Raw genomic sequence first — 57,671 nt, forward strand, 5'->3', positions numbered from 1 at the left:
CAATACGGAACCCTCGTCTAAAATGTTTTTTAACGGAAGCGACGAGAACAGCCCTTCTAAAGCATCTAATGATTTGAAAACTAAAATTGATGCGCTGAAATCTTACATCATTCAGACATTTGGTCCTAATACAGATCTTAAACATATTATAGACCGGGCAAATAAAACCCTTGTCACCGAATTTCCGAAAGGACAAACCATAAAAAACAAAAACTGGCTTCAGTATAAATTTTATGGCCAACCACTTATTGCAGCACTTTCCAACTTAGAAGTCATTCAATCTGAAGCCAGAAATCTTCAGTCGGATGCACTAATGACCATGTTGCAGGAAAAAGTAGATGCCGATATCAAATTTGATGCTTATCAGGCGATCGTTTCAGCACCTACATCAGTGGTACTGGGCGAAAACGTTCAGGCAAAAGTAGCCATCGGAAACTATTCCAGCAATGTTCCGGGCTTGTCAATGCCGGGTCTTGCGATGAGCAACGGTCAGGGTATTGCTAACCTTTCAACAGGTTCGCTTGGCCCAAAACAATTTAGCGGAAATATCTCATTCACTGATGTTAACGGGAAGGTAATCTCTTTACCGTACAGCCATACTTACAATGTAGTGGCAGGTGCGAAGGAAGTAGCATTTGAAAGCGGCGCTTTATTATCAGCCGATAAGATGCAAGTATTGTATCGGGGATTGCCGAATCCAATCTCAGGCTCAATTCTGGGGGCGGACAATTCGCAAACCAGTTTATCAGCTTCCGGCGCTTCTGTTTCGAAAACAGGTGGTGGAACTTGGGTTGTAACACCTGGAGGTGGTGCCACGAGTACGCTGACGATTTCCGGGAAAGGCCCGAAAGGTGAAACCATATCAAAGGCATTCACATTCAGAATTAAAAATGTTCCGCCACCTGTTGGGCTTATTCAGGGTAAATCTGTGGTATCCATGCCGGCAAGCTCAATCCCGAACCAAAAAGTGAGCGCGGATATGCCAGATTTCGATTTCCCGGTGAGCTTTACTGTAAACAGCTTTATGTTTAAAGTCCCTGGAAGAGCGGCAATGCAGGTTTCCGGCAATTCATTGAGCTCGGTAGCTGCTTTGACGAAGAATCTGCGTTCAGGTGATATCGCGTATGTATTCAACATCAACGCAACTGCTACAGGTCTTGGCGGACAGACACTTAAACAGATTCCGCCAGTGGTAATAAACGTTCAGTAATTACGTTTATATTTATAAAGTTTTAGTCTTAAAATTTTCAAATGAAAAAGGTTATATTATTATTTCTTTCGCTCAGTTTTCTTGCAGTAGAAGCACAGACAAAAAGAAATAGCACCAGTACTGCTAACAGCAACCAAAGTTCAGACCCAGTGGCACCGGTGGTAAATATTCCGGCAGAAGGGCTGGGCACCATACAGGAGGATGTTCAACTGAACTCCATGTCGATCCTCAACGCCAAATCGCCAGAGGCACTTCGCCAACTGCGAGAGACAGGTTTGCTGAAACAGGGAGATTCCACGGTTTCTACGCGCAGAACTCCATTAAAATACGGTTTTATTGAGGATAAAGATATCCTTAAAAGCATGGTGGTCTGGGAAATCATTGATATGAATGATAAAATTAACCAGCCTTTCTATCATAATGAAGACGGAATAGTTTCTCAAAACAAATCGCTTTATCAACTATTGTTTGATGCGATAAATGATGGGAGAATTACTGAAGTATATGATGATGAACTCTTCCAGACCCGCTTAAGTCCGGATGCTATTGCTGCACGAATTAAAAATGAAGTCTTAAGTGATGCCGGGATCGACCGTTTGAATGAATCAGGCACCTTGACCGAAGAAGAGAAGCGCGAGTTTACCAATGTTTACGAAACCAAAACAGAAAACGTAAAGGTCTTGAAAATCAAAGGCATGTGGTATATCGACCGACGCGACAGCCAGATGAAATACCGTTTGCTGGGTATCGCCGCTATGGGACAGGATCCTTCTACCATGGGACAGTACGGCCCTGACGGACAGCCTATTGCATCGAATGATGAGCTTATCGATCTGTTTTGGGTATATTATCCTGATGCCAGAGAAGTATTGGCGAACGCAGTGGTTTTCAACAATAAAAACTTGTCTTCAGACATTACTTTTGATGACATCCTCAACGCGAGAAGATTTTCATCCATCATTTATAAATCGGATAATGGTTTAGGCAATGGTGTAATTAAAGATTATATCCCCCGTGACGCGGATGCCCAGTTAGAAGAAAGTGAGCGCATCAAAGCACAGATTCTTCAAATGGAGAATGATATGTGGAATTATTAAGCACATGATGCCGATAGATACAGAAATCCTGAGTACTTTTGCTCAGGATTTTTTGTATGAAAGAAGTAGATTATCTTATTATTGGCGGCGGTTATGCGGGCACATTTTTAGCGCATCATTTATTGATGAAGCAAATCCCGTTTATATTAATAACAGATCAGCATGAAAGTGCTTCCCGCGTATCTGCGGGAATGGTGAATCCGGCCGTATTAAAGAAATTCACCACATTTTGGCTGGCACAGGAACAGATAGAACTGCTGCATGAGGTTTGTACTGAAATTGAATCTTACACCGGTAAAAATCACCTGATAAAAGAAACTGTCCACCGCATTTTCCATGATGAGAACGAACAGAGATTATGGCTGAAAAAATCAGAAAGAGAAGATCTCGCTCCGTTCCTGAATCCTGTTTTCAGAACTTTCTCTACCATTCGTAATCCACATCAGACCGGGGAAGTCCTGCAATCCTGCCGGATCGATGTTTCTTCATTTTTTGAAGAGGTACATGGTTATTTTAAATCAAAAGGCTACTTGCAGCACGCGCATTTTAATTATACGGAGATTGATCTAAAACAAAAGACATATCGTGACATCAAATTTAAAAAGATAATATTCTGCGAAGGAATGAAGGTGCGGCAGAATCCATATTTCTCGTGGCTGCCGGTTCACCCAAACAAAGGCCATCACCTTACCGTAAAACTTTCTTCGCCATTAGCCTTCAAGGCAACCTTAAAGAAAAAACACTTTCTTTTTCCTCTAAATAAAGAGCAATATTATTACGGCGGAACGTACGACAGAGACCAAACCGATGACGGATTTGATCAAAATGCCATCGCACAGTTACAGGCAGGATTGTCTGAGTTTTATCCGCATCCCTTTGAAACAGCAAGTGTTCATTACGGTTTTCGTCCTACGGTGAAGGATCGCCGGCCCGTCATAGGCGCACATCCTGAACATGATTTTATGTATGTATTCAACGGTTTAGGCGCGCGCGGGGTGCTCAATGGCTGTTATTTTGCGCGGGAACTTCGAGATCATCTGCAATTCGCGAAACCGCTGCCGCAGGAAGTGCGATTAGACAGATTTGAGGAATAAAAAAAGCCCTTGAATATTCAAAGGCTTTGTCAGCAGAGAGGAAGGGATTCGAACCCTCGATACAGTTACCCGTATACTACCTTTCCAGGGTAGCTCCTTCAACCACTCGGACACCTCTCTAATTGAAGACTGCAAAAATAAGATATTTATACCAAACTTGAAAGCAGAAGCCAGAAAATATTTCATTTAAGAAACAGTTACTTCACCGCAGAGGTTCCTTGCAAAATTATCAGCAAAAGATCCGGTGTAGTTCGGGTTTTCCAGTACATGCATAGCTTTGGTAATGGCGCTTTCAGCAGTCATATCATAACCGCTGATGGCTCCTATTTTCGAGAAGATATTAGAGTTGGTATATTTCCCGAAACTGATGCCACCTGAAACGCATTGCGAGACCACTACGATTTCGGTACCCCTGTCGCGCAGCATCTGCAATGTTTGCTGAGTTTTTGGCGTGTTGAAAATAGTCCCAGACCCGAAAACCTGCAATATCAGGACTTTCATCTTAGGGATCTCAGCGAAATGCTCTAAGTGCATTCCAGGGAAGATCCGCCAGAAAAGCACTTCTTGCGAAATATGGTCGTCCATATAAAAGTCGGCGTCAGATCTTGTGCGCCACAGAAAATCTTTTTCGATGTTCAGATGCACACCAGACTGCCCAAGTATCGGGTAATTAGGACTTTGATACGCATCGAAATATTCCGCGGAATACTTCAGCGTGCGGTTCCCGCGCAATAGCTTATATTCAAAATAGATCGTGACTTCCTGAATTACCGCCTCATCATTCTCATAAAGACTCGCGTAGTACAGGCTGGTCAGCAGATTTTCCTTCGCATCCGTACGCAGGTCACCAATTGGTAACTGCGAGCCTGTAAGGATCACCGGTTTCCGCAGATTTTTTAGCATAAAACTAAGGGCAGATGCGGTGTAAGACATCGTGTCGGTACCATGCAAAATCAAGAAGCCATCATATGAATCATAATTTTTAGCAATGTATTTAGCGATTTTCTTCCATTCTTTAGGTCCCATATCAGAAGAATCCAAGGGTTTTTTGAACGGCTGCACCGAAATTTCACACTCTATGAGGTTCATTTCAGGCATTTTCTCAAAAATATTGCTAAAATCAAAGGCGCGCAGGCTCCCGGTATCGTAATCTTTTTCCATACCAATGGTTCCGCCGGTATAGATGAGGAGTACTTTTCTTTTCATAAATTCAAAAATACGTTATTTAATGATATGGCCAATGCTTTGGGCGCCTGTTTCCGTCTTCCACTCCCGCTTTTTTGCTGCGCTGCGCTGCGCAAAAAGAGCTCCGTTCAAGCCGGGGCGCAGGGTAGAAACAGGCAATGTAGTTACGATGTAAAATCTGGGCGACAAACACTCTTTTTGGCGCTCGCTTCGCTCGCGCCACCAACACATTATACCCACCTCACACCTATTCTCCACGAAAATCCTTATTTTTGACTTATGAATCACCAGCAGACCTTCCAATATCTCAAGCAGTTTTTGACTGATGAACGTTTGGCCAAGATAGAACATTTCGCCACCGAAAGTTCAGATTTTGTAGTACCGGTGATGGAAGACATCTATCAGTTCCGGAATGCCGCGGCTATTGTACGGTCGGCGGAAGCGTGTGGTTTCCATAAAATAATTGCGATGGAAAGTGCCCACGTCTTCAACCCGAATCTTAAAGTCACAAAAGGAGCCGAATCTTGGGTAGAAGTTCAGAAAAAACCACATACACTGGATTCACTGAAGGAAATGAAAGGTTCAGGCTATAAGATATTGGCTGTTTCGCCCGAGAAAAATGCCACCATGTTGCCCGATTACGACATTACAGAACCTGTGGCATTGGTTTTTGGGACAGAAAAAGAAGGCGTAACCGATGAGATCCTGCATTTCGCTGATGAAACACTTGCCATCCCGATGTACGGGTTTACAAAAAGTTTTAACGTATCGGTAGCGGCGGCGATATGTTTTTATGAACTGAAGCAGAAGCTGATCAATTCAGGTGTCGATTATAAACTTTCCGAAGAAAAACTTTGGGCGCTGAAAGTTCGTTGGGCCCAGAACTCGATTCCGAGTGGTGATAGAATAGTAGCTAAATATATAGCAGACCATCAAAATAACACGTATGAATGATTTTGTTTACCATCCTCTTCTGAACCTTCCCCTGATCGTAGGTGCAATTTTCTTTTTAGCCGGGCTGGTCCAACTGAAATTTCCACCAAAGGAAATAAATTTTCTCTACGGTTACCGCACAGCGCAATTCATGGCGAACCAGGAAAAATGGGATTTTGCGCAGAAATATGCGGCGAAGCAAATGATGATTGGCGGACTGTTCTTATTACTGCTCGCGCTGTTTCTAATAATGATAGATCTCAGATCGTACGTGAATTTTGTCTCGGGTTTAGGACTTGTATTTTTGGGAATGTTGCTGTTTTACTTTCGTGTTGAAAAAGCCATTAAGCGCAAATTTGGCAATTTTTAAATCATTTTAAAATAATTCCATGCAGCGACAAAAACTCCTGCGGTTTCCGTACGCAAACGCTGCTTCCCGAGTGAAACGGCTTTGATGCCTTTTTCCGCCAAAACATTGATTTCCTTTTCAGAAAAATCCCCTTCCGGTCCTATTAGAAACGTGATGTTTTTCTCAAAGTTGATTGATTTTAGGTCAGTCCTTTGCAGATTTTCGTTGCAGTGGGCTACGAAAGTAGTTTCTGCATCTAACGTTTTAATGAAATCAGAAAATTTAGTGATTTCATTAATTTTTGGGAAATGAACGCGCAGACTTTGTTTTGAAGCCGAAACCGCTTGTTTCCGCAGTTTTTCAATGTTGATGTTTTTACGTTCGGTTTTTTCTGTAAGGATGATGCTGATTTCTGATACCGCCATTTCAACAGCTTTTTCAAGAAAAAACGCTATACGGTCGATGTTTTTGGTCGGCGCGATAGCGATATGAAGTTTTTGTGAAAATCCTGGTAAGTTCTCCTTTGTTTCAAGGATGTCCAGGGAAACTTTTTTGCCTTCAAAACGCAGTGTTCCTTTTGCCAGGTTTCCCTTGCCGTCGGTAATATGTATTTCTTCGCCCTCTTTCATGCGCAGCACTTTTACGATGTGGGTTTGCTCATCTTCATGCAGGGCGACTTCCGGGAAGATTTCTCCAAAGAACAATTTCATGGCTGGGATTTTTGCGTAAAACCTTCCTCGATATCATATCTTGCAGTGGCAGAAACCGAAAGGTCGGCAAATTCTTTACGGTCATACTTCAGTTTTGCGACCATTGCGATCATGGCGGCGTTGTCGGTGGTATATTCGAATTTAGGAATGTAAATATTCCAGCCGAGTTTTTCTGCCCGAAGCTGCATGGCTTCGCGAAGCGCTGAGTTTGCGGAAACACCACCGGCAATCGCTATTTCATTTATCTGTAAATCTTTTGCGGCTTTTTCTACTTTATTCATCAAGATATCAATAATGGATTTCTGGACAGAAGCACAAAGATCTGCAAGATTTTCCTGTATAAATTCAGGTTTTTTCTTTATTTCCTTCTGAATGAAATATAGTACAGAGGTTTTGATGCCGCTAAAGCTGTAATCATAATTTTCCAGGCGAGGTTTGCTGAAGGTAAAAGCCGTATCGTTGCCTGTTTTGGCCAGACGGTCGACAATTGGGCCGGCCGGATAGTCGAGCCCAAAAATTTTCCCGATTTTATCAAAGGCTTCACCCGCGGCGTCATCAATCGTTTTTCCGATAATCTCCATATCGAAATAGTCTTTCACTAATACGATCATTGTATGACCGCCCGAAACGGTGAGGCAAATAAAAGGGAAAATGGGTGCTTTATCATTGGCATCCTCAATAAAATGGGCTAAAATATGAGCTTGTAGGTGGTTTACCTCTATCAATGGCACATCCAGACTCATTGAAAGAGACTTGGCAAAAGAGGTGCCTACGAGCAGCGAACCTAATAGGCCGGGACCACGCGTGAAACCGATAGCCGAAATATCTTTTTGTTGTATATTTGCTTTCGTCATGGCTTTTTCCACAACCGGGATAATGTTTTGCTGATGGGCCCGCGAGGCAAGTTCGGGTACCACACCGCCGTATTCATTGTGGATTTGCTGATTTGCTGCAACATTCGAGAGGATTTGATTCCCGCGGATGATTGCGGCTGAAGTGTCGTCACAGGACGATTCTATACCTAAAATTATTGAGTCGCTCATTACAATGGCAAATTTAGAGAATAATAACGATAACGAACATAAAAAATCGGTAGCCGAGAACATTGGTGACACGGTGCAGAAAGGCGTAGAGAACCTTCAGGACACGGTAAAAGGCGCCAAACAACTCGCTTCTGATGCTATAAAACATCCGGTAGATACGGCGGGGCAATTTGTGGACCAAGCCGCGAAAGATGTCACAAGCTATAAATGGTGGGCGAAATTACTGTTAGTGCTGTTTTGGACGACACTTTTTCTGGTAACCTCTTTTATCATCATCGTAAGTCTTCCGGCTACAAAAAACTGGGCCGCGCAGAAGGTAATTGAAAAATTGAATGAAGACCTTAAGGCCCAGATGTCGTTTGAACGCGTGGAGGTGAGTTACTTCGGCGACATTCATATACACAATGTGGGTATAAAGGATTACCGGAATTTCCAGTTTCTGAAAGCTGAGGAACTTTACGCGGACTCAGACTGGTTTTCGATCATCAGTAACTCACGAAACCTGCAGTTTCAGTCGCTTTCGTTAAAGAAATTAGATTTAAAAGTCATTACATATAAAGGTGACAGCATCTCGAATTTCGTACGTTTTGTGAACCTTTTCGACTCTCCGCCACCTACGGTAAAGCGCGAGCCCTTTCAGTTGAAATCCCGCATTTTCATTACAGAATCCCGGGTTTCTATCATCAATCAAAACAGTGAAGGCGAAGCCGGCAAATGGCTCTCTGCCGAGAACCTGAATTTGGTAGTGCCTGAACTCCGCGTGAACGGTCCGGATGTTTTTGCGCAGATCAATAACCTGCGCTTCACTACAGAACGTTATGGAAAAAAACATATCGTTGATACTTTTTCCACCGATCTTTCGCTTACAAAAAAGCATCTTTTTCTTAAAGATTTAACATTAAATACCAACTATTCATTATTACAGGGCGACATCAAATTCAATCTGAACAATGGCTCATGGGCAAATTTTGCAGACCGTGTGCGGTGGGACATGGTATTACAGCCAGGCAGCCAAATCAGCGGCTACGACATCAGCTATTTCGTGACCAACTGGGATAATACGAAACCTATTAATGTATCTGGCTCGATGACAGGGCCTTTAAACAATTTTTATCTGAACAATTTCCTGATCCGGAATCCGCAGGTAAACATTAGAACCGGGACAATGAAAGTTGCACGCATTCTGCAAGGTAACTTCCTGATTGAAACCAATACCCTGGCAACTGATTTTACATATAAGGAACTGAAAAACATGCTGCCGACATTCATTTCCACGAAGATGAAAAACTTCGCGGATGATTTTGGCAGGCTGAAATATAATGGCGCAGTTCGGGTGACACCTGAGCAGGTTTTTGTCCCTCGCGCGAGTCTTATTACCGGTATCGGACAGGCGAAGATTAATAATTTTTATCTTGAGGATTTTAGCACCAACTTGCCAAAATATCGTGGTTATGCAGAACTGAATGATCTGAACACCAGTGTTATTACTAAAAGTCCCCAGGTAGGATTGGTGAGCGGGAAATTCAACGTGCAAGGCCAAAGTTTCGATGTAAATACAATGCGCATCAGGACCAGGTCCCAAATCTCAAGGATAGAAATATTAAATAAGGAGATCAATAATGTATTCTTGGATGGGTTGTTGGATCACCGCACTTATAAGGGGATCGTACGTATAAATGATGAGCAGGCAAAAGCAGATGTCAACGGATTTATCAACTTCCGTACCTCAAGGCTTGCAGCAGATTTGGATGCCAATATCAAATATCTGAACATCAACTATTTTACAGGAGGGAAAGGCAGCCAAATCGTTAGCGGAACGGTTGATGGTAAACTGTCGATGTCCACACTGAATGACTTGACTCTGGATGCCGCGCTTTCAAATGTAAGTTTTACTAATGCCGCGCAGAAGTTTCAGATTCCCGATGCAAAAGTGCGTGCCTACGCTGAGAACGGTAACCGAATCGTCTCCGTGGATGCACCGGGTGCGTTAAATGGGCAGATTTCTGGCAGATACAGCCTTGCAGACCTCCCGGGCATGATACAGAACGGGCTGGGGAAAATCCTTGTAGGGCCACCACCCCGGAAACTCTACCGTAACCAGAGTTTTACGATGAATTTTGACATCAGGCAGGGACTTGTAAATTACTTCGAACCCGATCTTCGTATTCCCCGTGGCGCCACCGTAGCCGGCTCTTACGACGGCAGCACTAACAACCTGATCCTGAATGTCGATACCCAGACGTTGAAATATATCATGACTAAAAAAGAAGAGATTACGGATGCTGACCGGGCGCTGGCAGCAGCCAATCCTTCATACGCCATTACCGAACGCAACAACATTACCCGCGACAGTGCCATGGTCGACAGCCTGATGGTACGTATAAATACCGCCAACTTAAACGAGCAGATCTTTGCACGCGTGGCACGGGTGGAGTATAACCAAAATATCCTTAAAGACCTTACGCTGAAAGGCAGAAACGACAATGACCGGGTTTTGCATATTGCCGCAAACTTCATGCACGGCACACCTGAAGATGAAATAAAGCAGGAGCTGAAGGAATATGCCATTCATCTGAACCAAACCACCAACGCTGTTGGCGATTATGTATTCAGATTCGAGCCTACCTCGGTTAGATTGAATGATGTGGAATGGATGGTTGACACCAGTGAAAGCCTGGGGCATTCCATTACCTACCGTAGGCAAAGCAGCGATTTCCTGATTCGAAATCTGCGTATATATTCCGACAGCAGCGAACTTTTAGTGAATGAAGCCCTCATTAAATCCGGAAAAGATTTTTCAGCCGCCGGCGAAGTACGAAACCTGGATGTGGCTAAAGTAATGGCTTTAACCGGAAGCAACAACAGTGTGGACCTTCGCGGCATTGCCAATGGTACTTTTGATATTAAAATGAACAAAAGCAATCTAGAACCGCTAATTGACTTGAACATCGCCGATATCATGATGAATGGTAACGATATGGGAAATGTAGTGATTACAGCAGGGAAAAGTGCGGTACCAAATGTTTTTGATATAGAGGCTCGGGTTTCATCAGCAGGGTTTATTGGTGATAACAATCTTTATCTCAGCGGAACCATCAATAACAATACAGCTTCCCCCACATTAGACCTTACTGCCGAACTGAACGAGTTTGATCTAGCCTTTGCGCAGGAATTCGTAAAAGGTGTTTTTAGTAATATGCGTGGGAAAGCCTCGGGTGATCTGAAGATTTCCGGGCAATTGAATGATATTGATTACAGCGGTGATATCGCAATGAAAGATTTCGGCCTGAAACTTAATTTCACAGGTGTGGATTATTCTTTTGATGATACCGTGATTTCCCTTTCACGCGGTCTGGCCATCCTGAATGATATTGGGGTACGTGATGGGCGCAGTAATTCCCGCGGTTCAATTTCCGGGGCAATCCAGTTTCAGACTTTATCTTCTATGGGTGTCAACCTTGTAATGCGTGCCGATAATTTGTTACTGCTGAATACAACCCAAAGTGATTACGATTTGTTCTGGGGTCGTGTATATGGTACCGGTACGCTTTATGTCGATGGACCGGTTTCTGGCCTGAACATCTCAACACCGGAAATGCGTGCGCTGAATAACAGTGTATTTACCTTTAACTCGAACTCTACCTCTAACGTTGAAGAATTTAAGATGCTCCGTTTCCTAAAACAAGATGAAAGCGGGGCGGTAACAGTTGAAGAAAGACAGCGATCTAGCGCTAATATGAACATTGATTTTGCGCTTTCCGTAGACCGTGGTACCACCGTAAATGTATTGATAGGAGATGATATCGGGGATATTACGGTAAGGGGAAATTCGGAGAGGCTTCGTTTCCAGATGTCAAGAACGGGCGCTATCGCGATGAATGGCGATTATTTTGTTGATAATGGGACTTTTGTTTCAAGAGCGATTCTTAACCGGACGTTCCATATTTCAAAAGGCAGCAGTATCCGGTGGGATGGCGATGCAATGTCCCCGGAATTGGATATCGACGCCACTTATCTGCGAACCGTGAGTAACGCCGGCGCTTATCTGAATATGACTTTGCAACCGATTAACGTGTTGCTGAGCACGCGGATTACGCAAACCCTCAACAATCCTAAAGTAGAACTGGGTGTTTCGGCACAGGATGTATCAAGCCAGCTCCGCGAAACTTTGGCCGAAAAAATGAGCAATGAGGATGAAAAGATCATTCAGTTTGGTTCTATTCTCGTGATGAACAGCTTTAATGTAGGCAACTCTGCCTTCGACATTAATCTGGGTAATACGCTGGAGACCTCGGGTTATAACATGCTGTTCAAACAGCTGGGCTCAGTATTGAATCAAATCAGTAATGAGTTTCAGGTGGATTTGAACTATCTACAGGGCGACACAAACTCGAACAGTGGCGACCGTGCGAATGCAAGTTTGAGTTTTGCGCTTTCACCGCGGGTCAACGTAAAAACCGGTCTTGGGATACCCATTTCAAAATCAGAGAATACCAACGCGGACTATCTTTCAGGCGAAGGAATTATCGAATACGATTGGTCTAAGAAGAATGACGGCACCCGCTTGCTGCGTGCTTACTCAAAACCTACCAATATCGGTTTGAATGGTACCGCTGCCGGAAACGCCAGTGCCAACCAAAGCTACGGCGTCGGGGTAGTGTACAGCAGAAGTTTTAATACCATTTTTAAACGCAAGAAAAACAACAGAAAAAGCAAAGCATCACAAGAAGGTATTAAAAGAGATTCTGTGACAAATGATAGTATTAAATGATAATTATCATGCGAATAAGATAATTAAGTTAAAACTTGTTAATGTACTTTATAATTTTTTATAATTAATATTTATTTGTAAATTTGCAAAATTATTAAGAGGAATTATTAATTTTACAATATCTACAAAAATGAACTACCAATAGACGAAATAGATAAGAAAATCCTGGATTTTTTAGTAGAAAATACCCGGATGCCATTCACTGAGATCGCCAAGCAAATGGAGGTTTCTGCCGGAACCATCCATGTTAGGGTAAAAAAAATGGAAGATGCGGGGATCATCCTCGGTTCTTCGTTAAACATCGATTATGGTAAGCTAGACTACCATTTTACAGCATTCATCGGGATTTTACTTACAAAATCTAACAGAACGCAGGAAGTATTGAAAGAACTTACGCAAATCCCTAATGTCATTGAAGCAAGCGTAATTTCAGGGAAATACAACATCTTCTGTAAAGTGCGTGCAAAAAACACCGAGGATGCAAAACGAATCATCTATCAGATTGATGACATCCAGGATGTGATGAGAACAGAAAGTATGATTTCAATGGAGGAATATATTTCCGACAAAAACCGTCTTATCGACGCGGTATCCATTTAATTTACTTTCATCCTGAAGTTAAAAAACAGAAACTTTTGAATTCTTTTCAAAAGTTTCTTTAATTTTACCCCTATGTATGATCAGTTCGCTAATGAAAGCCCAAAAAAAGACATGGGTTTCAAGCTTTCCCTCGCTGCCTTGTTGTTATTCACGCTGATGGGCGTTGGAATTGACTATGATGAGTTTTTGCAGCGCGAAGACCTTAATATCCCATCATTTTATTTCATGCTTATTTTCACAGTGGACCTGCTGATGGTTATTGGGCTCATACTCATTTATATGTACCGTAAAATTGGGATTTTCCTGTTTCCGATAGCGCTGTTCACACATTTCTTACTTCATAGTTTTTACCTTTCTACCTTTCTTTATACCGATGTTACCAACCTTTTCCTGTTTATTTCAGTAGGGTTGTTAGCCTTTATTCCTAAATATAAATTTTTCCGTTAAATCATGTTCTCGAAAGCCTGCGAATATGCGATAAAAGCAGCCATCTATATCGCTGGCCAAAGCAACCGTCAGCATACAGTGAACGTTAAAGAGGTTTCACTCTCGATAGATGCGCCTATGGCGTTTACCGCAAAAATTCTGCAGCTGCTTTGTCGTAAAGGTGTCTTAAAATCAGTACGCGGCAAGCAGGGCGGCTTCTTTTTTGAAGAGTCGCGCCAGAAATTACTCAACATCTATGATTTGGTGAAAATCGTAGATGGGGACGGCATTTTCACCAAATGCGGACTTGGTTTGCATCGCTGCTCTTCGGAGAATCCTTGTCCGGTACATAATGATTTCAAAATTGTTCGCGACCAATTGATTGTCACCACACAGGCACATTCATTTTACGATTTAGCCTTAAAAACTGAAAAAGGCGAGGTGTGGCTTAAAAATTAGGACCGTTCAAGTTTTTACGACTGATTAATATCAGTTAACTAAATAAGATAAAATTGTCCGAATGAAAAATATTTGCATAGATTTGTCTTATAATTTAAAACGAAAAACAAATGCTCACTCAGGAAAAAACCATAGGCAATATCGTAGCGGAAAACTTCCGCGCGGCTACCGTATTCAAAAAATATCATATCGATTTCTGTTGCAAGGGAGGCCGTACCATTGAAGAAGCCTGCGAAAATAAAAAAGTAGAACCCGAAACCATTTACCGTGAACTTGAAGAAATTACTGCACAGAAATCTGACGAGATCGATTTCAATACCTGGCCGTTAGACCTCCTTGCGGATTATGTGGAAAAAACACACCACAGATATGTGGAAGAAAAAACAGCCATGCTGATCCCTTACCTCAATAAGTTGTGTAAAGTACACGGCGACCGCCATCCTGAATTGTTTGAAATTAACCGGCTTTTCCTCGAAAGCGCCCAGGATCTTGGTGCACATTTAAAAAAGGAGGAATTGATTTTGTTCCCGTTCATCCGTAAAATGGTAGCGGCGCAACGCAGCGGACAGGACTTGGAAAGGCCAAACTTTGGTACTGTAGAAAACCCTGTGGCTATGATGAAGCACGAACATGAAGCGGAAGGCGAACGTTTCGTTAAAATCTCTGAACTTACCAATGGTTACCAGTTTCCGGCTGATGCCTGCGGGACTTATCAGGTGACTTTCCGTATGCTGGAGGATTTCGAGAATGATCTGCATAAACACATTCATCTGGAAAATAACATACTGTTTCCGAAAGCGATTGCGCTGGAGAAAACTTTCTGAATTCTTTAATTGTTTAATTTGATAGGAAACCGGTCCAGTTTTTTAGCTGAACCGGTTTTTTTTAAGAAAGATCGCCAGAATCTTCTATTAAAACACACGGCCGCATTTAAAAACAAAAAACACGCCCGAAAGCGTGTTTTTATAGTGTTGGTATAGGGTATTTATCTTGCCATGACTCTTTTCACTGCCTTAACGACAGCCTCGGCATCGATTTCGTACTTTTTCATGAGTTCTGCCGGTGTTGCAGATTCTCCGAAAGTATCATTCACCGCTACAAACTCTTGGATTGTCGGTCTTTTCTTTGCGAGCATACCAGCGACAGATTCTCCCAAACCGCCCAGATAATTATGTTCTTCGGCGGTTACAATTTTGCCTGTTTTTTCTACTGATTTCAGAATGATTTCTTCATCTAAAGGTTTTATTGTATGAATGTTAATGACTTCACACGAGATGCCTTCTTTGGCAAGTTCTTCCGCTGCGAGCAGAGATTCCCAAACGAGATGCCCGGTAGCGACAATGGTAACATCAGTCCCTTCTTCCAATAAAATCCCTTTACCGATTTCAAATGGCATGTCCTCGGGGATAAAAACGGGTACAACAGGTCTTCCGAAGCGTAAATAGACAGGTCCTTCAAAATCTGCGATGGCTAACGTGGCAGCTTTGGTCTGGTTATAATCACAGGTATTGATGACTGTCATGCCAGGAAGCATCTTCATCATCCCGATGTCTTCCAGCACTTGGTGCGTAGCGCCATCTTCCCCTAATGTTAGACCAGCATGGGAAGCGCATATCTTCACATTTTTGTTGGAATATGCGATTGACTGTCGGATCTGATCGTAAACCCTGGATGTTGAAAAGTTTGCGAATGTACCGGTAAACGGAATTTTCCCGTTGATGGTAAGTCCAGCGGCGATGCCCATCATGTTGGCTTCCGCGATACCTACCTGAATGAATCTTTCGGGTGCTTTTTCAATGAATTTCTCCATTTTAAGGGAGCCGATGAGGTCTGCACAAAGTGCCACTACATTGGGGTTTTTATCCGCAAGTTCTGCCAGGCCTGCGCCAAAACCAGAGCGTGTATCTTTTTTTTCTGTATATGTATATTTCATGTTGTTGCTAATAATAGATTACTGATTACCGGTTTTCTGTTTTCTGTTTTCTGTTTAATAATCGGCAGGTGCCTCAAGGTAAAGCTGCTTGATGGCCAGAGCCAGTTGCTCATCGTTCGGTGCTTTGCCGTGCCAAGCGTGGCTGCCCATCATATAGTCGATGCCAAAGCCCATTTCGGTATTCAGCAGAATGGCTACAGGTTTGCCGTTGCCGGTTTCTGCCTTTGCTTTTTCAAGGATAGCGATGACGGCTTCTAGGTCGTTACCGTTTTTCTCATTAAGGACTTTCCAGCCGAACGCTTCAAATTTTGCATGTAGATCTCCTAAACTCAGTACATCATCCACATCGCCATCAATCTGGCGGTTATTATAATCTACAGTTGCAATCAGGTTATCTACTTTATTATGAGCTGCAAACATCAGCGCTTCCCAGATTTGGCCTTCCTGAAGTTCTCCATCGCCATGCAGCGTATATACCAAAGAACGATCTTGGTTCAGTTTTTTTCCTAACGCAGCACCAATCGCGACGGATAATCCCTGACCTAATGAGCCGGACGCGATACGTACCCCTGGCAAACCTTCGTGCGTAGTTGGGTGTCCTTGTAATCTGGAGTTGAGTTTTCTGAAAGTTTTCAGTTCCTCTACCGGAAAGAAGTCGAATCTGGCAAGTGTTGCATAGAAAACAGGCGAGATGTGCCCGTTTGAAAGGAAAAACAAGTCTTCATTCCGCCCTTCCATGGTGAAAGGAAGGTGGTAGTTCATTACGCGGCCGTAAAGGGCAGTAAAGAATTCGGTACAACCTAAACTGCCGCCCGGGTGACCGGAGTTCACTGCGTGTACCATTCTTATAATGTCCCTTCTGATCTGTGTTGCAAGAGATTTTAACTCTTCAATACTTTTACTCATTATGTAGATTTAATTTAACAGCGAATTTACAAATTTTTGCCGGCATGGTAAAAAGCAAATCTTTCTAAAACAGAATAATTGTATATGATAAATGTCTTTCGCGAAAGTGAATTTCATATGAAAAGTAGCACCGTTCTCACAAAAAAATCAAGCTGCTGGAAAGGCGCGCAAGGCATTGCTATTATTGAAACTACGCTTCCCGCTTATTCGCTTTATTTTTATAAATTTGTGGCCTACTGATGCTGATTAAAACAATCATTCAGCCATATATACAACTATGACTTCACAACAGATACGCCAGCAGTTTTTAGATTTCTTCAAATCAAAAAACCACCTCATCGTCCCATCAGCGCCAATTGTGTTAAAGGATGATCCTACACTCATGTTTTCTAACTCTGGGATGACACAGTTCAAGGATTATTTCTTGGGATACAAAGAACCTAAAGCCCCACGCATCGCTGATACACAAAAGTGTTTGCGCGTGTCTGGCAAGCATAATGATCTTGATGATGTGGGCCGCGATACCTATCACCATACCATGTTCGAGATGTTGGGTAACTGGTCGTTTGGCGATTATTTCAAGCAGGAAGCCATAGATTTTGCGTGGGAACTGCTCACCCAAGTTTACAAAATCCCAAAAGAAAACCTGTATGTAACAATTTTTGAAGGCGATGCGACTGAAAACCTTGGGCGTGACCAGGATGCTTATAACTTCTGGAAAAAACACATTGCCGAAGAACGCATCATTAATGGGAATAAAAAAGATAACTTCTGGGAAATGGGCGAAAGCGGACCATGCGGGCCATGCTCTGAAATTCATGTGGACCTAAGGACCGAAGAAGAAAAAAGCCGTGTTTCCGCGCTTGATCTGGTAAATAACGACCATCCACAAGTGATTGAAATCTGGAACCTTGTTTTCATGGAGTTTAACCGAAAAGCCGATGGCTCGCTGGAAAAACTGCCGGCGCAGCACGTAGATACCGGGATGGGCTTTGAAAGACTTTGCATGGCGCTTCAGGGCAAGACATCCAACTATGATACCGATGTATTCACGCCGCTGATTGAAAAAGTAGAGCAATTTTCTGGCTTACGATATACCGGCGCCTTGCTGGATGAGAAAGATATTGCTATACGTGTGGTAGTAGACCATATTCGGGCGGTAGCCTTTGCTATTGCCGATGGGCAGCTGCCTTCCAACGGTGGTGCGGGTTATGTTATCCGCAGGATCCTTCGTCGTGCCATTTCCTATTCGTACCGTTTTCTTGGGATGAAAGAGGCGTTCCTTTTCGAGCTTGTCGCCATACTGCAACGTGAGATGGGTGAGTTTTTCCCAGAGCTTACGCGCCAGCAGAAACTGGTAACGGAAGTCATTAAGGAAGAAGAAAATTCTTTCCTTAAAACCATCGAACAGGGGCTGAAAAGAATTGAACTCATCATTGCGCAAACCATAGCCAGAAACGAGAAAACACTTTCCGGGGCAGAAGTTTTCGAATTGTATGATACTTACGGCTTCCCAGCCGACCTGTCGCGGATTATTGCGGAAGAAAAACAACTTACCGTTGATGAAGCAGGTTTTGATCAGGAAATGGGCAAACAGAAAGAACGTTCCAAAAAATCCTCCGCGCAAAAAGTGTATGATTGGGCAGTGTTGGATGAAGAACAGCCTGAAACCTTCGTAGGTTACGACCAAACCGAAGCTGAAACTTACATTACACGCTACAGAAAAATTGAAAATAAGGACGGCGAATTCTATCAAATCGTGTTGTCAAGATCACCGTTTTATCCTGAAGGCGGCGGCCAGGTAGGTGATAAAGGTTGGTTGGTCCCAAGTTACGCCGAAGGTTTTGATATTTCCCACCCCGAAAATTTTGATATGTCCGCAAATCCGGATGCTATTGAAGTTTTAGAAACCAAGAAAGAGAACAACCTTATTATTTCTCTCATCAAAGAGATGCCTAAAGACGCCGGTGCCATCTTTTACGCCAAAGTGAATGATACAGAGCGCCGGAATACACAAGCCAACCACTCGGTAACGCATCTTCTTCATGAGGCGCTTCGCGAAGTGTTAGGCACGCATGTGGAGCAGAAAGGTTCATACGTTGGCCCGGATTATCTGCGGTTCGACTTTTCCCATTTCGCTAAGATGAGTGAGGCTGAAATTAAAACAGTTGAGGATAAAGTAAATCAAAAGATTAAAGCAAGCATCGCGTTGCAGGAGTTCCGTAACATCCCGATTGCGGAAGCTATGGAAAAAGGTGCGATGGCGCTGTTTGGTGAAAAGTATGGTGATCGTGTAAGGATGATACAGTTTGGTACTTCCCGGGAACTATGTGGTGGTACGCACGTTAGAAACACTGCTGAAATCGGTTATTTCAAAATTCAGAATGAAAGCTCCACTGCAGCCGGCATCCGCCGTATCGAGGCTATTTCCGGAGATAAATCTGCCGAATATCTCAACAACCTGGAAACTCAGGTGAAAGAAATTGCTGCGCTGCTGAAATCCAAAGACCTGCTGAAATCAGTAGAAAAACTTTTGGAAGAAAATACCGCACTTAAAAATGAAGTGGAAATCCTGAAAAAAGAGAAAGCGAAAACCGAGACTGCCAACTGGAATAATGATTTTGTAACGAGCGGCGATAAAAAACTTTTAGTGAAAAAAGTCTCCTTAGATGCCGCAAGTGTGAAAGATGTGGTTTTTCAACTGAAAAAGGAGGCAGGCTGTGTAATAGTAATTATTTCTGACGCGGATGCGAAACCCATGATTACCGTAGGCGTTTCCGCGGATCTAGAGCAAAAATACCATGCCGGCCAAATAGTGAAGGAGCTGGCAAAAGAAATACAGGGCGGCGGCGGCGGAAATCCCGGATTTGCCACAGCAGGTGGTAAAAATCTCACAGGAATAGATGCGGCTTACGAAAAGGCTACGGCTTTATAACAAATAAGAACCCCGGAAACTTAGTTTCCGGGGTTCTTTTTATAACGTGTGTAATATGAATGTGTGTGGTTTAGTCTCTGTTGTTGCCTCCACGGGCTACCAATGCGATGATGATGATTAATACAAGCGCCCCGATAACCCAAACCAGCGGATTGCTCATCCACCCATCGCCCATTGCACCACCTTTATCAACGTCTACATCAACTTTAAGGTCGGCAGCACCATCCTGTGCTTTTGCCATAATCGCGGCGAGGTTTGCTACTAATGCTAAGGTGAGAAACTGTATCTTTGTAAGTAGGTTAGATCGTGTCATAATCAATTTTTTTAATGTTATGTTCACCACACTCCTAAAAGCGTACCAAAATATTTTCAGAGCCGCACATTTTTTTATTAAAACAGGTATTCCATCACGTAATCGTCCATTACAAAGCCATTCCCGATGTCTATTATGGCTTCATCAAAAATTTTAAATTTCTGGGATTCATATACTTTTCTTGCAGGATTTTGTTTGTTGACATTCAGGATGATCCTTCGGTCTGATGTTTCCGCGGTTTTCTCTTTCAGGAATATGAGGGCAAGTTTCCCCGCGCCTTTTCCCTGGGCTTCGGGCAGCAAGTACAGCCGGTGAAGTTTGGTGGTATTCGGTTCGTAATGATGTTCATAGCCCATGAAACCTATTGTTCTCCCTTCATCCATCATCAGGAAATACAGGTAATCCGGATTTTTCATTTGAGCAGCGATTTCTTCGGTTGCGTACATTTCAGTCAGCATATAAGAAGTTTGGGCCGCCGTCAAGATGTCTCTATAAGCTGCTTCCCAGGATTTTTTTGCCACAGCCTGTATGACTGCAATATCCTCCGCCGTTGCTTTTTTAAATACAATCATCTTTCTTAAATAAGTTCGATTACGGTAATTTCCGGTTCTATGCCTACACGTCCAGGGAAACCGATCACGCCGAAACCGCGGTTTACATAAAGATATTTGCCACTGCTTTCATATAAATCGGCCCATTTGTTATAACGATACTGTACCGGCGACCAACGCACGTTCTTCAGGTCGATTCCAAACTGCATCCCATGGGTATGTCCCGAAAGGGTTAAATGGATATTGGCGGGATGTTGCTTCACAATCGCATCAAAATGAGAAGGGTCATGGCTCATCAAAATTTTAGGAGCATTCATAGGGATTCCTGCGGCGGCTTTGGTGAGGTCACCGTGTTGTGGGAAGGGTTTAACACCCCAGTTTTCTACGCCTAATAAATATAATTTTTCGCCGTTCCGTTCGATGATGTGATGTTCATTTCTTAAAAGTTTGAAGCCTGCGCGACGTTGAAGTTCGGTGAGCATCGGGATGTTTCGGTTTTTATCTTCCGGTGTGAGCCATTCCGCATAATCGCCGTAATCGTGATTTCCTAATACTGAAAATTTGCCGTCTTCAGGCTGTATCTCAGCAAACATTTCCACGAAGGGTTCAAACTCCTGCGCGTAATTATTCACCATATCGCCGGTGAAAAGTACCATGTTGGCATTCTGGTTTTTGATGAGTTCAATCGCGGGGCGTACTTTTTCTGGATTTAAGAAACTGCCTGCATGAAAGTCGGATATCTGAACGATCCGGTAACCTTTGAAAACATCCGGCAGACCGGGAATTTTTATTTTTACCTTTCGGGCGCGGTGGCGGTATTTCCCGAAGATAATACCGTCAACAATCAATAAAGAGAAAACACCGGCAGCGGCAATCCCGGCGATACTTACGAATTTCCTTCTTTCCGGATAATAAGATTCAGGAGCCGCGAAGTAGGTGAACAGATAATTGAAGAAACGTGCGATGTCTTCTAATAAAAGAAAAAACACAATGAAGAGTTTGGGTAACAGAAAGATCAAAAATATGGAAGATACAATCTGCACTGTCTGCGCGTCTCTGTCGCTGCGTTTGAAGTTTAGGAGGGTATAGACGAAGAAGCCGTACACCGCCAGCGTAATTACCCAATACGCCGCACGAAGCCAAGAATTGGCCGTGATGGTTTTAAAAGCCTGATATACGTAAAACTCTAACACGAAAACAATTCCGGTGATGATGAGAAGGTTTTTCTGCATGATATTGTGATATTAAAAAAGCACAAATAAATTTGTGCTTCGCTATATGTTTTTATAAAAATTTAGTTAAGGAAACCGATATACTACTGCATTAATATTCATGCCAGCGCCAACGGAAGCAAATACGATGGTGCCTTTTTCTTTGAACGAATGTCCCTCCATCTTTCCTTTGATAATTAGATCGAACATCGTTGGGATAGTGGCTACAGATGAATTTCCATATTGTTGGATCGTCATAGGGGCAATGTTATGGTCGTAATCTTTTATCCCGTATAGTTTGAACAGGCGCGAGATCATCGCGTAATCCATTTTCGCGTTGGCCTGATGAATCAGTATTTTATCAATATCCTCAATGTTGAGCCCGGCCTTATCAATAGTGTCTTTGATCGCAATTGGTACATTTTTAAGCGCGTATTCATAGATTTTTCGGCCGTGCATACGAATGTAGAGTGGTTTGCGGTCCTCATCCAATTTCAGTGAAGGTGCGTTTTCCAGAAAATTAAGTTCCACATCATTGTCACAAATGGTAGAATCAGCGATGATGCCTACATTTTCCTCATCAGTGGCTTTTACAACCACAGCACCGGCACCGTCCGCAAAGATCATCTTGTTGCGGTCGAAAGCATCAGTCACACGACTGAGTGTTTCTGCGCCGACTACCAGGATCATCTTGGCTTTTTTCGCTTTGATGAGGGTGTCCGCAAGAATCATGGCTTCTACCCAGCCAGGACAGCCGAAGATCATGTCGTAATTGATGCAGTTGCGGTTTTTAATGCCCAGTTTGTTTTTTAGACGTGCGGACATGGAGGGCATGAAGTTCGTCATTCCATCGACATTCACTTCCCCAAAATTACTTGCGTAAATAATATAATCTAGCGCTTCTTGGTCTATTTGGGCATCGTCGATAGCCTCTTTTGCCGCTTTGTGTGCTAGGTCAGAATTGAATTCGTCTTCTTCCAGATACCTACGGTTTTCAATTTCGGTGATCTCTACAAATTTCTGGATGATTTCATCTACAGGCTTATCAATTCTGTCGCCGTCATCGGTATAAAATACGGAATCCTTGAAATATTCTCGACCGATAATCCTGGTGGGAAGGTAGCTTCCGGAACCAATTATAATTGTATTGGGCATTTTTTTGAATAGAAAAATTTAGGGCAAAGTTACGGATTAATATTGTATCGCCCCGAACGAAAATTATTATTAAATTTGCAAGACTTTTTGTTTTTTCATATGAAAGTAAGCGCGTCGGCTAAGGGTTTAATAATTGCTGTCATCACCGTGTTGGTGGCCTTTGGCATCTATTTTACGCTACTTGCCAAAAAAAATTATTACCTGGTAGATAACCCTACGGACCAAACGTTTTATTTCACATTAAACGGTGGTGCTGAAAATACCATCGCTGCAGACCAAAAATTCCGCATAGACCTTCATAAAGGTAAAAACAGAGTGAAAGTCTATGACAACAAAAAAAATCTGTTGTACGATTCGGCTTTTACCGTTCAAAAGGACCGCGGTTTGCTGAATATCGCCCATCAGGATTATTACATCAATGAGCAGTTTTACGGCTACGGATTAAATAAGGATTCGTTGATTGCCGTGCGCCCTAGGACCCAGATCGACGGGAAGGAATATGTAAACGCACCCAAGAAATTCAGCCGACTTTATACCGAGGATTTCTACTTCAACCTCGATGAAGAGTATGATAAAGTGGTGAAAAACGTGCAGAAAGTAGAATCGCGGACCAAGATCTTCCGTAAAGCAGACTTTTTAAGATACTATAAAGCGTATTATAAATTTTAAATACAATATTTTGAGCCAGATAAAACCTTACAATACGCAGGCCGGTAAAAAACAGGAAGTCGAAGATATGTTCGACAATATTGCACCGAAATACGATCTTCTTAACCATGTACTCTCCATGAAGATTGATGTGCTTTGGCGCAACACCCTGGTAAAATGGATGAATAAAGATGCGCCTAAAGAAGTGCTGGATGTGGCTACCGGCACCGGCGATCTTGCCATCGCGGTACAGAAAGGCACCGGCGCACATGTGACAGGCCTCGATCTTAGCCAGCAGATGCTGAATGTAGGCCTCGATAAAATCAAAAAGCTTAATATGCAGGATAAGATTACGATGCAGAAAGGCGACGCCGAAAATTTGCCTTACGAAAGCAATAAATTTGACGCGGTTTCCGTTGCATTCGGAGTGCGCAACTTTGAAAATCTGGAGAAAGGCTTATCCGAACTCAGTCGTGTAGTTAAGGAAAACAGCAGTGTGTACATCTTAGAGTTTTCTAAAGTAGAAGGGCTTTTGGGTCCGCTTTACATGTTTTATTTTAAGAATATACTGCCAATGATTGGCCGTTTGGTGTCCAAGGATAACCGTGCTTATACCTATCTGCCCGATTCGGTAAACGCATTTCCGTTTGGTGAGAAGATGAAAAACATCCTGCTGAATAACGGTTTCAGAAAAGTAGAATATAAAAAATTAAGTTTAGGCATCGCAACCATTTACAAGGCAACCAAATAATGCGGACATTTCCTTCAAAAATCAGTTTAATCACAGCAATTCTGGTGGCAGGCCTTGCCAGCGCGCAACTCTTCCGTACCAAAGACCGTATGGACAATCTGGAGAGTTTCGATAACCAGAAATTCAGTTACGGCTTCTTTTTGGCAGGTAACAACTTCGATTATAAACTGGTGCTTGATCCGCGTTTTGGGATATCAAAACAGCAAAACCTCGTCCGTACCAAATCATCCTACAGTTTTGGCGCAGGCCTTATCGGTAAAATGAGGCTGAATGAAAACTTTGACCTTCGGTTCGAGCCCGGTTTGCAATTCGTGGAGCGCGAAATTTACTTTGATACCCAATCCAATGATCAGTTTGCCGCAGGAACACCCGCAAACCTCCCTTTTACGCCAAGGACACTTACGGATGCGGACAAACTTCGAAACGTAAAATCTACCTATGTGGATCTGCCTTTGTTGATCGAAATCCATGGTGACCGCTGGTATAACTCGCGGCCGTATGCAGCCGCAGGTGTCAACTGGATGCTGAATCTGCAATCGAACAGTGATGCGGCCGATGATAACGCACAGGGCATCTTCCGAAGTACGACCAGCAATTTTGCGTGGTCAGCCGAGATAGGGATACAGTTTTATTTCAGCCGTTTCAAGCTTACCCCAGGTTTCCGCGGTACCTTCATGATCAATGATGAAATGGTGCCCGACAATGCAGAAACACCGCCGTACTGGACGCCCGCTATCGTCAGCGCAAAAAGCCGAGCACTGATGTTTGTACTTAAATTTGAATAAAACACAGTTTTCACAAGATGCAAAAAGGAGAAGCGTACGGTTTCTCCTTTTTTCGTTTCAAGTAATTGCTAAAATTTATGCATATTCCACTTTAATTTTATATTTTTGCTATAAGTTAGAATTAAAAAGCCTGAAATGCTGAAGGACTTGGAAAATAATTTTTCGGTTGTAGAGAAGAAGGTTCTGGAGATTACAAAAAACTATCAGAAGCTTAACGAAAGATTCTTGGATTTATCCCGCGAGCATGAAGAACTGAAGGAGAAATACGACGAGGAGAGAAAGAAAAACCAGGTGTTAGCAGAAGAACAGAAAAATATAAAACTTTACTCAGCAATCAGCGGAAATCCCGATCACAACCGGCTGATGAAAAACCATATCAACCGGCTGATAAAAGAAGTAGATCAGTGTATTGCCGAACTTCAAAACAGTGGACTGTAATGGAAGTGAGAAGAATCACCATCAACATCGCGGGACGCAATTACCCGCTGAATGTACCCGCCGCAGAAGAAGAAACACTTCGAAAGGTCGGGAAGCAGATTGAAGGAATGATAAAGGATTTCGAACAGAATTTCGATGTCAGAGATAAGCAAGACGCATTAGCCATGTGTGCGCTGAAATTGGGTACCAATGCCGAAGTTTCGCTTATCAATAACGAAAAAAATATAAACGCAACCAGCGATAGACTCATGCAAATTAGCCGTTTGCTGGATGCAGTGGATAAGTAGATTTTTCTTTTCCACCAAACCGACTGCCTACAATAGTTCTAACACATTAAGGTAAACTCAACGCTAAACAATTACCGGACAAAAGTTCACTTGATGGCGCGCGGCCTGCCCGGATTACAGAAAGTGAAAATCAGTTCAAATCGTGTTGATTAGGAGTTTACTCTAAATCACTTGAATTATTGTAGGCTTTTTTTATGGCTGCCAAGACAGCTTTTTAATCATTTAGAACATTAAAACTAGACATATATGACAACAACCGTCGCTATTATTATCGGGATCGTCTGCCTCATCGCAGGTGCTGTCGCCGGAATATTATTCTCTAAAAGTTCGCTTAACGCGAAGGCAAAATTCATCCTGGAAGATGCAAAGAAAAACGCCGAAAACATTATAGAAAAAGCCAATGTACAGGCAGAATCTTTGCGGAAAGAAAAACAACTGCAGGCAAAAGAAAAATTCCTGGAACTGAAGTCCCAGCACGATGCCGATATACAGGCACGCGAAAAGAAAATGAATGAGGCAGAAAAACGCATCAAAGACAAAGAAAACAAGCTGAATGATGAGCTAAGTAAAACCGGTAAGCTTGAAAAAGATCTTGAACGCAAAATTGCCGATAATCAAAAGAAACAGGAAATGCTGGACAAAAAACAGCAGGAACTGGAGGTAGCTACCGCACAAAAGGTAGAAATGCTAGAAAAAATTGCCAACTATTCTGCCGAAGAAGCCAAGAATGAACTGGTAGAAGCCATGAAATCCGAGGCCAAAACCCGGGCACAGGCTCATGTGCAAAGCATTATGGAAGAAGCAAACCTCAATGCAAAACAGGAAGCCAAGAAAATCGTCATTCAAACCATTCAGCGTATCGGTACAGAGCAGGCCATAGAAAACTCGGTTTCTGTCTTTAATATTGAATCTGATGAGGTGAAAGGACGTATCATCGGTCGCGAAGGCCGTAACATCCGCGCTTTGGAAGCTGCCACCGGCGTAGAGATCATTGTGGATGATACGCCGGAAGCTATTTTGCTTTCATGCTTCGATCCGGTAAGGAGAGAAGTGGCGAGGCTTTCGCTTCACCGCCTTGTAACCGATGGCAGGATTCACCCGGCAAGAATCGAGGAAGTGGTAGAAAAAACCAAAAAACAGATTGAAGAAGAAATCATAGAAGTTGGTAAAAGAACAGTGATAGACTTAGGGATCCACGGTCTGCACCCCGAACTGGTGAAGATTGTGGGCCGGATGAAATTCCGTTCTTCATATGGGCAGAATCTGCTGCAACACTCCCGAGAAGTGGCCAATATCGCCGCTACCATGGCTGCAGAACTTGGGCTGAATGTGAAAATGGCCAAAAGAGCCGGTCTTCTGCACGATATTGGTAAAGTCCCAGAACAGGAGTCTGAACTCCCACACGCATTATTAGGCATGCAATGGGCAGAAAAGTATGGCGAAAACCCAGAAGTGGTAAACGCCATTGGTGCCCACCATGATGAAATTGAAATGACCTCTCTTCTTTCGCCAATCATACAGGTGGCAGATGCGATATCTGGTGCAAGACCAGGCGCGAGACGTCAGGTGTTAGAGTCTTATATTCAGCGGCTTAAGGATTTGGAAGCCGCGGCATTAAGTTTCGATGGCGTATCAAGTGCTTACGCGATTCAGGCCGGTCGCGAACTTCGTGTGATGGTAGAAAGCGGACGCGTAAATGATGAACAAAGCTCGCAGCTTTCCTACGATATTTCCGAAAAAATCCAGAACGAACTTACATATCCGGGGCAGGTGAGGGTGACAGTCATCCGCGAAACCCGTTCTGTAAATATTGCCAGATAACATGTAAATCTCTTTTCATTTGGAAAGAGATTTTTTGTATTGATTAATTTAAAAGAAGACCTATGAAGAAAGTTTTTTATCTGAAAACCTGCGGAACGTGTATGAAAATACTGAACAAGTTCAATTTAGAAGGTTGGGAACTCCGTGAAATAAAAAGCGATCCAGTAACTGAAGATGAGCTTGCTTCCATGCATCAGTTAGCCGGTTCCTATGAAGCCTTGTTCAGCAGGAGATCCACGCAGATCAAAGTGCGGGACATTGATGTGAAGGCATTGGCAGAAGATGATTTTAAAACACTCTTAACCGAGCATTATTCATTTCACAAACGCCCGGTATTTCTTACAGACAAAGAAATCTTTATCGGGAATGACAAGAAGAACATAGAAGTTTTAGAGCGATATTTCAATGATTTACTGACATAATGTCATTACTAATCAATCATTTGTGAAAAAATGTCTGTAAAAATGTACAGGCATTTTTTTTGTGATTTAGCGAATACATTTAGATGATGTTTAACCAAAAAATATAAAGCGATGTCAAATTTAATCAGAAGAAACAGTTTTTTTGATGATTTTATCACCAGAGATTTATTTGATTTTGGGATGCCTAAAGTAAACAGAAATGAGTTCACCTTACCTTCTGTAAACATCCGTGAGCAGGAAAATGGTTTTGAGATCCATTTGGCTGCACCAGGCGTTAGAAAAGAGGATTTCAAGATAAATCTCGATAGGAACGTGCTCACCATATCCAGCGAAAACCGCACTGAAAACGAAGAGAAGGACGAGAAGGGAGGTTTTACCCGCAGAGAGTTTAATTACAGTGCCTTCAGCAGATCGTTTACATTGCCGGAAGTGGTAGATGCAGAAAGGATTGACGCGTCTTATGAAGACGGCATTCTGAAAATAAATGTACCAAAGAAAGAGGTAACCATGCAGCATGTAAAAACCATTGAAGTAAAATAAGCGTAGTTCAGGCTAAGTTAAATGAAAGGTCGCTGGGGAATTTCCCCAGCCGACCTTTATTATTATAATGTATGGCAAATTCGCCATTCATTTATTTACGAAACAAAAGGCAGTTTTACAACTTTAGCCGGTACATTCTTATTCCGGATTTTGATGAAGATGTCGGTACCAATTTTGTAATGGGGTTTATCGATGTAAGCCAAACCGATTCCGATGTTTTTCATGGGGCTCATCGTGCCCGAAGTTACTTTACCAATGATATTACCTTCCGCATCGGCGACTTCATAATCGTGGCGCGGTATGGCGCGTTCCTGCATTTCGAAGCCTACAAGTTTACGCATGATGCCCTCTTCTTTCTGCTTGGCAAAACGGTCTTTATCCACAAATTCTTTATCGAATTTGGTGATCCATCCCAATCCTGCTTCTAATGGCGAGGTAGTATCGTCGATATCGTTTCCGTAAAGGCAAAAGCCTTTTTCGAGTCGCAGGGTGTCTCGGGCAGCCAAGCCGCAAGGCAGAAGCCCGAACTCGTTTCCAGCTTCCAGAAGCGCGTCCCAAATCGCGGCGGCATTTTCGTTTTTAAAATAAATTTCAAAACCACCGCTACCCGTGTAACCGGTATTTGAAATTATGATGTCTTCAAAACCGGCCACCTTACCTTCCGTGAAATGATAATAAGGGATGTCTGAAAGTGGGGTGTCTGTAAGTTTTTGTAGGGTCTCCGTTGCTTTTGGCCCCTGTATGGCGATCAGGGATGTCTCATCGGAAATATTGGTGAGTTGGGCATTGTATTCCTGGTTATATTTGGTAAGGTGTGCCCAGTCCTTATCAATATTAGAGGCATTTACCACGACAAAGTATTTCTCGTCACTCATTTTATAAACGATGAGGTCATCTACAATGCCGCCGTTGCCATTTGGCAGGCAGGTGTATTGTGCTTTCCCGTTTTCCAGCGTGTCGAGGTTGTTCGTCGTAACATATTGTAGCAGCGACTTTGCGTTTGGCCCTTCTACAAGGAATTGTCCCATGTGCGAAACATCGAATATCCCTACTTTTTCCCTTACCGCAAAGTGCTCCTCGGTCACTCCGCTGTATTGTACAGGCATCTCAAAGCCTGCAAAAGGCACCATCTTAGCGCCGAGTGACACGTGTTTGTCAAATAAAGCCGTCTTTTTCATTGTATTTTTTTATTAGATTTTAAATTATACAGCGGTTCTTTTAGAAAGAATAACACTTGCTGGAAAGATTAAAAATGATGTTTATATTCTGCGAGGATTATCTTGAACCACTCAGTGAAGTGTTCAGGGTGCAGTTTCATTTCACGGTCCAGGTCTTCCATTGAAATATAGCGAGTTTCAGACACTTCATCGTTGTTTAAATGTATGTCACCCGAGAAATTGCCGGTAAACACATAATCAAGCTCGTGCTCCCAAAGGTTTTGTCCCACGTCAGCCTTATAGATGAAGTGGAATTTTTCAGTTAAATCCGCTTCAATCCCAAGTTCCTCCTTCATACGGCGTTTTGCCGCCTCCAAATACGTTTCTCCTTCGCGTGGGTGCGAGCATACGGCGTTCGTCCAACGTTCAGGGGAATGATACTTGCCGGAAGCACGCTTCTGCAACAGCATCTCGCCTTTTTCGTTGAATAAAAATACCGAGAAAGCCCGGTGCAGAATACCATTTTCATGAGCCTGCATTTTTTCCATCAGGCCCAAAACCTCATCCTGTTCGGATACAATTACTACATGTTCTTCCATCTTTACAAAAATAGGCTATAAATGTGTAATTAAAAACTTTTTGAGGCAATCTTATGTAATACACGCAAAACGGGGCATTTTTCGCTAACGGTAGTTTTCGTAATTTTGCACCTTAAAATTACCGATATGGGAGTTAAAAGTAAACTGCCGGCAGGCCCACTACTGAACAAAGAGGTGAAAAATTACCTGATTGATATAGACGGAACAATCACCGATGATATCCCAAATGAAGAGTGGGAGAAGATGGTGAGTTGCCTGCCTTACCCCGACGCGTTGGAGACCATCAACCGTTGGTACGACCAAGGGCATATCATCTGTTTCTTTACCTCCCGTACAGAAGACCTCAAGCAACTTACCATTGACTGGCTTGATAAGCATGGGTTTAAATATAACAGTGTGCTTTGCGGCAAGCCACGCGGCGGTAATTATCACTGGATCGACAATCATTTGGTGAAAGCCACCCGTTTCAAAGGTAAATTTACCGATATGGTTAAGAAAGAGGTCGTTATAGAAGTTTTTAAAGATTAATAAGAATGAAGATATTAGCAAATGATGGGTTAGACCAGTCAGGGATTGATGCGCTCAGCCAAAAAGGTTTTCAGGTAATCACCACAAAAGTGCCGCAGGATTACCTGATGCATTACATCAATGAAAACAGCATCCGTATTTTACTCGTTCGCAGTGCCACGCAGGTTCGGCGCGAACTTATAGATGCCTGTCCTACACTTGAAATTATAGGCCGTGGCGGCGTTGGGATGGATAATATAGATGTAGATTACGCACGATCAAAGAACATACACGTCATCAATACGCCAGCCGCTTCTTCGGAATCTGTGGCGGAGCTGGTTTTTGCGCATCTGTTTTCCGGCGCAAGATTCCTTCATGACTCCAACCGCAAAATGCCGGTGCAGGGCGCCACACACTTTGCTACACTGAAAAAATCCTATGAAAAAGGCATAGAACTGCGCGGAAAAACCATTGGTATCATCGGTATGGGCCGAATTGGGCAAGAGGTCGCCAGGATTGCCCTCGGACTTGGGATGCGCGTGATTGCTGCTGACAGTAATGTTGGCAGGGCCAGTATTAAGGTCACCTTTTATAATAATCAGTTCATAAATGTAGATATTGAAACTGAGCCGTTAGAAGGCGTTTTAAAGCACGCAGATTTCATTACGCTGCACGTCCCGAGCCAGAAAAACGGTTATATGATAGGCGCGGCAGAGTTTGCCATGATGAAGACCGGTGTCGCCATCGTCAACTGCTCGCGCGGTGGTGTTATTGATGAAGAAGCCTTACTTAACGCTCTTAACGAGGGTAAGGTAAGTTTCGCCGGACTTGATGTGTTCATGAACGAGCCCAGCCCGTCCGAAGAAATTCTTACCCATCCAAAAGTTTCATTAACGCCCCATACGGGCGCTTCCACCCTCGAGGCGCAGGACCGGATTGGCCTTTCGCTCGCAAAACAGATTTGCAGCATTCTTCAGATCCAATAAAAAAGAGCTCCTAAAAGTCTCTCACTTTTAGGGGCACTAACTTTTCCAGGTTTTTTCAGTTTACAGCGTAGTATTTCTGTCTTTTAACAGATCGCGTATTTCTGTAAGTAGTAGCTGTTCTTTCGGTACCGGTGGAGGCGGCGCGGAGGTAGGCTTTACCACTTTATTCGCCCCTTTGATCAGCCAGAACAGTACAATGGCAATACATAGAAAACTGATGACAGCCGAGAGAAAATTGCCATATTTTACCCCGTTCCAGCTTAACTGCGCAATATTTTCCGCGCCAACAGCTTCCAGTGCGGGGTTTAGCAACAGTGGGGTAATAACATCTTCCACCATCGAAGAGACAATTTTGCCGAATGCAGCGCCAATGATTACACCCACGGCAAGATCTATCACGTTTCCTTTAAGAGCAAATGCTTTAAACTCCTGAACGATTCCCATAATTCTAATTTTTAATTAAAATCAAAATTAAACATTCCGTTAGTATAAAACAATATTTTTCACCTAAAAAAATCATACGATGTCAGAATAAATACTATTTTTAAAGAAACAAATAATGAATGAAAATTTTTAATGCTAACCAAATCCGAAAGGCCGATGCTTTTACGATCACCCATGAACCTGTAACCAGCCTGAAATTAATGGAACGGGCAGCCGAAGCCTGTGCAAAATGGCTCCTGAACCGCTTCCCGGGCAGTGTAACCTTCCAAATCTTCTGTGGAACTGGTAACAATGGCGGCGATGGCCTTGCGCTGGCGAGATTGCTGCATCATGAAGGGTTTAGGACCCATGTATTTATCAATAAAAACGTTACACAGTTTTCCGAAGATGGTCTGGTAAACCTACAACGCGTCCGCGAAAACCCGGGTATAGGCTGCCATTACTTTGATGAGCTTGATGGTTTTCAGTTTGACGGAAATTCGGTCATCATTGATGCGCTGTTTGGCACTGGTCTCAATCGCCCTCTTGAAGAAGAATGTGCGCTTCTTGTGGCACAACTCAACTCTTTGCAATTTCCTAAAATCTCCATAGATATTCCTTCCGGATTATTGGCTGACGAAACTTTTTTAACTGATTCAGAAGTCTTTAAAGCAGATGTCACTTTAAGTTTTCAGTATTGGAAAAGAGCCTTTCTACATCCGGAAACCGGCAAATTCACTGGTGATGTGCATCTTCTTGATATCGGTTTACAAAAAGATTTCAGCGAGAATGAACCTACTGAAAATTTTGTCATCAGTGAGGATATGATCCTGAAAATCTATCGTCCCCGAAATGATTTTTCACATAAAGGAAGCTATGGAAGCACCAAGATTATTTCCGGCAGTTTCGGGAAGATGGGTGCGGCCGTGTTGGCTGTAAAAGCTGCTTTGCGCTGTGGCAGTGGACTTACCACGGTGCAGGCGCCGGATTGTGGTTATGATGTTTTACAGTTGGCGTGCCCGGAGGCGATATTTGTTTCCGGCGGTTCAAAGTATATTACAGCAATAGATTTTGCCCCCGAAGAATCCAAAGAATCCATAGGCATTGGCCCAGGTCTTGGGACAAATGACGAGACAGCTGTAGCATTACTTACTTTCTTGAAAAATTTTGAAAGACCTCTTGTCGCAGATGCTGACGCATTAAATATACTCGCAAAAAACGCGGAAAATCTATCGCTTTTACCTGAAAACTCCATTATAACGCCACACCCAAAAGAGTTTGAACGTTTATTCGGCAGCGTGGCAAATTCATTCGACAGGTTATCGCTTGCACGAGAGAAAGCGCGTCAATATGCTATTTTTATCATTCTTAAAGATCATCATACGCAAATCATCACTCCCGAAGGCAAGGTATATTATAATGTGACCGGAAACTCAGGCATGGCGAAAGGTGGCAGCGGAGACGCTTTGTTAGGTATAATAACGGCACTGCTGGCCCAAGGCTATTCCTCGCAGGAAGCATCCATTTTCGGCGTGTGGCTTCACGGCAAGGCTGGCGATCTAGCTGCACGGAAGTTTTCAAAGGAATCCATGCTTGCCACTGACTTAATTGAAGCGTTAGGCCCGGTTTTCATGTCTTTGAATTAATAATAAACCCTTTAAGAAAATACTTAAAGGGTTTGCTTCTTTTTACTCTGGTTTTCCGTTTTCGGCTTCGGTTATCCTATTGTTTTTCGAGTACCACATAATTACGAATCCCGAAAGCATGAAGGGCAGCGAGAGAATTTGGCCGGTATTAAGACCTGCAAACTGTATGAACTCGTCGCCTTGCGGCTCTTTTAAAAATTCTACGAAAAAGCGAACCGCCCACAGTACGATAAAGAACAGGCCAAATAGCCAACCTTGCTGATATTTTTTGTTCGTATAACGATACAGCAACCACAGCAAGATAAAAAGCAAAAAATATCCGCCCGCTTCGAATAGCTGTGTAGGGTATCGCGGTACAACGTCACCATATTCTGAACTTTGCTGTGGAAAAAGCACCGCAAACAGCGAACCTTCCGGCGCTGGCTTACCGATGATTTCAGAATTGAAGAAGTTGCCTATACGTACAAAAGCACCTCCTAAAGCGACTACGATCCCAATACGGTCGTACACCCAAAACGGGTTTTTTCTTATGATTTTATAAGCATAATAAAGTGTGGTGAAAATCAAGGCAATAGTAGCGCCATGGCTTGCAAGTCCCGCAAAACCTGTGAATTTAAGTTCCGGCTTGGTTTGTATAGGTAAGAATACCGACCAGAAATCCTGGCGGAAAAGTTCTGGCTGATAAAAAATGACATGCCCAAGTCTTGCACCGAGGATGGTCCCAACTAATGTCCATGTAAACAGAGGTTCTATATACTTTTGATGAACGCCGTCAATTTTATAGATCTTCGTCATGATGAAATAACCAAGGCCAAAGGCTAATACAAACATCAAACTGTAGTAATGCAGTGTAATTGGGCCAAGGCTGATGCCTGTCGAAGGGTCCCACGTGGTATATAAAAATGTGAGCATAGGTAAGTATATTAATTTATTTTTTAATGTTTAGGAGGTACAGGATCGTAGCCACTGCCGCCCCAGGGGTGACAGCGCAGTATTCTTTTAGTGCCAAGCCAAAAGCCTTTGATGGGGCCATGTACGCTGAGTGCTTTTAGCATATAATGCGAGCAGGTAGGCTCGTAGCGGCAGTTTTTTGGCAACAGTGGTGATATGAACCACTGATAAAACCTAATCAGTACTACCAACGGAAATGTAAGGATTTTGTTCAGCATTACATTGCAAAAGTAGCGAAATAGTTTAATTTTGCTCCATATTTGCAGGTAAATTACTGAATAGGAACGATAAACTTTCTTTTGATATTTTGAGCAGCAACACGCCTTTAGCAGAGCAAATGAGACCCAAAACCCTGGATGAGGTATTGGGGCAGGAACATCTTACCGGCAAAACCGGCACCCTTCGGAAAATGCTACAGAATGATACGTTGAACTCCTTGATTTTCTGGGGGCCGCCAGGCACAGGGAAAACAACATTGGCGGAAATTATTTCAGAAAGTTCGGGGCGGAAATTCTATAAACTCTCCGCTGTATCCAGTGGGGTAAAGGACGTGCGTGAGGTTATTGATGCGGCAAAACAGCAGAATTTGTTCTCGGGCAAATCGCCAATTCTTTTCATTGATGAAATCCATCGCTTTAATAAATCGCAACAAGACTCCTTATTACATGCGGTTGAGAAGGGCTGGGTTGTGCTCATTGGTGCCACCACTGAAAATCCGAGTTTCGAGGTGGTGTCGGCGCTGCTGTCGCGTTCACAGGTGTATGTGCTCAAATCTCTTCCTTATGATAAGCTAGAAGCGTTGGCTGACTTGGCGCTAACAAGATATAACGCGAATTTTCATACAGATTTTATCATCAAGGATAAAGAAGCACTGATTCAGTATTCTGGCGGTGACGCACGGAAACTCATTAATTCAGTAGAGAATGTGCTGAACAACTTCAGGAATTCTGATAAAAAAGCAATTACAAATGCAGATGTGCTGGAAGTGCTACAGGAAAACATGGCACTTTATGATAAGAATGGCGAGCAGCATTATGATATTATTTCGGCATTCATCAAATCCATGCGCGGATCTGATCCCAATGGTGCGGTATATTGGCTGGCACGAATGCTTGTAGGTGGCGAAGATATTAAATTCATTGCCCGGCGAATGCTGATTTTAGCGGCGGAAGATATAGGTTTGGCAAATCCGAACGCGCTTACCGTAGCGAATAATTGTTTTCAGGCGGTGAATGTGATTGGAAATCCGGAAGCGCGGATTATATTAAGTGAGACCGCTGTATATCTGGCGGCATCACCTAAAAGTAATTCTACCTATACGGCCATCAATGAAGCGATGGCGTTCGTGAAAAAAACGGGCAATCTGCCGGTGCCTTTACATTTACGGAACGCGCCTACCAAACTGATGAAAGATATGGATTATGGGAAAGATTACCAATACGCGCATGCCCATGAAGGGAATTTTGTAGATCTCGAATTTCTTCCCGCAGAGGTTAAAGGAACTAAATTTTACGAGCCAGGAAATAACCCTACCGAAAATAAGATACGTGAGATGCTGAAAAAGAAGTGGAACGATAAATACTAACTGCCCATAGTACTCTTTGGCGCTCGCTTCGCTCGCGCCTTATCGCTATTACCTAATTTACTCCGCTTTAAAGATTTCCGACCGTTCCGAGATGCCATTGCTGTTAAACGCTTCTATCTGAAAATAGTACGCATCGGTACGGTCTGCACCGGTAAAAAAATATTCGTTTTTTCCGTACACCATAATGCTTCCGTACAATTTGTCGGGAGATTTCCCAAAGTAGATGACGTAGCCGTCGGCCTTTTCATTTTGCTGCCATTTCATCCAGATGCTTCTGCGTTCGCCATGTTTTTTAGGATCGGCACGCAATGGTACGAAATTCTGAACTTTTCCGGGTTTGTCGCCAGCGCCTTCACCGAAAACCCGAAATCCACTTAACGCAAATTTACCGGTTGGCATCTTCAGGTTTTCCATTTTCAGGAAACGGGCTTTTGCCGGTTTTTCAAGTTCGATATAGTCGTGTGGGACATCTTTCGTATTTTTACTTTTATCGACAATAATTTTCCAGTTCTTTCCGTCGTTGGAACCGTAGATTTTATACTGGTGCATTTTGCCGAGTGTCTTACCCATAAACGTTACATCCTGATCTGCATAATTTATTTGTATGGCATTGATGGTGGAGACTTCACCAAGATCAGTCTGGAACCATTCACCGGAATTGCCTGTTTTCGCTGACCAATAGGTTTTAATGTCTTCATCCACAGCATAATTCGCATGGTAGCCACCAAGGGTGGAGGAAACCTGTACTGGTTTATTATAATTAAGCAGCATCCACCCGGCAAACAGTCCTTTGGTGAAATCTTTGCCTTGCGCGTATTCCGGAATTAAAGTAGGGTAGTCGCCATAAGCAGTGTTGCTGTACATTACATCATCTTTGTCGAAACCTGCTGGCCAAATGCCCAGGCGGCGCTCAAAATTGTTTTTGGTGGAGATAAAGATGGTGGAGACATGCCAGTAGTTGCCGTAATTGTCCTGAAAAGTAGCTCCATGACCGGCGCCGCGGGCAAAACCACCGGGTTTGTAAGAAAAAGGGTTATGTTGTTGATATTCGTAACCCTCCAGCGGGTTTTTGGAGACGTACACTCCGTCTGCATAACCACTAAATTCGGTGGCGGGAGCACCGTACTGCATATAATATTTTCCGTTATGTTTGGTCACCCAGGCACCTTCCACAAAAGGTTGCAGGAATACATTGTCATTATATTCACCGAATCTTTCCCAGCCGTGGTCTTCAGGTTTCAGCCGCAGAATGGGTTTAACATACCCTTCAGACTGTAGAGTTTTCATCTTCACTTCAGTGCCAAGAAGCGGCCACTCGTTGCTGGAGCCCCAGTACAGGAAAAGTTTGTTGGTATCCTCATCATAATGGAAGGCAGGATCCCAGGCGCCCACTTTCAAGGTATCAACGGCGATTTCCCATTTGTTTTCAATGGGGTTGGTGGATTTCCAGATCGGGAAATCAGACTCCCAAGTGGAGCCGTAAACATACAAAGTATCTTTCATGGCCCAAGCGGCCGGTGCATTAAGATCATGGATGTATTTATCATCGCGGAGAAATTTCCGGTGCACAAATTTCCAGTTCAGCATGTCGTCACTATGCCAATACCCTTCCTGGTTGGTAGAGAAAAGGAAAAGTTTCTTCTGGAAGTTGACAATCACCGGGTCTGCCGTGGCGCGGTGTTTCCCCTGTTTCGAAAAAACCTCGAAAGGCGTGTAGCCATAATCGATATTGATGGGGTTGCAATAGGTTTTTTGCTGAGCAGAAAGCTGTAAAGACAGTACGAATGCTAAGAGAAACAAACGGAAATTCATAAGTGAAAGGTTTTGCTGTGTAAAGTTAGCGTATGTTTTGTAAAAACAGAAATCCGTGCTGTAAAATAGCACGGACTTCCTGATTATGAAAAAAACTTGATATCTTAAGCTTTCACCTCAGCTGTGATCCCCTGGCTGATGCTGCCATTTGATACGGAGATAGCTGGCATGGCGTAGATGTGGGATTTTGCGCGAAGCTCCACGATTTTTTTGATGTATTCCAAATCTTTGGCTTCATCAATCGTCATGTCTTTAAACTCGTACATTTTCACGACTTCATTTTTCTCGAAAGAATCTTTTACGTTATTAAATTCCTCTTCAGAGCGCACTTCCACGCTGGTAATAAGTTTGTCATTTTCCGGATTGGTTTGGGGAGATTTTATTCCAAGAAACTGCTTCCAGAGATTCTGTTTCCTAGCTGCTTGCTGTTGGGTTTTGTAAATAATATAATCCTCATTCCTGATGCCAGATTCTTCTAATGATTCTGATACTTGTTTTGCGATTTCCTGGCTTTTAAACAAGCCAACAACGGTATATTTCATCTTAAAAAGTGTTTTGTTATAAATTTCGTTGCAAAGATATTTAAATTTGTGTTGAAAAATGTTAAAATATTATTTAATTGCTTATAATTGACAAAAATAATCTTTTAAAATTATTAATTTCGCAGTGTGTTCCTTGCGCGGAAGTTTCAAGAAATAATATCTTCGCATCATGAATATCCTGCTTGCATCTACCTCTACCTTATATGGTGGGAATTATTTAGACTATCTTACGGAGGAAATAAAAGTATTATTTCATGGCTGTAGAGAAATCATTTTCATTCCGTTTGCACGCCCCGGAGGCATTTCGCATGAAGAATATACCCGAAAAGCACAACATTTTTTCGCGGGAATCGGCATACAGGTAAAAGGACTTCAGGGGTTTGAAGATCCAAAATCGGCCATCGAAGCTGCACACGGCTACTTTACAGGAGGAGGCAATACGTTTTTGTTGGTAAAAACCCTGCACGAATTAGGGTTGATGCAGCTTTTAGGAGATCAAGTATGCCAGGGGAAACCTTATCTGGGTTGCAGTGCTGGCTCTAATATCGGCGGGATAAACATGAAAACGACCAATGATATGCCGATTGTATATCCGCCAAGTTTTGATTGTATGGGCTTGGTCCCCTTTAACATCAATCCGCATTATCTGGATCCCAATCCCGAACTGAAACATAATGGCGAAACCCGCGAAACCCGCATTTTAGAATTTCTCACGCAAAATAACCTCAAAGTCATCGGCCTGCGCGAAGGGAACTGGATTCGACGAAAAGGACAGCAAATAACAGTGGAAGGCGCTAATCTCACCCGCATCTTCGAGCAGGGAAGAGCGCCTTATGAGGTAGCGCCAGGGACTATTTTGTAGCCGGTTGCCAGTGTCGCTCCAGAAGTTGCTGTAAAAACAGTGGGCATTTTACCACTTTTTGCGTGTTGGCATCCAGAAAAAAGAGTGTCGTGCTGGCCTCGGTAATCTTCTTTTTTTCGCTGTTGAATATTTCATATTCGAATACAATTCTTACGCCCGGCATTTCCTTAATCCGCGTATGGATTTCCAGAAGTTCGTCATAGAAAGCAGGTTTCAGATATTTGATATGATACTCGGAAACTGGCAGCCAAATTCCGCGGTTTTCAATGTCATTATAAGGCATCCCCAACTGCCGGAAGAGTTCTACACGCGCCACTTCCAGGTATTCGGCATAGTTGCCATAGTAAACATATTTCATCGCGTCGGTTTCACCATAACGAACACGTAATGAGTGTGTTGTGTGTATCATTTTAAGTCTTAAATCAATCATACAAATATATTTCTTAATAACCAATAGGACAAGAATTTTTTTTTGAGGATTAAATATGAGATATTTGTCTTCCCGTAAAATCTAACCGCCCCGGCTACAAATTGCAGAACAGAAATGAATGAAAATTTAACACTTATTTGGGATAGATGTCTTCAGTTCATGAGGGATAACCTTAATGCGGCTGAGGATCATTCTGACCTTAAGAAACTCGAAAATTCTTTTGATTTGCTTTTTGATAATGTGCGCCCGGTTTCACTTATAGAAAACAATCTTACCTTGTTGGTGCCAAGTGATTTTTACAAAGAATATATTGAGGACAATTACCTGTCGCTGCTTTCGGCCGCGCTGAAGAAAAATATCGGGAAAGGAGTGAAGTTATGGTATTCGGTGATGGAGAATAAGCCGACGGGTCAGGAACAGCCGATCACCATGAACATGAAGGGGAAAAACATCCCAACACCCAAAGTTCAGGAGAAAGTGGCCCCGGCTTTCACGGCAAACCTCATCAATCCGTTTGCAGCAGCCCCAGCGACACCAAAAGTAAACATCGACTCGAACCTGAAAGCCGATTTCTCTTTCGAAAACTACGTGGAAGGAGAAAGCAATAAATTTGCGGCCACCGTGGCACGTTCTATCGCGAAAAGACCTGGCGCTACGGCCTTTAACCCATTGTTTTTATATGGCGGCTATGGTGTCGGTAAAACGCATCTTGGCCATGCGGTAGGACTCGAGGTGAAAAACGCGCACCCCGATAAAGTGGTGTTATACCTTTCATCAGAAAAATTCATCCAGCAGTTTGTATCTGCGGCAAAGGCGAATAAACAGACAGAGTTTGCCAACTTTTACCAAATGGTGGACGTGCTGATCATTGATGATATCCAATTCCTTTCCGGTAAGAAATCTACGCAGGACAGCTTCTTCCATATCTTTGATTATCTGCATCAAAACGGAAAGCAAATCATCCTGACTTCCGATAAGGCACCAGTAGATATCCTTGATATTCAGGATCGTATCGTTTCGCGATTCAAATGGGGGCTTTCGGCGGAAATAAAATCCCCGGATTTCGATACACGCCGAAAGATCATCGTTGACAGACTGAGCCGCGATGGTATTGTACTCACCGAAGATATGCTTGATTTCCTGGCATCAGAAGTGAAGACCAACGTGCGCGAACTCATAGGCGTAATTAACTCGGTAATCGCGTATTCCACGATCTATAAATCTGACCTGAGCCTGGATCTGCTGAAAGAAACCATCAATAAAATCGCGGCTAATCAGAAAAAAGTCATTAACATCCCTTACATACAAGAGGTGGTGTGCGACTATTTCGGGATCAAGCGCGAGCAGTTGCTCTCACGGACAAGAAAAAGAGAAATCGCGCTGCCACGACAACTTGCCATGTATTTCTCTAAAGAACTTACCAATGCCACTTTCGCTAAGATAGGCGAGGAGACCGGTGGTAAAGACCATTCGACCGTGATGTATGCCTGCGAAACCATCAAAGATGTTTCTAAAATTGACAAAGAGTTGAAAAAATACGTGAAAGAAATCGGAGACCGAATAAAACAATAGAATAAAATTTACAGAATGAAGGATAGTGATATTCTTCATTTTTTATTAAAACCAACATCATCACTTATGAAAATACTGGTTGTCTGTTTAGGGAATATTTGTCGCAGCCCGCTGGCAGAGGGAATCTTAAAGTCGAAACTGCCGGAAGGTTTCGTTATAGATTCAGCCGGAACGATCTCTTTGCACGAAGGTGAAAATCCGGATAAACGTGCAACCTCAATCGCAAAAAAACACGGGATTGATATTTCCAAACAGCGCTCAAGGCCAATTACCACTGAGGATTTTGAATATTTCGACAGGATTTATTGTATGGATCTAAGCGTTCTCGAGGACGTAATTTCTTTGGCTAAGAATGACGAACAGCGTGCGAAGGTTTCTTTATTTTTAGAAGAAGCCGGAATAGAAGGGAATAATTACGAAGTGTTTGATCCGTACTGGAGTGAGATGGATGGTTTTGAGAAGGTGTATCAACTACTGGATGACGCTTCGGAAGCCATCAAAATTAAACTCACTTCAAATTCCTAAAAGATTACCATGCTATTTTTAATTCCAGCCTATCTTTCAGAAAATTCCCCCATTGGATATTTCGCGCCCGCCATCAAAGAATACATCTTAAAAACCGACTATTTCTTTGTTGAAAATGAAAAAACCGCACGGAAAGTCATCAAGTTTTTTGCTCCCGAAAAAAAGCAGGCTGATCTGAAACTGTTTTTGCTCGATAAATATTCTGAAAATGCAGATTTAAATGAAGCCCAAACATTAATGAAAAGCGGTCAGGACTTCGGTTTGCTTTCCGAAGCGGGATTGCCGTGCATCGCCGATCCCGGAAATCTGATGGTAAAATGGTGCCATGAAAATTCGATAAAAGTAGTGCTAGTCAACGGGCCGTCCTCTATCATTCTGGCCTTGATCGGTAGTGGTTTTAATGGTCAGGAATTCACTTTCCATGGCTATTTGCCAATCGATAAATCCGAGAAAAAATCAAAAATCCAATGGCTTGAATCTCAAGTACAAAAAACCGGTTATTCGCAGATTTTTATGGAAACCCCTTACCGCAATAACCAACTTTTCGAAGATTTGTGCAAGTTTCTTTCGCCACAGACTAAGCTTTGCATTGCGGCAAATATCAATGATCCGAAAGAAGAATTTATAAAGACTTTGAGCATTAAAGACTGGCAGAAAAACAAACCGGAACTCCATAAAATCCCGGCTGTTTTCGTGCTCGGAAAATAGTTTTAACATCTGTTAACGGCGGCTTTGCATCAATCTTGTAACTGTAGCTTTTAAAAATAAACAGTTATGCAGAACAAGAAATCAGCGGGCGTGTGGCTCGACCAAACTCAGGCGTTTATAGCAAAAAATCATGACGGGCGTGAAGTTTCCGACTTCCATCTTGTAGATTCCGTCACGGCGGTGATTCAGCAGGGAAACTCCGATGAACATACCGGAAATAACGCCGAGATCACGAACAGACATAAGTTTTTCAAAAACATTCTAGATAACTTGACGAATACCGAAGAACTTTTCCTTACCGGAACCGGTACCATTCAGGAAGAGTTCAAAAGTTATCTTCTTGATACTCCACAGTTTAAAAATGTGAATGTTTCACTTGGCGTTTCGCAGCAAATGAGCGAGGAACAGGTGCTAGAGGAAGTAAAGAAACACTTTGGAGCATAAAAAATGGCGCTTGTGAGAAGCGCCATTTATATTTTATCCGATCTCTATTCCGTTTTCAACATTGCGGTCGTCCGGCGTTACGAAAGATAGTTTGCCGTCCGGTTTTGTTGTTAAAAGCAGCATTCCCTGTGATTCGATCCCACGGATTTTTCTTGGGGCAAGATTCAGCAGGATCATCACCTGCTTCCCAATCACTTCCTCGGGCGTGAAACTTTCTGCGATTCCCGAAACTACAGTTCTTACATCAACGCCTGTATCTACCGTCAGTTTCAAAAGTTTATCGGCTTTTTCTACTTTTTCAGCTTCTAAAATCGTGGCTGTTCTCAGGTCGATCTTCGTAAAATCCTCAAATGTGATCTGCTCTTTCATAGGGTTGGCTTTAGGGTTTGTTTTTTTATTGTTCTGCTTGGTGTTTTCAAGCTTCTGGATCTGTGCTTCAATGACGTCATCCTCAATTTTTGAGAACAGCAGCGAAGCTTCGTTGATTTGATGACCGGTTTCAATTAAAACAGCATGGGTCTCAATAACCTTCCACTCCGTTTTTTGTACATTGAACATATTCAATAGTTTTTCGGAACTGAAAGGCATGAAAGGCTCACACAACTGTGCCAGCGCTACCGCAATCTGTGCGCCTACAAACAGGGACTGTGCGGCTTTTTCCGGATTTTCTTTGATGGTTTTCCACGGTTCTTCGGTCTGAAGATACTGGTTTCCGAAACGGGCTAAATTCATTAATGCAGATAAAGAATTCCGGAATTCATAATTCTCCAGAAAGCCTGAGATTTCTTTCGCCGCTTTGTTGATTTCTGCCAGTTCAGGCGCGTTTACATCACCTTTAGGGATTATTCCATCATAATATTTATGGATTAAAACTGCCACTCTGTTGATGAAGTTCCCGAAAATCCCCACCAGTTCTGAGTTGTTTTTGGTCTGGAAATCTTTCCATGTAAAATTGTTGTCCTTGGTTTCCGGTGCGGATGAAAGCAGCGTGTAGCGTAGAACATCCTGCTGGCCCGGGAATTCTTCCACATATTCATGCGCCCAAACGGCCCAGTTTCGTGAAGTGGAAATCTTGTCGTTCTCCAAATTTAAAAATTCAAAAGCAGGCACGTTTGTTGGCATGATGTAACCTCCGTGTGCCTTCATCATCGCCGGGAAAATAATGCAGTGGAAAACGATGTTGTCTTTCCCGATAAAATGAACCAAATCGGACTGTTCGCTTTGCCAGTAATCTTTCCAGTCTTTTCCGTTTTTCTCTGCCCATTCTTTGGTAAAAGAAATATATCCGATTGGGGCATCAAACCATACATAGAGCACTTTTCCTTCCGCATTTGGCAACGGCACGGGCACGCCCCAGTTGAGGTCGCGTGTCATCGCCCTAGGTTTTAACCCATCATTGAGCCATGATTTTACCTGTCCGTACACGTTGGGTTTCCAGTCGTCTTTATGGCCTTCGATAATCCATTCGTTCAGGAAATTTTCATAATCATTTAAAGGAAGGTACCAGTTTTTGGTTTCTTTCAAAACGGGAACATTTCCGCTGAGCATGGATTTTGGATTGATCAGTTCCGATGGCGAAAGGGTAGAGCCGCATTTTTCGCACTGGTCACCGTAAGCGTTATCGTTGCTGCAGTTCGGGCAGGTGCCTACGATATAGCGGTCCGCAAGGAATTCACCGGCCTGTTGGTCGTAATATTGTTCAGAAATCTCCTCGGTGAATTTCCCATTTTCGTACAATACTTTAAAGAAATCCTGGCTGGTCTCATAATGCTTCTGCGAGGTGGTCCTGGAATATTCATCAAAAGAAATCCCCAGATCCGAAAATGATTTTTTAATGATTTCATGATATTTATCAACAATATCCTGTGGCGTCACGCCTTCCTTTTTCGCGCGATGGTGATTGGGATACCGTGCTCATCTGATCCGCAGATGAATGCGACATCCTTCCCTAATCTTCGCTGAAATCTTGCGTAAACATCCGCCGGAATATACACACCGGCTAAATGGCCTATATGAACAGGGCCGTTCGCGTAAGGCAGCGCGGCGGTAATCATTTTTTTGTTTGATATCATTTATTTATTGCTGATTTTTTGCAAAGATACAGTATTCACCTTTTTTCTGTAAGTATAGAGGTCTCAAATTAATAAAATGGCAATTAAAATCTTACATTTTCAATAATTAACAATGAAATGAGTTAAACAAGCGTTTAATTTTAAGCTAAATTATTATCGTCTCAAAACGAGATATTGGATAGTTAATATACAGATAATCAATGATATATCATTTATATCCGCTTCTAATATATGATAAATCTCAGAATAAATCAACAATAATAAGCAATCTTTAAAAAATCTTAAAATTTTGTTTAAATTGCATCACTTCTCAGGAAGTTTGTACGTGAATATTAATCCTAAAATTTAATTTTTGTGAGAAACTATAGTAAAGTTTTGAAAATCGCGCCGGCATTTTTATTGGCCGGAACGATGCTGCAGGCACAAACGGCTGATTCCATAAAAACCGCCGATATTGAGCAGGTTGTATTGATTGGGTACGGTAAGCAGAAACGGGAAGATCTTACAGGTTCTATCACTTCACTTAGTGTTAAAGACTTCAATACCGGTTCTACATCGCCAGATCAGTTGATCCAGGGTAAAGCCCCTGGTGTTACCATTACCGGAAACGGCGGTAATCCTGGTGCTGGATCTACGATCAGGATCCGAGGTGGGGCGTCTCTTACGGCAAGTAATGACCCACTGATTGTAATTGACGGGATCCCGATGGATTATAGCGGTGTAGCTGGTGCCGCGAACGCATTAGCACTCATCAATCCGAACGATATTGAGTCCTTCAGTGTGCTGAAAGATGCTTCTTCTGCCGCTATATACGGTAACCGTGCCTCGAATGGGGTAATACTGATTACTACAAAGAAAGGAAGTGCCGGTAGACTGAAAGTGGATTTTTCAACAATGGCTTCTGTTTCCACAAGAATGGGCGACCAGAAAGTTTTAGGGGCTGATGAATTCCGTGAGTATGTACAAGCCAATGCAACACAGCAAAAGTATATTGACCTTTTGGGTACAGCCAATACCAACTGGCAAGACCTGATCTATCAGGATGCTTGGGGTACCGACAATAATGTGGCCATCTCCGGAGGTATTAAAGGTTTGCCTTATCGGCTTTCATTAGGGTATAATGAGCAGAACGGTCTGGTGAAAACCAATGAATTCAGAAGGACTTCTGCCGCTTTGAACCTAAGCCCGAGATTCTTTGACCGTCATTTGACTGTTAATGCCAACTTCAAAGGTTCGATGACAGAGAACCGTTTCAACGCAGGCGTGATTGGTGCCGCACAGTTGATGGATCCTACACAGTCGGTGTACGACTATTCTGCCCAAGGAAACAGAGTGGGCAATTACTGGGAGTGGTTTTTACCTGCGGGTGGACTTAATGTTAACGCGACCGCCAACCCACTGGCTTCACTGGAAGGCCGCCGCGATGTATCCACCGTGTTCCGTGGGATTGCCAATATTCAGTTAGACTATAAAGTGCATTTTCTGCCAGACCTTCGGTTTAATGTAAACGCTGGGTACGACTACCAGAAAGGTACCGGCGCCGTAACCGAATATCCGGGATACCGCGCTACGCTCTTCAACCTTGGTACACGCAGAGATTACATACAGGAAAAAACCAACCAGCTTCTTGAAACTTATTTCAACTACGTAACAGATGTTGAAGCTATTGATACAAAACTTGATTTAATCGCAGGTTACTCTTACCAAAAGTTTAATGATTATTTACCCGGATCATTCACTTATAACACAAATCCTTCTTACAACGCTACAGAACCTAGCCGCGATTATGAAGGGAATCTTGTGCTATTGAGTTTCTATGGTAGGGGTATTTTCACTATTGCAGATAAATACATCCTTAACGGATCGGTAAGAAGAGATGCTTCCTCAAGATTCTATAATGGGATTGATCTTAAAAACAACTGGGGAACCTTCTTTGCAGCCTCTGCGGCCTGGAAAATTAAGAACGAAGACTTCCTGAAAGAATCCAACGTGTTCTCTGATTTAAAACTGCGTGCAGGCTGGGGAGAGACCGGACAGCAGGAAGTAGGTGGATATTATAACTCCTTTGCCTCTTACAATATTTCTGAAGCGACTGCACAATACGGTTTTGGTGACCAGTTCTACTTCATGTACCGCCCAACGCAGTATAATGACAGATTGACCTGGGAAACCACGGCTACTATCAACGCAGGTCTGGATTTCGGTTTCTTGAATAACAGAATTACAGGTTCCATCGACTGGTTCAAGAAGAATACCCGAAACCTACAGGCAAGAGTACAGGTGCCAGCAGGGGAATTCAGTAACACCAATATCAAAAACATTGGTAAGATGGAGACGGATGGTATAGAGTTCCTGATTAATGTAGTCCCCGTGAAAACCGAGAACTTCAGTTGGGATTTCAGTTTCAACGCTGCACACTACAACCCTGAGATTACAGAATTTACAGACGTAGCCCAAGGGTACATCATCCGCCAGGGTGGGATCTCTGGTGGTACCGGTAATACAGTGCAGGCACATACGGTAGGTAATACGCCGTTCAGTTTCTGGGTGTATCAGCAGGTATATGACAACGCAGGTAAACCTTTAGAAGGTGTTTATGTAGATAGAAATGGCGACGGTATAATTACAGAAGATGATAAATATCTGTATAAATCTACCACACCAGATGCTACGTTTGGTTTCTCTACCAAGTTTGCGTACAAAAATTGGGATTTCTCCACTTCATTACGTGCTGTAATAGGTAATTATGTGTATAATAACTTCGCGTCACAATCCAACGTGCAAAGTATCGCCACCAATGATTATTTGATGAATATCTCAAGCGTAGCCGCCAGTTATGGTTTCAAAAACGTTCAGTACTGGAGTGATATCTTCGTTGAAGACGCCTCTTTCCTTAGGATGGATAATTTGACGCTCGGGTACAACTTTGGCGATGTCTTCAACACAGGCAGCAACCTGCGGGTGTATGGTATGGCACAGAATGTATTCGTAATCAGCGATTATTCGGGGGTAGATCCTGAAATATTCGGGAATATAGATAATGGGTTCTACCAAAGACCCAAAGTATATTCATTAGGATTAAACTTTCAATTTTAATATTTAGAAAAATGAAAAATTTCAGAATAACAAAAAATACAATAACCGCCGCCATACTAGGCCTCACGCTTACCGTGACATCCTGTGTAGAGGACCTTCGACAGGAGCCAATTACCGAAGTTACGGCAGCAAGTTTATATAAAGATTTTGGTAACTATAAAAACCTGTTGGCAAAACTATATGGTGGCCTTGCCTTAGGTGGGCAGTCCGGTGGTGATGGGAATGGTGATATTGCTGATATCGACGGTGGTGCATCTATCTACACCCGTTTGCTCTACACCATGCAGGTGATTACCACAGATGAGGCCGTAAACGGTTGGAATGACGGTTCACTGCACGAGTTCCATAAAATGATCTGGACTCCGGCAAACGAATTCAATAACGCCATGTATTACAGACTCTATACAGAAATTGCTTACTGTAACGAGTTTATTAAAAATACCACCGACGAAAAACTGAACCAGAACGGGATCAGCGGGGATAACCTGAATGAAGCCAAAGCGATGAGAGCTGAGGCAAAATTCCTGCGGGCACAGGCCTATTATCACCTGCTTGATCTGTACGGAAACGTACCTTTCGTAGATGAAACCACCATCGGTACAGTACCACAGCAGATGAAACGTGCAGAATTGTTCACGTATGTGGAAAACCAATTAAAAGAAGCCGAAGCAGAACTGAAAGCACCGAAAATGAATGAATACGGGCGTCTCGATAAAGCGGCTGCCTGGAGTCTTTTGGCAAGATTGTATCTGAATGCGAAAGTTTACAATGGTACAGAAAGAAACGCGGATGTAATTGCTAACTGCGAAAAAGTTATCAATGCAGGTTACAGCCTGAAACCGGACTATGCCAGCCTTTTCCTCGCGGATAATCACATCGCTAACCCTGAAAATATTTTCTCGGTAGTATATGACGGGCAAAAAACACAAACCAATGGTGGTACCACTTATCTGGTACATGCTGCGATTGGCGGTACAATGAAAGCTGCTGATTTTGGTGTAAACGGTGGCTGGGGCGGTCTTAGAACAACTAAAGCCTTCGTGCAGAAATTTGAGGCCAATGATAAGAGAGGTCGTTTCCATACAGATGGGCAGACTTTGGAAATCAATGACCTTGCAAACTTTAATGACGGTTATGCCTTCATTAAATACAAAAACATCAAAAGTGACGGTTCTGCAGGGATCCACGAAAACTGGGTAGAAACAGACCTGCCACTTTACCGTTTGGCGGATATCTACCTAATGTATGCAGAAGCTACGCTGCGTGGCGGTGGTGGTAATATGGCGACAGCGCTTAACTATGTAAACGCACTCCGTACAAGAGCCGGCGCCTCTATAATCTCTAATCTTACACTCGATTTTATACTTGATGAAAGATCAAGAGAGTTGTCTTGGGAAATGACCCGCAGAACAGACCTTATCCGTTTCGGGAAATTCACCTCATCAGCTTACTTGTGGCCTTGGAAAGGGAATGTAAAAGAAGGAACTTCAGTACCGGAATACCGTAACCTGTTCCCAATCCCTAACAACGACCTTGTGGTAAACCCAAATTTGGTACAGAATCCTGGTTATAATTAATAATATATTACAACAATGAAAAATATCATATTCAAAAGGCTGTTTTTTGCACTGGTAATGATCCTAGGGCTGGCATCGTGCGAAGACCGCGAACTTATCACCCTAGAGAACGGCGCCGCGCCCATCCTGATGGATCTGTCGAAGGATAATCTTATTCTTGATGAGAACTTCCCAGGTAACCCGGCACTTACCGTTACCTGGCAGGCAGCCGAATTCAATGTGCCCGTAGAAGCTAAATATTCAGTGGAGATCAGCAGTGACCAAGCTTTTACCAATCCTTATCAAATCGCGCAGACTTCAAAATCCGAAACTACGGTATCTTTTACACAGCTACAGATGAATGAAGCGGCGAAAAGGGTAGGACTGGTGCCATATGCAAGCCAGAAGCTCTACTTCCGTGTAAGCTCTTTTGTAGGGACAGATGATCTTCAGCAATATTCTAACATCACAAGTATCAACATCACGCCATATCTGGCGAGCCCAACGTATGATTATGTGGATCTTTACTTGGTTGGTAATGCTACAGCGGGTGGCTGGGATAATTTGGCCACCAACGGAAATCTTCTTCCTTTGCTTAAAACTAAAGATGCCAATGTATATACCTTCACAGGACTGTTCAAAGAGGGTGGCTTTAAAGTGATTAAAGAAAAAGGATCTTGGGCTGCACAGTACGGTTTAGGTGCTGCTGAAGGGTTATTGAGTACTGACGGCGGTTCTGGGGATATAAAAGTTCTTACGGAAGGATATTACAAATTAACGATTGATATTGCAGCTTTAACTTATACGATGGAGCCGGTAACTGCACCTACCACAACGTATAATAATGTGTCTATCATCGGTTCAGTTAAAGGTAACTGGGATACTGATGTTCAGCTTACAAAATCTACCTTTGATCCGCATCTTTGGACGATTAAAAATGTAGTGCTTGGCGCAGGTGAATTTAAATTCCGTGCGAATAATGCATGGGATGTAAGTTGGGGAACTAACGCTGAATTCTTCGGAGTTGCTGTACAGGGCGGAGCGAACATTCCTCTATCTGCAGAATGGACTTATGATGTTTATTTTAACGATGCCACAGGCGCTTATACCGTTATTCCGGTGAAATAAGCAGGCACACCCTTAATTTAATGAATCTTATGAAAAATATATTTAAAATTCTAGTGGTGCTCGTCTTGCCGTTATTATTGCTGAGTGCATGTAGAAATGAGGCAGACAGAGACTGGACGACGCCAGAAGCGTCCTTCAAACTTCAGGAAACAAACCCGGGAGCGGCCGTACTGTATCCAACAATGGCCAATAATCCTTATATCCTTACCTGGAGCAAGGTGGAAGGTGTAAGTAGCTATTCCGTAGTGGTTTCCGCCAAGGAAGATTTCGCTACAAAATCAGTACTGGGAACTTCCGATACCAATACCCTTAAAACCAATATCGCAACCCTCAATACAGCGATGTTACAGGCGGGTGTCAACCCTTACGCGCCTCAGACGGTTTATGTAAGAGTAGAAGCAGGTACAGCGGTATCTAATACAATTTCATTCACCGTAACGCCTTATCCGGTAGCGGTGCCGGTGATTACCAATCCTACGGCAGGCCAAACCATCGTGCTTGACGCTGCCAATCCACTGGCAACGGCAGCTACCGTAAAATGGACGGATTACAGCTATGGCGTAAATGTAAATTACACCGTAGAAATCGCTAAAAAAGGAAGCGATAAATTCGTGACTACAGGAGCAACTGTTAACGATAAGCAACTTATCTGGACAAATTACGCGCTGAATGATGCCGCACTAAAAACCGGTCTTACTATTGGTGTAACCTCCGAGATGGATGTGCGTGTAACAGCCACTACAACTTCTACAGGCGGAACCATCAGCAAAGTATCAGAAATGGTGACATTCAAAGTGCTTCCTTATCAGCCTGCTTTCATTAATTTTCACATTGTTGGCAGTGCTACGGCAGCAGGTTGGAATGAAACTAAAGCACAGCTGCTTAAAAACACCAATGAAATCTCTGAAATCTATACATATCTGGAGCAGAACGGCGAGTTCCGTTTTCTTGGTCAGAAAGCCTGGAATCCTGATAATTACAGTCTAAATGCGGCGGGTATTAAAGATGAATACAAATATTTCAATGCTTGGTCTACTAATTTGGAACCTTCAGGTCCCGATAATATCAAATTCACCGGAAATTCAGGAATGTATAAAATTACCATTAACCAAAATTCCAGAAGCATTTCAGTAACTCCTTCCGCAATCCCAACAGTGCCTGCAAATGTATATTTGGTAGGATCACTGAACGGTTGGGATGCAGGTAATGCGTTAGAGATGATGTTGGTGGGTGACGGAGTATTTGAATATACCATCATAATCCCCGACGGTGCCGAATTCAAATTCATCGGCCAACAAGCTTGGGGCGATCTTGAATGGGCAGATCTAAAATCAGAGGGTGATACAGGTTATCTGGCTCCAAAAGGGTCTAATAATAACATCAAGTTTGACGGTGGCGGCGCCAATTATAAAATTACCGCTAACATCAAGTTGGGTATTTATACCATAACGCCACTATAAGTAAAAACAACTTATACAATTAATGAAAACTGTTGCTTCGGCAGCAGTTTTTTTTGTGGTTTTTAAGGTCAAAAGCATCCTTAAATTCATTGTGGTCAGGTATATTTTTCCTATTTTTAATGTTTGAAATTGATCTGTATGAAAAACTTGAAAATCTCCGCGTTATTCCTGTTGATGGGAAGTTTCGCGCTCAACGCACAAACCTTAAAATCTCCGGACGGCAACTTTGAAATGAATTTTTCCCTTAAGCAGGGTGTTCCTTTTTACCATTTAAAATTTAAAGGAAAAACGATAGTAGAGGATTCTAAGTTAGGCTTAAGGTTACTTCGCGATGGCGACATCCAGTTCGCCTCTGAAATCGAGAACAAAGACCAAAAAAGTTCCGATCTGAATAATGGTTTCACTAAAACAGTTGAGAAATTCGATTCGAAAAACGAAACCTGGGAGCCGATCATGGGCGAGAAAAAATCGTACATCAATCACTATAACGAATTGGCGGTAACTTTAAACCAAGAGGCTAATGACAGACATATTATTATTAAATTCCGTCTGTTTAATGATGGTCTGGGTTTCAGATATGAGTTCCCGGAGCAGAAAAACCTGAATTATTTCATCATCAAAGAAGAAGATTCCGAAATTGATCTTCCGACAGATATGAAAGCGTGGTGGCTCGCGGGAGATTACGATTCTCAGGAATACCAGACGCAAACCACCAATCTTTCCGAGATTCCGGCAAAATGGCCTACTTCCTACGACGGAAATGCCTCGCAGACTTTGATCAAAAATGCCGTTCAAACGCCTTTAATGCTTAAAAAAGAAGGCAAAGACCAGCTGTATGTGAATATTGCTGAGGCTGCTGTTATCAATTATCCGGCTTCCAATTTAGAGCTTGATGCGGCTAATTTTAAATTCAAAACCCACTTGACACCGGATGCGCAGGGAGCGAAAGGTTATATTCAAACTCCTGCAGTTTCGCCGTGGCGCACCATTATCGTTTCGCCAAAAGCCGAAGAGGTTTTGGATTCTAAAATGATTTTCAATCTTAACGAACCTACCCAGTACACGGACACTTCTTACATCAAGCCTACAAAATACATGGGTGTTTGGTGGGAAATGATTATCGGAAAATCGAACTGGTCATATTCTACCGCCACTAATGTCCACATCGGGAAAACCGATTTTTCTAAACTGACACCGAACGGAAAACACGCTGCAAACAATACAAAAGTGAAAGAATATATCGATTTCGCTTCGGCACACGGCTTCGATGCGCTGCTTATCGAAGGCTGGAACGTGGGTTGGGAAGACTGGTTCGGCCATAGCAAAGAATTTGTTTTCGATTTCATCACACCTTATCCCGATTTCGATATCAAAATGCTGAACGAGTACGCGCATTCAAAAGGCATGAAACTCATGATGCATCACGAAACTTCAGGCTCGGCCACCAACTATGAAAGATGGGCAGAGAAAGCTTTCCAGCTGATGAACAAATACGATTACCCGTCTGTAAAGACCGGTTACGTGGGGAATATTATTCCGCGTGGCGAGCATCATTACTCACAGTGGACGATCAATCATTATCTAAGAATCGCGGAGAAGGCCAATGAGTACAAAATCATGGTCAACTCTCACGAATCTGTTCGCCCAACCGGCTTGAGCAGAACCTACCCGAACTGGATCGCCGCTGAAGCTGCACGCGGAACGGAATTCGAAGCATTTGGCGGAAACAATCCGGATCATCAGACCATCCTTCCGTTCACCAGATTTATGGGTGGACCGATGGATTACACGCCCGGAATCTTCCAAACTAAGCTTGATTATTACTTCCCTGGTGACACACGTTTCGTAAAAACAACCTTGGCAAAACAGCTCGCACTTTATGTGGTGATGTATTCTCCGCTACAGATGGCGGCCGACTTGCCGGAAAACTACGCCAGACATCTGGATGCATTTCAGTTCATCAAGGACGTTGCCCTCGATTGGGATGACACGAAAATCCTTGCCGCAGAGCCGGGTGATTACATCCATACCGCCAGAAAAACCAAAGGTAAAGACGAGTGGTTTGTCGGCGGAATCACCGATGAAAACGCAAGGAATTACACCGTAGATTTCTCCTTCCTGCCAAAAGGCAAGAAGTACGAAGCGACGGTTTATGCCGACGGTGATGATGCCGATTACATCAACAATCCTCAGTCTTACAAGATTTACAAAAAAACCGTGACCAGCAAATCTAAACTTCCGATGAAGTTGGTGAGAAGCGGTGGTTACGCGATTTCTGTGAAGGCGGTGAAGTAGGCAACGTGAATAGTTAAACCTCATAGGTTTTCGAAACCTATGAGGTTTCATCAGTCAGCATTCCAATCGACATCAGATGAACGAGAGCAGATACAAAAATAGTTTCGACTTCAACGGAATCTTTCATGTGTACACACACGTGAACGGAAACGAGCTTGTTTTTCGTGAAGAAAAAAACTATGTTTTTTTTCTTGAAAAACTAAAGTCTTATCTGTTGCCGGTTTTGGATATTTACGCTTACTGTTTAATGCAAAATCACATTCACCTGTTGGTTGTCTTCAAAACAAAGTACGAGGTTTCTAAGAATCTGAATATAGAAACGGCAGATATGGACGGTGAAAAATCGCATCAGATGCTGATGAAACCTTTCAGTAATTTACTTAATTCTTATGCAAAAGCTTATAATAAAATGTATGGCCGACGGGGCGCACTGTTTTTAGATTATTTGAAGAGAATAAGAATAGATGACGAACAATATTTATTAAATACCTTCAAATATATTCATAGGAATCCTATCAGTCACGGTTTTGTGCGTGATGCAAGTGAATGGAAATTTTCATCTTATCGAAGCTATTTGCATCCTGAAACGGCATCGGCAGTAACGCGGGATTTTATGCTGAAATATTTTGACTCAACAGATGATTTTATCCAATTTCATAAGAACCCTGAACCTGAACCGTGACACCCTAGAAACCTCATAGGTTTTCGAAACCTATGAGTTTTAGCTCCAACCAGCCAACCAACAACCTACCATGAAAAAACTACTCTTACTATTTTCGCTATATATCAGCACGACGTAATCGCCCAGATCCAGAAAGTAGAACCCGCCTTTTGGTGGAAAGGAATGAAAAATCCGGAACTCCAGATTTTAGTCTACGGAAAAGACATTTCAAAATATTCGGTCGAACTATCCAATAATATTCAGGTCAAAGACCTCACAAAAACCGAAAACCCGAATTACGTTTTCATCACGGTGAATACTGATGAAATCAATACATCTTCATTTAAAATCAATTTTAAAGAAAAGAATAAAACAAGATATTCTTACGATTACGAACTGAAGAACAGAAAACCCGGTTCCGCCGACAGAAATTCGTTCACATCAAAGGACGTGATGTATCTCATCATGCCCGACAGGTTCGCGAATGGCGATGAATCCAACGATTCCCAGAAAAACCTTACCGACAAATTGAACCGGAACGCGCCAAACGGAAGACACGGCGGCGATCTGCGCGGCATCATCAACAATCTGGATTATCTGGAGAACCTGGGTGTTACAGCACTCTGGTTAACGCCGGCAAACGAAGACAACGAAAAGCAGACTTCCTATCACGGTTACGCGCAGACCGATTTATACAAAATCGACGGCCGTTACGGAACCAACGAAGAATATCTCGAACTTTCGCGCGAACTACAGAAACGTGGCATGATGCTGATTCAGGATTATGTGACCAATCATTGGGGAATTTCGCATTGGCTGATTCAGGATCTACCGACCAAAGACTGGATTCATCAGTTCGCGGATGGTGAAGGAAAGTACGGTTTCAAACGTTCCAACTACAGAACAACTTCACAGTTCGACACCAATGTTGCCGAAATAGACAAAAAAGAAGCATTGAACGGCTGGTTCGATACCACGATGCCCGACTTGAACCAAAGCAATCCTTTGGTTTTAAAATACCTTACCCAAAACGCCATCTGGTGGATTGAATATGCTGAACTCGGCGGAATGCGCGTGGATACGTATCCGTACAACGACAAAGTAGCGATGGCAAAATGGGCAAAAGCAATTACTGACGAATATCCTAAATTCGATATTGTCGGCGAAGCATGGATGTACAATCCGGCGCACGTTTCTTACTGGCAGAAAAATTCAAAAATCGGGGAGATTGACGGTTACAACTCCAATCTTCCGTCCGTGATGGATTTCACGTTGTACACCGATCTTCCGTCGGCTTTAAAAGAAGAGGAGGGCTGGGACAAAGGAATGATCAGGATTTACAATTCCTTCGGAAACGATTTTCTGTATCCGGACATCAACAATATTCTGGTGTTTTTTGAAAATCATGATACAGAAAGATTAAACGAAATCTTCAACGGAGATTCGCGCTATTACAAAATGGCGCTGACGTTAATTTCAACTGTCCGAGGAATTCCACAGATTTATTACGGATCCGAAATCGGTATGCGTGGCGAAAAATTCAAAGGTGATGCTGATATAAGAAGAGATTTTCCGGGCGGCTGGAAAGGCGATGCACAGGATGCTTTCAACCCTGCAACCCGAACCGCCGAACAGAAAGATTTCCATGATTTCACCCAAAAAGTTTTGAACTGGCGAAAAGGCAAAGACGTCATCCACACCGGAAAAACAAAGCATTATATGCCGAAAGAAAAGGTGTACGTTTATTTCCGTTACAATGACAGCGTTGTAGGGACAAGTCGCGACTTGTCCACGCCGCGCATCAACAATGAAAAAGTAATGGTGGTGATCAACAACAACGAAAAAGAGCAAACTTTTGACCTAAACCGTTTTGCTGAATCTTTGGGCGGAGTTTCCGCGGGCAAGGATGTAATTTCAGGAAAAGATTTTGTGATCGATCCGCAAAATAAATTAACTGTAGCTGGGAAATCTTGTTTAATTTTAGAGTTGAGATAAGATTGGATTAAGATCAAATGAATTTGCGCCAGTCTGCTAGTTGGCTCCGATGGTATTACAGTACTTAAACTCAATATTATAATAAT

The 57,671-nt window shown here is 42.9% G+C and carries 53 protein-coding genes, 1 tRNA gene and 1 pseudogene (1 of these 55 running past the window's edge); 35 read left to right on the forward strand and 20 right to left on the reverse strand.

The features are described 5' to 3' along the window. The 3 genes from gldM to CO230_RS03270 all read left to right on the forward strand — a co-directional run. A protein-coding gene (gene gldM / locus CO230_RS03260; protein ID WP_122027288.1) for a gliding motility protein GldM crosses the window boundary here: on the forward strand, positions 1–1,210 show its 3' portion. The gene continues 362 nt to the left of window position 1, outside the view; only the last 1,210 of its 1,572 coding nucleotides appear in the window; the start codon falls outside the window, past its left edge; the stop codon is at positions 1,208–1,210. Between the two features lie 218 nt (positions 1,211–1,428). Beyond that, the gene (gene gldN / locus CO230_RS03265) at positions 1,429–2,307 is read left to right on the forward strand and encodes a gliding motility protein GldN (RefSeq protein ID WP_122028871.1); all 879 of its coding nucleotides are present in this window, start codon (positions 1,429–1,431) and stop codon (positions 2,305–2,307) included. A 56-nt stretch (positions 2,308–2,363) separates the two neighbouring features. Beyond that, positions 2,364–3,401 carry an NAD(P)/FAD-dependent oxidoreductase gene (locus CO230_RS03270; protein WP_122027289.1) on the forward strand — a complete coding sequence of 346 codons (1,038 nt, stop codon included), beginning with the start codon at positions 2,364–2,366 and terminating at the stop codon, positions 3,399–3,401. 33 nt (positions 3,402–3,434) lie between these two features. Here CO230_RS03270 and CO230_RS03275 read toward each other — a convergent pair. The 3 genes from CO230_RS03275 to CO230_RS03285 all read right to left on the reverse strand — a co-directional run bounded on the left by CO230_RS03275 (position 3,435) and on the right by CO230_RS03285 (position 4,775). Beyond that, positions 3,435–3,521: transfer RNA gene (locus CO230_RS03275), tRNA-Ser, on the reverse strand. 66 nt (positions 3,522–3,587) lie between these two features. Further along, positions 3,588–4,607, reverse strand: a complete 1,020-nt coding sequence (locus tag CO230_RS03280; RefSeq protein ID WP_122027290.1) for an asparaginase — start codon at positions 4,605–4,607, stop codon at positions 3,588–3,590. Positions 4,608–4,622: 15 nt separating this feature from the next. Further along, a complete protein-coding gene (locus CO230_RS03285; RefSeq protein WP_162989967.1) occupies positions 4,623–4,775 on the reverse strand; it encodes a hypothetical protein in 153 nt (50 codons plus the stop codon). Positions 4,776–4,865: 90 nt separating this feature from the next. On the opposite strand from CO230_RS03285, the gene CO230_RS03290 reads away from it, so the two are divergent. Together CO230_RS03290 and CO230_RS03295 are read left to right on the forward strand one after the other, a co-directional pair. After that, positions 4,866–5,540, forward strand: a complete 675-nt coding sequence (locus tag CO230_RS03290) for a TrmH family RNA methyltransferase (protein ID WP_122027292.1) — start codon at positions 4,866–4,868, stop codon at positions 5,538–5,540. After that, positions 5,533–5,889: an SdpI family protein gene (locus CO230_RS03295; protein ID WP_122027293.1), complete on the forward strand. Its 357-nt coding sequence runs from the start codon at positions 5,533–5,535 to the stop codon at positions 5,887–5,889. Before CO230_RS03290 ends, CO230_RS03295 begins: the two co-directional genes overlap by 8 nt. Here the strand turns inward: CO230_RS03295 and CO230_RS03300 are convergent. Together CO230_RS03300 and tsaD are read right to left on the reverse strand one after the other, a co-directional pair. Beyond that, positions 5,886–6,578 (reverse strand): RsmE family RNA methyltransferase, encoded by a 693-nt coding sequence (locus tag CO230_RS03300; protein ID WP_122027294.1) that lies wholly within the window; start codon positions 6,576–6,578, stop codon positions 5,886–5,888. The two genes, CO230_RS03295 and CO230_RS03300, sit on opposite strands and share 4 nt — an antisense overlap. After that, positions 6,575–7,621, reverse strand: coding sequence for a tRNA (adenosine(37)-N6)-threonylcarbamoyltransferase complex transferase subunit TsaD (gene tsaD / locus CO230_RS03305; protein WP_122027295.1), 1,047 nt, complete (start codon positions 7,619–7,621; stop codon positions 6,575–6,577). The genes CO230_RS03300 and tsaD overlap by 4 nt, the downstream gene beginning before the upstream one ends. 4 nt (positions 7,622–7,625) lie before the next feature. Here tsaD and CO230_RS03310 point away from each other — a divergent pair, with 4 nt between their 5' ends. From CO230_RS03310 to ric, 5 genes are all read left to right on the forward strand, one after another. Beyond that, positions 7,626–12,392, forward strand: a complete 4,767-nt coding sequence (locus CO230_RS03310) for a translocation/assembly module TamB (protein ID WP_122027296.1) — start codon at positions 7,626–7,628, stop codon at positions 12,390–12,392. Between the two features lie 192 nt (positions 12,393–12,584). Beyond that, positions 12,585–12,992, forward strand: coding sequence for an Lrp/AsnC ligand binding domain-containing protein (locus CO230_RS03315; RefSeq protein WP_262601875.1), 408 nt, complete (start codon positions 12,585–12,587; stop codon positions 12,990–12,992). Positions 12,993–13,064: 72 nt separating this feature from the next. Continuing rightward, a complete protein-coding gene (locus CO230_RS03320) occupies positions 13,065–13,439 on the forward strand; it encodes a hypothetical protein (RefSeq protein ID WP_122027298.1) in 375 nt (124 codons plus the stop codon). 3 nt (positions 13,440–13,442) lie between these two features. Then, positions 13,443–13,877 carry an RrF2 family transcriptional regulator gene (locus tag CO230_RS03325; RefSeq protein ID WP_122027299.1) on the forward strand — a complete coding sequence of 145 codons (435 nt, stop codon included), beginning with the start codon at positions 13,443–13,445 and terminating at the stop codon, positions 13,875–13,877. Positions 13,878–13,987: 110 nt separating this feature from the next. Next, the gene (ric, locus tag CO230_RS03330) at positions 13,988–14,701 is read left to right on the forward strand and encodes an iron-sulfur cluster repair di-iron protein (RefSeq protein ID WP_122027300.1); all 714 of its coding nucleotides are present in this window, start codon (positions 13,988–13,990) and stop codon (positions 14,699–14,701) included. Between the two features lie 161 nt (positions 14,702–14,862). Here the strand turns inward: ric and CO230_RS03335 are convergent, their stop codons facing one another. Both CO230_RS03335 and CO230_RS03340 read right to left on the reverse strand, forming a co-directional pair. Further along, positions 14,863–15,810: a transketolase family protein gene (locus CO230_RS03335; protein ID WP_122027301.1), complete on the reverse strand. Its 948-nt coding sequence runs from the start codon at positions 15,808–15,810 to the stop codon at positions 14,863–14,865. 54 nt (positions 15,811–15,864) lie between these two features. Further along, complete coding sequence (locus CO230_RS03340) at positions 15,865–16,716, reverse strand: transketolase (protein ID WP_122027302.1); 852 nt, start codon at positions 16,714–16,716, stop codon at positions 15,865–15,867. Positions 16,717–16,993: 277 nt separating this feature from the next. Here CO230_RS03340 and alaS point away from each other — a divergent pair, with 277 nt between their 5' ends. Beyond that, on the forward strand, positions 16,994–19,651 hold the full coding sequence (gene alaS, locus CO230_RS03345) for an alanine--tRNA ligase (protein ID WP_122027303.1): 2,658 nt from the start codon (positions 16,994–16,996) through the stop codon (positions 19,649–19,651). A gap of 70 nt (positions 19,652–19,721) precedes the next feature. Here the strand turns inward: alaS and CO230_RS03350 are convergent, their stop codons facing one another. The 4 genes from CO230_RS03350 to CO230_RS03365 form a co-directional block, all read right to left on the reverse strand. Continuing rightward, a complete protein-coding gene (locus tag CO230_RS03350; protein WP_122027304.1) occupies positions 19,722–19,964 on the reverse strand; it encodes a hypothetical protein in 243 nt (80 codons plus the stop codon). Positions 19,965–20,041: 77 nt separating this feature from the next. Further along, positions 20,042–20,536, reverse strand: coding sequence for a GNAT family N-acetyltransferase (locus tag CO230_RS03355; RefSeq protein WP_185140500.1), 495 nt, complete (start codon positions 20,534–20,536; stop codon positions 20,042–20,044). A 5-nt stretch (positions 20,537–20,541) separates the two neighbouring features. Next, entirely contained in the window at positions 20,542–21,747 is a 1,206-nt protein-coding gene (locus CO230_RS03360; protein WP_122027305.1) for a metallophosphoesterase, read from the reverse strand. 66 nt (positions 21,748–21,813) lie between these two features. Further along, the gene (locus CO230_RS03365; RefSeq protein ID WP_122027306.1) at positions 21,814–22,881 is read right to left on the reverse strand and encodes a 3-oxoacyl-ACP synthase III family protein; all 1,068 of its coding nucleotides are present in this window, start codon (positions 22,879–22,881) and stop codon (positions 21,814–21,816) included. Positions 22,882–22,980: 99 nt separating this feature from the next. Between CO230_RS03365 and CO230_RS03370 the strand changes: the two genes are divergently transcribed. From CO230_RS03370 to CO230_RS03405, 8 genes are all read left to right on the forward strand, one after another. After that, positions 22,981–23,550, forward strand: a complete 570-nt coding sequence (locus CO230_RS03370) for a hypothetical protein (protein ID WP_122027307.1) — start codon at positions 22,981–22,983, stop codon at positions 23,548–23,550. Between the two features lie 10 nt (positions 23,551–23,560). Continuing rightward, positions 23,561–24,280, forward strand: coding sequence for a bifunctional demethylmenaquinone methyltransferase/2-methoxy-6-polyprenyl-1,4-benzoquinol methylase UbiE (ubiE, locus tag CO230_RS03375; protein WP_410492864.1), 720 nt, complete (start codon positions 23,561–23,563; stop codon positions 24,278–24,280). Next, a complete protein-coding gene (locus CO230_RS03380; protein ID WP_122027309.1) occupies positions 24,280–25,065 on the forward strand; it encodes a porin family protein in 786 nt (261 codons plus the stop codon). The genes ubiE and CO230_RS03380 overlap by 1 nt, the downstream gene beginning before the upstream one ends. 135 nt (positions 25,066–25,200) lie before the next feature. Then, positions 25,201–25,503 carry a hypothetical protein gene (locus CO230_RS03385; protein WP_122027310.1) on the forward strand — a complete coding sequence of 101 codons (303 nt, stop codon included), beginning with the start codon at positions 25,201–25,203 and terminating at the stop codon, positions 25,501–25,503. After that, on the forward strand, positions 25,503–25,790 hold the full coding sequence (locus tag CO230_RS03390; RefSeq protein WP_122027311.1) for a cell division protein ZapA: 288 nt from the start codon (positions 25,503–25,505) through the stop codon (positions 25,788–25,790). The genes CO230_RS03385 and CO230_RS03390 overlap by 1 nt, the downstream gene beginning before the upstream one ends. 246 nt (positions 25,791–26,036) lie before the next feature. Continuing rightward, the gene (gene rny / locus CO230_RS03395) at positions 26,037–27,611 is read left to right on the forward strand and encodes a ribonuclease Y (protein ID WP_122027312.1); all 1,575 of its coding nucleotides are present in this window, start codon (positions 26,037–26,039) and stop codon (positions 27,609–27,611) included. A 62-nt stretch (positions 27,612–27,673) separates the two neighbouring features. Next, positions 27,674–28,033: an arsenate reductase family protein gene (locus tag CO230_RS03400; protein ID WP_122027313.1), complete on the forward strand. Its 360-nt coding sequence runs from the start codon at positions 27,674–27,676 to the stop codon at positions 28,031–28,033. Between the two features lie 111 nt (positions 28,034–28,144). Beyond that, entirely contained in the window at positions 28,145–28,573 is a 429-nt protein-coding gene (locus CO230_RS03405; RefSeq protein ID WP_122027314.1) for an Hsp20/alpha crystallin family protein, read from the forward strand. Positions 28,574–28,668: 95 nt separating this feature from the next. On the opposite strand, the gene gcvT is transcribed toward CO230_RS03405, so the two are convergent. Beyond that, complete coding sequence (gene gcvT, locus CO230_RS03410) at positions 28,669–29,751, reverse strand: glycine cleavage system aminomethyltransferase GcvT (protein WP_122027315.1); 1,083 nt, start codon at positions 29,749–29,751, stop codon at positions 28,669–28,671. 68 nt (positions 29,752–29,819) lie between these two features. Then, positions 29,820–30,329 carry an isopentenyl-diphosphate Delta-isomerase gene (idi, locus tag CO230_RS03415; RefSeq protein WP_122027316.1) on the reverse strand — a complete coding sequence of 170 codons (510 nt, stop codon included), beginning with the start codon at positions 30,327–30,329 and terminating at the stop codon, positions 29,820–29,822. A gap of 126 nt (positions 30,330–30,455) precedes the next feature. Between idi and CO230_RS03420 the strand changes: the two genes are divergently transcribed. Both CO230_RS03420 and CO230_RS03425 read left to right on the forward strand, forming a co-directional pair. After that, on the forward strand, positions 30,456–30,857 hold the full coding sequence (locus CO230_RS03420) for a phosphoheptose isomerase (protein ID WP_122027317.1): 402 nt from the start codon (positions 30,456–30,458) through the stop codon (positions 30,855–30,857). A gap of 5 nt (positions 30,858–30,862) precedes the next feature. Continuing rightward, complete coding sequence (locus CO230_RS03425; protein ID WP_122027318.1) at positions 30,863–31,822, forward strand: D-2-hydroxyacid dehydrogenase; 960 nt, start codon at positions 30,863–30,865, stop codon at positions 31,820–31,822. A gap of 60 nt (positions 31,823–31,882) precedes the next feature. On the opposite strand, the gene mscL is transcribed toward CO230_RS03425, so the two are convergent. Then, positions 31,883–32,266 (reverse strand): large conductance mechanosensitive channel protein MscL, encoded by a 384-nt coding sequence (gene mscL, locus CO230_RS03430; protein ID WP_122027319.1) that lies wholly within the window; start codon positions 32,264–32,266, stop codon positions 31,883–31,885. A 119-nt stretch (positions 32,267–32,385) separates the two neighbouring features. On the opposite strand from mscL, the gene CO230_RS03435 reads away from it, so the two are divergent. Then, the gene (locus CO230_RS03435) at positions 32,386–33,891 is read left to right on the forward strand and encodes an NAD(P)H-hydrate dehydratase (protein ID WP_122027320.1); all 1,506 of its coding nucleotides are present in this window, start codon (positions 32,386–32,388) and stop codon (positions 33,889–33,891) included. Positions 33,892–33,933: 42 nt separating this feature from the next. Here CO230_RS03435 and lgt read toward each other — a convergent pair whose 3' ends face one another. Further along, positions 33,934–34,803 (reverse strand): prolipoprotein diacylglyceryl transferase, encoded by an 870-nt coding sequence (lgt, locus tag CO230_RS03440; protein WP_122027321.1) that lies wholly within the window; start codon positions 34,801–34,803, stop codon positions 33,934–33,936. Between the two features lie 23 nt (positions 34,804–34,826). Further along, entirely contained in the window at positions 34,827–35,060 is a 234-nt protein-coding gene (yidD, locus tag CO230_RS03445; protein ID WP_122027322.1) for a membrane protein insertion efficiency factor YidD, read from the reverse strand. 89 nt (positions 35,061–35,149) lie between these two features. On the opposite strand from yidD, the gene CO230_RS03450 reads away from it, so the two are divergent. Further along, complete coding sequence (locus CO230_RS03450) at positions 35,150–36,427, forward strand: replication-associated recombination protein A (RefSeq protein WP_122027323.1); 1,278 nt, start codon at positions 35,150–35,152, stop codon at positions 36,425–36,427. A gap of 57 nt (positions 36,428–36,484) precedes the next feature. Here CO230_RS03450 and CO230_RS03455 read toward each other — a convergent pair whose 3' ends face one another. Further along, positions 36,485–38,239, reverse strand: a complete 1,755-nt coding sequence (locus tag CO230_RS03455) for a discoidin domain-containing protein (protein ID WP_122028873.1) — start codon at positions 38,237–38,239, stop codon at positions 36,485–36,487. A 104-nt stretch (positions 38,240–38,343) separates the two neighbouring features. Further along, positions 38,344–38,781 carry a hypothetical protein gene (locus tag CO230_RS03460; protein ID WP_122027324.1) on the reverse strand — a complete coding sequence of 146 codons (438 nt, stop codon included), beginning with the start codon at positions 38,779–38,781 and terminating at the stop codon, positions 38,344–38,346. Positions 38,782–38,950: 169 nt separating this feature from the next. Here CO230_RS03460 and pepE point away from each other — a divergent pair, with 169 nt between their 5' ends. After that, entirely contained in the window at positions 38,951–39,643 is a 693-nt protein-coding gene (gene pepE / locus CO230_RS03465) for a dipeptidase PepE (protein WP_122027325.1), read from the forward strand. Here the strand turns inward: pepE and CO230_RS03470 are convergent. Then, positions 39,633–40,052 carry an acyl-CoA thioesterase gene (locus CO230_RS03470; RefSeq protein WP_122027326.1) on the reverse strand — a complete coding sequence of 140 codons (420 nt, stop codon included), beginning with the start codon at positions 40,050–40,052 and terminating at the stop codon, positions 39,633–39,635. The genes pepE and CO230_RS03470 overlap by 11 nt on opposite strands. A 135-nt stretch (positions 40,053–40,187) precedes the next feature. Here CO230_RS03470 and dnaA point away from each other — a divergent pair, with 135 nt between their 5' ends. From dnaA to CO230_RS03490, 4 genes are all read left to right on the forward strand, one after another. Next, entirely contained in the window at positions 40,188–41,645 is a 1,458-nt protein-coding gene (gene dnaA / locus CO230_RS03475) for a chromosomal replication initiator protein DnaA (RefSeq protein WP_122027327.1), read from the forward strand. A gap of 66 nt (positions 41,646–41,711) precedes the next feature. Next, entirely contained in the window at positions 41,712–42,170 is a 459-nt protein-coding gene (locus CO230_RS03480; RefSeq protein WP_122027328.1) for a low molecular weight protein-tyrosine-phosphatase, read from the forward strand. 9 nt (positions 42,171–42,179) lie between these two features. After that, on the forward strand, positions 42,180–42,878 hold the full coding sequence (locus CO230_RS03485) for an SAM-dependent methyltransferase (protein WP_122027329.1): 699 nt from the start codon (positions 42,180–42,182) through the stop codon (positions 42,876–42,878). Between the two features lie 66 nt (positions 42,879–42,944). Beyond that, positions 42,945–43,322, forward strand: a complete 378-nt coding sequence (locus CO230_RS03490; RefSeq protein WP_122027330.1) for a hypothetical protein — start codon at positions 42,945–42,947, stop codon at positions 43,320–43,322. A 33-nt stretch (positions 43,323–43,355) separates the two neighbouring features. Here the strand turns inward: CO230_RS03490 and metG are convergent. Further along, positions 43,356–45,394 (reverse strand): annotated as a pseudogene (gene metG, locus CO230_RS03495) (methionine--tRNA ligase). 354 nt (positions 45,395–45,748) lie between these two features. On the opposite strand from metG, the gene CO230_RS03500 reads away from it, so the two are divergent. From CO230_RS03500 to CO230_RS03530, 7 genes are all read left to right on the forward strand, one after another. Continuing rightward, a complete protein-coding gene (locus CO230_RS03500) occupies positions 45,749–48,490 on the forward strand; it encodes a SusC/RagA family TonB-linked outer membrane protein (protein WP_122027331.1) in 2,742 nt (913 codons plus the stop codon). Positions 48,491–48,501: 11 nt separating this feature from the next. After that, positions 48,502–50,067: a RagB/SusD family nutrient uptake outer membrane protein gene (locus CO230_RS03505; RefSeq protein ID WP_122027332.1), complete on the forward strand. Its 1,566-nt coding sequence runs from the start codon at positions 48,502–48,504 to the stop codon at positions 50,065–50,067. 15 nt (positions 50,068–50,082) lie between these two features. Continuing rightward, complete coding sequence (locus CO230_RS03510; RefSeq protein WP_122027333.1) at positions 50,083–51,174, forward strand: SusE domain-containing protein; 1,092 nt, start codon at positions 50,083–50,085, stop codon at positions 51,172–51,174. 29 nt (positions 51,175–51,203) lie between these two features. After that, positions 51,204–52,634 (forward strand): SusE domain-containing protein, encoded by a 1,431-nt coding sequence (locus CO230_RS03515; protein WP_162989968.1) that lies wholly within the window; start codon positions 51,204–51,206, stop codon positions 52,632–52,634. Positions 52,635–52,772: 138 nt separating this feature from the next. Continuing rightward, positions 52,773–54,929: a glycoside hydrolase family 97 protein gene (locus CO230_RS03520; RefSeq protein WP_122027335.1), complete on the forward strand. Its 2,157-nt coding sequence runs from the start codon at positions 52,773–52,775 to the stop codon at positions 54,927–54,929. 139 nt (positions 54,930–55,068) lie between these two features. Continuing rightward, complete coding sequence (locus CO230_RS03525) at positions 55,069–55,611, forward strand: transposase (protein WP_228438175.1); 543 nt, start codon at positions 55,069–55,071, stop codon at positions 55,609–55,611. A gap of 162 nt (positions 55,612–55,773) precedes the next feature. Continuing rightward, positions 55,774–57,585: a glycoside hydrolase family 13 protein gene (locus tag CO230_RS03530; RefSeq protein ID WP_122027337.1), complete on the forward strand. Its 1,812-nt coding sequence runs from the start codon at positions 55,774–55,776 to the stop codon at positions 57,583–57,585. Positions 57,586–57,671 lie beyond the last annotated feature (86 nt).

This window comes from Chryseobacterium sp. 6424, from assembly GCF_003692615.1.
GTDB lineage: Bacteria > Bacteroidota > Bacteroidia > Flavobacteriales > Weeksellaceae > Kaistella.

Coding starts and splice junctions, on each gene's coding strand:
- CO230_RS03360 (WP_122027305.1), bottom strand. CDS start 21,747: ATGCAGAAAAACCTTCTCATCATCACCGGAATTGTTTTCGTGTTAGAG.
- CO230_RS03300 (WP_122027294.1), bottom strand. CDS start 6,578: ATGAAATTGTTCTTTGGAGAAATCTTCCCGGAAGTCGCCCTGCATGAA.
- CO230_RS03365 (WP_122027306.1), bottom strand. CDS start 22,881: ATGCCCAATACAATTATAATTGGTTCCGGAAGCTACCTTCCCACCAGG.
- CO230_RS03455 (WP_122028873.1), bottom strand. CDS start 38,239: ATGAATTTCCGTTTGTTTCTCTTAGCATTCGTACTGTCTTTACAGCTT.
- lgt (WP_122027321.1), bottom strand. CDS start 34,803: ATGCTCACATTTTTATATACCACGTGGGACCCTTCGACAGGCATCAGC.
- idi (WP_122027316.1), bottom strand. CDS start 30,329: ATGGAAGAACATGTAGTAATTGTATCCGAACAGGATGAGGTTTTGGGC.
- CO230_RS03435 (WP_122027320.1), top strand. CDS start 32,386: ATGAAAATTTTTAATGCTAACCAAATCCGAAAGGCCGATGCTTTTACG.
- CO230_RS03325 (WP_122027299.1), top strand. CDS start 13,443: ATGTTCTCGAAAGCCTGCGAATATGCGATAAAAGCAGCCATCTATATC.
- mscL (WP_122027319.1), bottom strand. CDS start 32,266: ATGGGAATCGTTCAGGAGTTTAAAGCATTTGCTCTTAAAGGAAACGTG.
- CO230_RS03370 (WP_122027307.1), top strand. CDS start 22,981: ATGAAAGTAAGCGCGTCGGCTAAGGGTTTAATAATTGCTGTCATCACC.
- CO230_RS03480 (WP_122027328.1), top strand. CDS start 41,712: ATGAAAATACTGGTTGTCTGTTTAGGGAATATTTGTCGCAGCCCGCTG.
- CO230_RS03320 (WP_122027298.1), top strand. CDS start 13,065: ATGTATGATCAGTTCGCTAATGAAAGCCCAAAAAAAGACATGGGTTTC.
- CO230_RS03390 (WP_122027311.1), top strand. CDS start 25,503: ATGGAAGTGAGAAGAATCACCATCAACATCGCGGGACGCAATTACCCG.
- CO230_RS03515 (WP_162989968.1), top strand. CDS start 51,204: ATGAAAAATATATTTAAAATTCTAGTGGTGCTCGTCTTGCCGTTATTA.
- gcvT (WP_122027315.1), bottom strand. CDS start 29,751: ATGAAAAAGACGGCTTTATTTGACAAACACGTGTCACTCGGCGCTAAG.
- CO230_RS03335 (WP_122027301.1), bottom strand. CDS start 15,810: ATGAAATATACATATACAGAAAAAAAAGATACACGCTCTGGTTTTGGC.
- CO230_RS03380 (WP_122027309.1), top strand. CDS start 24,280: ATGCGGACATTTCCTTCAAAAATCAGTTTAATCACAGCAATTCTGGTG.
- CO230_RS03290 (WP_122027292.1), top strand. CDS start 4,866: ATGAATCACCAGCAGACCTTCCAATATCTCAAGCAGTTTTTGACTGAT.
- CO230_RS03505 (WP_122027332.1), top strand. CDS start 48,502: ATGAAAAATTTCAGAATAACAAAAAATACAATAACCGCCGCCATACTA.
- CO230_RS03400 (WP_122027313.1), top strand. CDS start 27,674: ATGAAGAAAGTTTTTTATCTGAAAACCTGCGGAACGTGTATGAAAATA.
- tsaD (WP_122027295.1), bottom strand. CDS start 7,621: ATGAGCGACTCAATAATTTTAGGTATAGAATCGTCCTGTGACGACACT.
- dnaA (WP_122027327.1), top strand. CDS start 40,188: ATGAATGAAAATTTAACACTTATTTGGGATAGATGTCTTCAGTTCATG.
- CO230_RS03340 (WP_122027302.1), bottom strand. CDS start 16,716: ATGAGTAAAAGTATTGAAGAGTTAAAATCTCTTGCAACACAGATCAGA.
- CO230_RS03405 (WP_122027314.1), top strand. CDS start 28,145: ATGTCAAATTTAATCAGAAGAAACAGTTTTTTTGATGATTTTATCACC.
- CO230_RS03510 (WP_122027333.1), top strand. CDS start 50,083: ATGAAAAATATCATATTCAAAAGGCTGTTTTTTGCACTGGTAATGATC.
- pepE (WP_122027325.1), top strand. CDS start 38,951: ATGAATATCCTGCTTGCATCTACCTCTACCTTATATGGTGGGAATTAT.
- CO230_RS03310 (WP_122027296.1), top strand. CDS start 7,626: ATGGCAAATTTAGAGAATAATAACGATAACGAACATAAAAAATCGGTA.
- CO230_RS03530 (WP_122027337.1), top strand. CDS start 55,774: ATGAAAAATCCGGAACTCCAGATTTTAGTCTACGGAAAAGACATTTCA.
- CO230_RS03295 (WP_122027293.1), top strand. CDS start 5,533: ATGAATGATTTTGTTTACCATCCTCTTCTGAACCTTCCCCTGATCGTA.
- CO230_RS03425 (WP_122027318.1), top strand. CDS start 30,863: ATGAAGATATTAGCAAATGATGGGTTAGACCAGTCAGGGATTGATGCG.
- alaS (WP_122027303.1), top strand. CDS start 16,994: ATGACTTCACAACAGATACGCCAGCAGTTTTTAGATTTCTTCAAATCA.
- CO230_RS03355 (WP_185140500.1), bottom strand. CDS start 20,536: ATGATTGTATTTAAAAAAGCAACGGCGGAGGATATTGCAGTCATACAG.
- CO230_RS03315 (WP_262601875.1), top strand. CDS start 12,585: ATGCCATTCACTGAGATCGCCAAGCAAATGGAGGTTTCTGCCGGAACC.
- CO230_RS03520 (WP_122027335.1), top strand. CDS start 52,773: ATGAAAAACTTGAAAATCTCCGCGTTATTCCTGTTGATGGGAAGTTTC.
- ric (WP_122027300.1), top strand. CDS start 13,988: ATGCTCACTCAGGAAAAAACCATAGGCAATATCGTAGCGGAAAACTTC.
- CO230_RS03485 (WP_122027329.1), top strand. CDS start 42,180: ATGCTATTTTTAATTCCAGCCTATCTTTCAGAAAATTCCCCCATTGGA.
- CO230_RS03420 (WP_122027317.1), top strand. CDS start 30,456: ATGGGAGTTAAAAGTAAACTGCCGGCAGGCCCACTACTGAACAAAGAG.
- CO230_RS03350 (WP_122027304.1), bottom strand. CDS start 19,964: ATGACACGATCTAACCTACTTACAAAGATACAGTTTCTCACCTTAGCA.
- rny (WP_122027312.1), top strand. CDS start 26,037: ATGACAACAACCGTCGCTATTATTATCGGGATCGTCTGCCTCATCGCA.
- CO230_RS03270 (WP_122027289.1), top strand. CDS start 2,364: ATGAAAGAAGTAGATTATCTTATTATTGGCGGCGGTTATGCGGGCACA.
- CO230_RS03470 (WP_122027326.1), bottom strand. CDS start 40,052: ATGATACACACAACACACTCATTACGTGTTCGTTATGGTGAAACCGAC.
- yidD (WP_122027322.1), bottom strand. CDS start 35,060: ATGCTGAACAAAATCCTTACATTTCCGTTGGTAGTACTGATTAGGTTT.
- CO230_RS03280 (WP_122027290.1), bottom strand. CDS start 4,607: ATGAAAAGAAAAGTACTCCTCATCTATACCGGCGGAACCATTGGTATG.
- CO230_RS03385 (WP_122027310.1), top strand. CDS start 25,201: ATGCTGAAGGACTTGGAAAATAATTTTTCGGTTGTAGAGAAGAAGGTT.
- CO230_RS03460 (WP_122027324.1), bottom strand. CDS start 38,781: ATGAAATATACCGTTGTTGGCTTGTTTAAAAGCCAGGAAATCGCAAAA.
- gldN (WP_122028871.1), top strand. CDS start 1,429: ATGTCGATCCTCAACGCCAAATCGCCAGAGGCACTTCGCCAACTGCGA.
- CO230_RS03490 (WP_122027330.1), top strand. CDS start 42,945: ATGCAGAACAAGAAATCAGCGGGCGTGTGGCTCGACCAAACTCAGGCG.